This is a genomic window from Serratia sp. 121840015-1 (assembly GCF_053627655.1).
Map to the genome: position 1 here is coordinate 560,594 of NZ_JBSEYF010000001.1, position 56,361 is coordinate 616,954.

The window sequence follows — 56,361 nt, forward strand, 5'->3', positions numbered from 1 at the left end:
TAGGGGCGACAGGCAGACATGAATATCGCTATCGGGCGCCTGTCTGGGCGATAACGATGCTGCATGATATCGGTAGTTAGGGCAGGTTTGGAAAATATATTGCCCATGTTCACTCTCGGTGCGTTGGACGAAATAATTGACGTAAAAAGAACGGCAAGGCCTTTTCGGTCAATATTTTATCAATTTAGCAGCCGGTGGCGAATAATCAAACAGGATTGTAACATTTGCAAACCTATTCTGTTAAGGCTATGTTTCATATTGTGGATGTTATTTTGAGCGCCCAGCAGCGGCGCGGCCTGGCGAGAAATCCAATCATGTGTTGAATCGAACGGCGGACGGGCGCCAACGCGCCTTAAGAGCATAATGGCGGGTGACGTATGCAAACCAATAGCGCAGCAGTTGAACATTTTGCACAGCATCATGAAGAGAGGCGAAGTAGCGCGTTCCAAAATGAGGTTGCTCATTATTTGGAACGCCATCCCGCCACGCAGTATGTCGATATCCTTCTCACCGATCTCAATGGTTCCTTCCGCGGCAAACGCATACCCGTCTCAGGGTTGAAAAAACTGGAAAAAGGCAGCTACTTCCCCGCGTCGGTGTTCGCCATGGACATCCTCGGCAACGTGGTGGAGGAAACCGGTCTTGGGCAGGAGCTTGGCGAACCGGACCGCGTATGCCTGCCGGTGCCCGGCTCGCTGACGCCGTCGGCCGCCGATCCGGAGCATATCGGCCAGGTGCTGCTGACCATGCTGGATGAAGATGGCACTCCCTTTGACGTTGAACCCCGCAATGTGCTGAACCGCGTGTGGCAGGCGCTGCGACAGCGCGGCTTGTTCCCGGTGGCAGCGGTAGAGCTGGAGTTTTATCTCATCGATAGGCTGCGCGACGCGGAGGGCGATCTGCAGCCGCCGTGTGCGCCCGGCACCCAGGAGCGCAACACCCAAAGCCAGGTGTATTCCGTCGATAACCTGAACCATTTCGCCGAGGTGCTGAACGACATCGACGCGCTGGCGAAACTGCAGGGGCTGCCGGCGGACGGCGCGGTGGCGGAGGCGTCGCCGGGGCAGTTCGAGGTCAACCTGCGTCATACCGACGATATCTTGCTGGCCTGCGACCACGCGCTGGCGCTGAAGCGGCTGGTGCGGCTGGTGGCCGAGAACCACGACATGCACGCCACCTTTATGGCCAAACCCTATGAGGATTACGCCGGCAGCGGCATGCACGTGCATGTCAGTATGCAGGACGGGGCGGGCAACAACCTGTTCGCCGACGCCGAAGGCGAGGATTCACCGCTATTGAAACAGGCGCTGGCCGGGATGATCACCCTGATGCCGGCGTCGATGGCGCTGCTGGCGCCGAATGTCAACGCCTACCGGCGCTTCCAGCCGGGGATGTATGTGCCGATCCAGGCCGCCTGGGGCCACAACAACCGCACCGTGGCGCTGCGCATTCCCTGCGGCGAACCGGAGAACCACCGGGTGGAGTACCGCGTGGCCGGTGCCGACGCCAATCCCTATCTGGTGATGGCGGCGATCCTGGCCGGCATGCTGTACGGGCTGGACAACGCGCTGCCGCTGCCAGAGCCGGTGACCGGCAACGGGCTGGAGCAGGAGGGGCTGCCGTTGCCGATCCGCCAGAGCGACGCATTGTACGAGTTTGAACACCAGCACGCGCTGACCCATTATCTGGGCGAGCGTTTTACCCAGGTTTATCACGCCTGCAAGACGGACGAACTGCTGCAGTTTGAACGGCGGGTGACGGAAACCGAGATCGACTGGATGTTGAAAAATGCCTGAATGGGCGTATAAAGTAAGAGGTATGTGCGGGCGACCGGCCTGCCGGTAGCGGATTAATTCGCCTGCCGGGCTGGTTTTCCGTTCGATCGACAAAAAGAATTTGTATTTGAGGGCTTCCGGATCTTGTCATCCGGAGGCATTCTGGTGCAAAATATCTCAAATGCAGATAGCCGACGTTTTGAAAGCGTCGGTTATTTTTTTTGCATTAAGTTTTACCAACGTAGCGTTTCATACACCAAGCGAGGCCGGACACCGATCCGGATAGATAAATAGTTTCGTGCACGATCAAACAAAACTTTATGGTCGTGACTCATGAGGATTAGAAAGATGGGGCAATTTTTCACTTTAGCACCGGTGCCCGCCGGTTTCCGCTGTGGCCGCAGCGACTATGGAGCAGCCGAGGTTTCCTCGACCCGTTATCCAGCTTACAATCCCCTTCTTTTAGAATTAAGTCGCTCGTTGCGAAGTTTCCCCGCAACCTTAAGTCTTGGCGTGTCCGCCATCCGCAAGGCTCAAGGTAAGGGGGGGCTGACCAATGTCCGATAACACCCTCAACGCCGCTCCGGCTCAGCGCACCCAACTGCGCAAAACCCTGACTTTGGTTCCGGTAGTGATGATGGGCCTGGCTTATCTGCAGCCAATGACCATCTTCGATACCTTCGGCATCGTATCCGGCCTGACCGATGGTCACGTCGCGACTGCGTACGCCTTCGCTCTGCTGGCGATCCTGTTTACCGCCCTGAGCTACGGCAAGCTGGTGAAGAAGTTCCCTTCCGCCGGTTCTGCCTACACTTACGCCCAGAAAGCCATCAGCCCGCACGTCGGCTTTATGGTGGGCTGGTCATCGCTGCTGGACTACCTGTTCATGCCGATGATCAACATCTTGCTGGCCAAGATTTACCTGGAAGCGATTTTCCCGGGCGTCCCGTCCTGGATCTTCGTGGCGGTGCTGGTCGGCTTGATGACGATTTTCAACCTGCGCGGCATCAAGCTGGTGGCTAACCTGAACTCCATCATCGTGGTGGTGCAGGTGGCGATCATGATCGTGTTCCTCGGCCTGGTGATCAACGGCATTTACCACGGCGAAGGCGCCGGTACGCTGGTCAGCAGCCGTCCGTTCTGGTCCGATAACGCCCACGTGGTGCCGATGATTACCGGCGCGACCATCCTGTGCTTCTCGTTCCTGGGCTTCGACGGCATCAGCTCGCTGTCTGAAGAGACCAAAGACGCAGAGAAAGTGATCCCGAAAGCCATCTTCCTGACGGCGCTGATCGGCGGCATCATCTTTATCGTGGTGTCTTACTTCGTGCAGCTGTACTTCCCGGACATCTCGCGCTTCAAGGATCCTGACGCGTCGCAGCCTGAAATCATGCTGTACGTGGCGGGCAAGTTCTTCCAGTCGGTGATCCTGGTGTTCTCCTGCGTGACGGTATTGGCGTCTGGCATGGCGGCACATGCGGGCGTTTCGCGTCTGATGTACGTGATGGGCCGCGACGGCGTGTTCCCGACTCGCTTCTTCGGCTATGTGCATCCGAAGTGGCGTACCCCGGCGCTGAACGTGCTGCTGGTGGGCGCCATCGCGCTGTCCGCGGTATCGTTTGACCTGGTGACCGCGACCGCGCTGATCAACTTCGGTGCGCTGGTGGCCTTCACCTTCGTCAACCTGTCGGTGATCTCGCAGTTCTATATCCGCGACAAGATGAACCGCACCGTGAAGGACACGTTCAACTACCTGATCCTGCCGGTGATGGGCGCACTGACCGTCGGCGCGCTGTGGGTCAACCTGGAAGCCAGCTCGATGACGCTGGGTCTGGTCTGGGCGGCTATCGGCCTGATCTACCTGGCCTTCGTCACCCGCAGCTTCCGTTTGCCGGTGCCGCAAGCGAGCGAAGACGCCGCCTAAGCGCGAGCCGTCTCCTCTGCCACCAAAAAGGCCGCATTCGCGGCCTTTTCCTTTTCTGCTTGCAGCGGGTTTTACCCTACCAACTCTTTGCCGTAATCGAACAGCGCTTTCAGCAGGGCGGTTTTCTCTTTGTCGCCTTCGTGCAGGTTATACAGCGATTCGAGCTGCAGCAGGTAACTCTGCACGCGCTCCGCGCTTAACGCTTCCTGGCGGTGCTGCAGCCAGCGGCGCTGCTCGGCATCGTCCAGCGTATTCGGGTAGTTGCGCGCGCGGAAGCGGAACAGCAGCTCTTTCATGCGGCCGTCGCTGAAGGCCAGATCCAACGCCGGCAGGTTTTGCGGCTTGGTCTGCTGAATAATCCTCATTGCCGCCTTGTCGGCGTCGCTGAAGAAACCGTCGTACAACCGGGCGTCGACGTCGTCGGAGCCTTTGAACGGCTCGGCTTCGGCGAACAGCGCCACCACTTTCTCGCGCACTTCCGGGTGCTGTTTCAGCAGCTGCAGGTTCTGCAGGCAGGCCTGGCGATCGATGCCCAGCCGCTCGGCGTTCTCCGGCAGCAGGGTTTTGGCCGGCGCCAGCACCGGGCATTTGTTGATGTGCACCAGCTTGATCGGCACCGGCGCCTGATCCGGCGCCAGGTCGTCGCGGCGGGTATACAGGCGTTCACGCAGCTGCTCGGCGCTCAGCGTCAGCAGCGGCGTCATATCGCCGGCGAGATCGCACATGATCACCGCGTTCTTGTTGTCCGGGTGCCAGGCCAACGGCGACACCCAGCTGGTGTTGCCGCGCGCTGCGCCGAACATACCGGAGACATGCACCAGCGGCGTCATTTCGGCGACGTCGATCAGGGCGTTCAGTTTGTGTTTGTTGCGGTGCTGCAACAGAAAATCGAACAGCCGGGGCTGCGCCTGCTTGACCAGTTTGGCCATGGCGATGGTGGCGTAAACGTCCGACATCGCGTCGTGAGCCTGCGTGTGCTCGACGCCGTTGGCGCGCGTCAGGTGTTCGAGGCGGAAGCTGGGGAAGCCGTCTTCGTTTTCCGGCCAGACGATGCCGTCCGGGCGCAGGGCATAGCAGGCGCGCATCACATCCAGCAGATCCCAGCGCGAGTTGCCGTTTTGCCAGCTGTAGGCATAGGGATCGTAGAAATTGCGATAGAAGATATTGCGGCTCACTTCGTCATCGAAGCGGATGTTGTTGTAACCGAGAATGCAGGTGCCGGCCACGCTGAAGGCCTGATGGATTTGGCGGGTGAACTCGGCCTCGTTAACGCCTTTGGCGCGCGCCACCTGTGGCGTGATGCCGGTGATCATCACCGCCTCGGGTTCCGGCAGGTAGTCGTCGGCCGGGGCGCAGTAGATGACCAGCGGCTCTTCGATAATGTTGAAATCCATATCGGTGCGCACGCCGGCGAACTGCGCCGGGCGATCCAGCGACGGGCTTTTGCCGAAGGTTTCGTAATCGTGAATATAAAATGTGGCCGTTGCCTTGCTGCTCAAAATCGCGTCTCTTCAGTGGCGGATACAAGATGCCCCTATTGTAACGGCGTGGGGAGCGATGCCAAGCGGCGGTTAGCGAAATGCGCGCAATTACGCACGGCGATAATAATCCAGCCGTTGATGAAAGTAGGGGAGCAGGTGGTCGGGGATCTGTTGTTCCGTTTCCGCCTGGGTCGAGGCGATGCCGTAGCGCTCGTTGTAGATCACGCTGATGGCCAGCAAATCGGTTTCTATTTTTTCGCGTTGTGCCTGCGGTAAGCTATCCAGCTTTCGAGCCATCGTTATCTCCCTGTTAACCTTAGGGCATAATAGGATCGTTAGCGGGTCTTGTCCCTACCCATTCCGGGGGGCGGTGGACGCCTGAGCGCCTTGCTGCGAGCAGGGGGCCAGGCTGTGGCGCGCGGCGAACTCGCTCTGCGGCTGGTGTGCATTGAGGCGATCCGCCCGGTTATACAGCGAACAGGCGCCGCCGATGACCGCCACCCAAAACAGGGTGCACAGCAGCAAAACCCCCAACCAGGCTTTTTGGTTATAGGTCATAAGTCCTCCACGGACGAGAAGAGAAATAACATTGACCGTTAAATTAAATCAGGGGCTACATCAATGGTATTTAAACAGTAGGGATTAATCGCAATGCGTGCCCGACTCTTTTGTTACGAAATCCATGATGGATGTTTCAAAAGATTCCTTAAGATAATATTAAGAAAATTGAGTAGGGGCGCCGTAATTCTATTTAATATTTGTTTAATTATCCGCAGATACAATCTTCCACATTCAATGCCAATGTGGGTGACAATTATGAAAACGCTACTGTTGACCGGCGCTACCGGCTTTCTCGGTGGTGCAGTTCTCGAAAAATTATTGATTGAAAATCAGTCTATTAATTATCTTTTACTGGTGCGCGCCGATGATGCGCAGCAAGGGCTGGCCCGTATTCGCGCGAATATGGAAAAGTTTAATATCGATGCGAACCTGCTGTCTAAAATTACGATAGAAAATATATTGTTGGGCGACCTTTCCGAGCCGGCCGACTTTTTAACTGACGCACGTATTAACAATGTCACGCACGTTATTAACTGTGCGGCCGTTGCTTCATTTGGTAATAACCCGCTCATTTGGAAGGTAAACGTAGAAGGCACTCTGGCCTTTGCCGAAAGAATGGCGCAGGTGCCGGGATTAAAACGTTTCCTGCACGTCGGTACCGCCATGTCTTGTTCGCCGGAGCCGGGTTCGCTGGTGGCGGAGAGCGGCGAGTTTGAGGAAGACGCCGAGCACCTGGTGGAATATACGCGTTCCAAATCCACCATCGAACAGCTGATGCGCCAACGCTGCCCGCAAATGCCGCTGACCATCGCTCGTCCGTCGATCGTGGTGGGGCACACCCGCCTGGGCTGCCAGCCTTCCAGCAGCATTTTCTGGGTGTTCGGCATGGCGCTGATGCTGCGCAAATTCATGTGCTCGCTGCAGGACAATATCGACGTGATCCCGGCGGACTACTGTGCGGATGCACTGGTGATGCTGATGAACAGCGAAACGCTGGAGAACGACGTGTATCACATCTCTGCCGGCGTGGAGAGCAGCGTCAGCTTTGCCGAAATCGACAACGCCATGGCGGCCGCGCTGGAAAAAGCGCCGGTGGGCGATGAGTATGCGCAGGTGACGTATGACGCGCTGGTGAAAATGCGCCGCCAGCTGAAAGACATTTTCGGCCCGTGCAACGAGCGGCTGATGCTGAAAGCGATGCGCCTGTACGGATCGTTCGCCATGCTCAACGTGCGCTTCAGCAACGAGAAGATCCTCAAGCTGGGTATGCCGAAGCCGCCGCGCTTCACCGACTACATCGCCGGCTGCGTACAGTCGACCCGCGGGCTGTCTATCCAGCAGCAGATGGTGGTGGACTTCAAATAACCGCCGGGCGCAGCGGGCGCCCGAGGTTGTTCCACTACCAGGACGAAGAGGACCAGAAGACGCGGCCGAGCACTACCAGTTGCTCTTTGCGCTGCTGATAGCTGAGGTGCTCGTCCTGGTACTCTTCCCGGTTGAGGGAGCGGATGATGACGCCGCCGTCCGGCTGCTCGATCAGCACCTTCACCCGCAGCAAATTGCCGTGGCGGATGGCGTAGGTCTTGCCTTCCCGGATGCGCGTGTCGTCGGTGTTGATGCCGACCACGTCGCCGTCCTGCAGGCGCGGCTCCATGCTGGAGCCGGAGATGCGAATGATGCGCGCGGCGTTGACCGCCACCCCCATCTTGTGCAGGTAGTAACGGCGGAAGATCAGCGAAAACTCCTCGCGATCGACGATTTCGTAGCAGCCGTCGCCGGCGGAAAAATCAATATCCAGCAGCGGGATCTCCACAAACTCTTCCTTGTCCTGTTCGGTATCTTCCCATACCACCGGTTTTAAACGGGCGGGCTGGAAGTCCGACTCCGCCGCCACGTTGTCAAACGGGCGCACCAGCTGCTTTTCGTGAAACACGTCGAACCAGCCCTTGGGCAAATTCAGCCTGGCCTCGATCCGCCTGGCCAGATTGTCGCCAAGATTGCGGGAGGATTTTTCCCCGATGATTTGGCTCAGCGTCGGCGCGGAAGACTCAACCAGCGTGGCGAACTCATTCTGGTTGACGCCTTGCCGGGCGTAGCGGGCCATCAATTCGCGCAGATTGTTGCGCCTGATTTCTTTAGTTTCCATTGTTCGATGATCGCACTCTTTAGCAAAAAGGTAAATAACGGTTTTGCTAAAAAACGCTTGCGCATAATTTAGCAATTAGCTAAAACAAAAAGGGTGAGCCAAAGGTTCACCTGTGCGGAGCGGCCTGTCATGATGAGAGGCCGCTCAGTGAAATCAAACGAGAGAGGGACTTTACGATGTACAAGATTGATTACAATAGCTACCGATCGGTCGCCAGCTTCGGCCACCGCGTGCGCTTTCTGGTGCTGCACTACACGGCGCAAAACTTTGCCGACTCGGTGAAGTCGTTGACCGGAAAATCGGTCAGCGCGCACTATCTGGTGCCGGATCCGACCGAGGCCACCTATCAGGTCGCCGGCTTTAGCGGCGTGCGCATTTTCAACCTGGTGGACGAGAACGAGCGCGCCTGGCATGCCGGCACCAGCCAGTGGGGCACCCGCAGCAATATCAACGACACCTCGATCGGCATCGAGATCGTCAACCTGGCGAGCGGCGACGGTGAAAACATCACCTTCCCGCCGTTTAACCCGCAGCAGATCGAGGCGGTCACCCAGCTGGCGCAGAATATCCTGCAGCGTTACCCGGACATCTCGCCGGTGAACGTGGTGGCGCACTCCGACATCGCCCCGGGCCGCAAGAGCGATCCGGGCCCGCAGTTCCCGTGGCAGCAGCTGTATCAGGCCGGCGTTGGCGCCTGGTATGACGAGGCGACCAAGCAGCAGCGCCAGCAGGAATACTGCCGCCAGGGGCTGCCGGCGCAGGCCGAGCTGCTGAAACTGTTCGCCCAATACGGCTATGACACCTCGGCGGCCAATACCGCAGAAGGCTATCGCCAGCTGGTGCGCGCGTTCCAGCTGCACTTCCGCCAGCAGAAGTATGACGGCGTGATGGATGTCGAAACCGCCGCCGTTCTGCGCGCGCTGGTCGACAAGTACGCCGCCTGAGCCTGACCGCGAATGGGGGACGCCTCATTCGCCTTTTCCTTGCCGGGCTTCCTCCGCTAAAATAGCGGCCTGGCTGGTCTTTATCGGAGGCATTGTGCGCCTCGATCGAAAAATCTCTTCCCTTGAATTGCTAACCTACCGCCACTATCGCATTGTCCACGGCGTGCGCATCGGGCTGGCGTTTATCCTGACCTTTCTGCTGATCCGCTTGCTGGCGGTGCCCGAAGGCACCTGGCCGCTGATCACCCTGGTGGTGGTGATGGGGCCGATCTCGTTTTGGGGCAACGTGCTGCAGCGGGCGCTGCAACGCATTGCCGGCACGGTGTTCGGCGCCGCGTCCGGCCTGATCGCCCTGTATTTGGAACTCTATTCGCTGCCGCTGATGCTGGTTTGGTGTGGCGTGGTGATGTTCGTCTGCGGTTACCTGACGCTGGGCAAACGGCCGTATATGGCGCTGCTGGTGGGGATCACGCTGGCGGTGGTGTGCGGCGCGGGCGCCGGCGACATGCATACCGCGCTGTGGCGCAGCGGCGACGTGATCTTCGGCTCGTTGCTGGCGCTGCTGTTCACCAGCATCTACCCACAGCGCGCCTATATTCTGTGGCGCATGCAAATGGCGGATTGCCTGCAAACCGCCGCCCGCCTCTACGGCGCGTATTTTTCGCCGAACGTCATTGAGCGGCCGCGGCTGGAGCCGCAGCTCAAGGACCTGCTGAATCAGGTGGTGAAGCTGCGCAGCCTGATCGTGCCCGCCAGCAAGGAAACCCGCATCCCCAAAGCGGTGTTCGAGGCGGTGCAAACCCTCAGCCGCAATCTGGTGTGCACACTGGAGCTGATGGCCGACGCCTACTGGGCCTCGCGCGAAACGCACTTCATCATGTTGAACGCCCGCACGCTGCGCAGCACCCAGCTGCTGACGCTGAGCTCGCTGGAATCGCTGGCGGTGCTGATGCGTGAAGGGCCCCAGGCGCAGCGGCAGGCGGCGGCGGGGCAGCTGGCGGAGATCGCCGGCGAGCTGAAAACGCTGATGCAAGAGGTCAGCCTCGGGCAGCACGGCGAAGCGCCGATTTACGGCTATGTCTGGCTCAGCATGGAGCTGGCGCAGCAGCTGGAAGAGCTGGGGGATCTGCTCCAGGTCTGCACCGCCGCCGGGCGCGAATAAGGGGTCAGATCATGAAGGCGGCGCTTTGGGTTTTGGCCGCCGGGGCAAAGTGGGTAAGATAAGGCAATCACTGTTGTGCCGGACCGCCACAAACCTGTATCTTGGTGCCATGTGGCCGTAAGCAAATGAATCTGTGTATTACTAAAGCAAGGGTATAAAGATGGATAATGCAAATAAGCCGAGTTTCCAGGACGTGCTGGAGTTTGTGCGTATGTTCCGCCGCAAAAACAAACTGCAACGCGAGATCGTCGACAACGAAAAGAAAATTCGTGATAACCAGAAGCGCGTGCTGCTGCTCGACAACCTGAGTGAGTACATCAAGCCCGGCATGAGCATTGAAGACATTCAGGGCATCATCGCCAACATGCGCAGCGACTACGAAGATCGCGTTGATGACTACATCATCAAAAATGCCGATCTGTCCAAAGAACGCCGCGAGCTGTCCAAAAAGCTGAAAGCGATGGGCGAAGTGAAGTAACCCGCTTTAGCGGGCCGAGCGTCCTGCCTGGCCCGCATCCTTATCCCGCCTGATTTTCCGTTCTTGCCGACACTGCCGTTTCCGTTGGGGCGTTCCCCGGCGGCCGAAGGCGCCTCCCCGTCCTGCAGGATCTGCAGGTGACCGCCGGGGAACGCTTGTTACTGCTCCGCGCCGTACATGTCGAAGTCGAAATACCTGTCGTTGATTTTCTTGTACGTGCCGTTGGCGCGGATCGCCTGCAGCGCGGCGTTGAAGGCGTTCAGCAGCGCGGTATCGTCTTTGCGCACCCCGATGCCGTCGCCGACGCCGAAGTATTTGCTGTCGGTCAGCTCGGCGCCGATAAAGGCGAAATCTTTGCCGCCGGGCGTTTTGAAGAACTCGCTGGCGCTGACGCTGGCCAGCAGCGACGCATCCAGCCGGCCGTTGGCCAAATCTTCGTTCACTTCCTGTTGGCTTTGGTAAGCCACCACGTTAACGCCGGCCGGGCGCCACAGCGCGTTGGCGTAGGCCTCCTGGCTGGAGCCTTGCTGCACGCCGACCGATTTGCCTTTCAGGGAGGCGACGGTAGGCTGCAGGTTGCTGCCCTTATGCGCCACCAGCCGCGCCGGGGCGTTGGAGACCTTGCTGGAGAAGGCGATCTGCTGCCGGCGCTGCGGCGTGATGGTCATCGACGAGGCGATGGCGTCGAACTTCTTCGCCTGCAGGCCGGGGATCATGCCGTCCCAGCTGCTTTCTACCCACACGCATTTGGCCTGCATCTGGTCGCACAGCGCCTGGGCGATATCGACGCCGAAGCCGGTCAGCTTGCCCTGCGGGGTTTTATATTCCAGCGGTGGAAAGGTGGGATCGATGCCCAGCTTGATCACTTTGCCGCTGAATTCACCGCTCAGCGCGGGAAAGCTCGCGGCCAGCGGCAGCAACAACAACAGCCCTTTGATGGTTTTCATGTCATTTCCTCAGCGTTAGCGATGAAACCGCAGGGCGAGCCAAAAAGCGCTCGACCAATTTGACCCAGTAGGTGGCGCCCAGCGACAGACTGTCGTCGTTGAAGTCATAACCGGGGTTGTGCAGAGAATTGCCCGGCGTGGCGGGGCCGTTGCCGATCGAGATGTAGCTGCCCAGGCACTTCTCCAGCATAAAGGCGAAATCTTCGCTGGCGGTGAACGGCCGCAGCGTGGGGATAACCCGGCTCTCTCCGGCCCATTCCAGCGCCACCGCGCGCGCCAGCTCGGTTTCTGCCGGGTGGTTCACCAGCACCGGGTAGCCGTGCTGATAGTCGATCTCCGCGCGGGCGCCGAAGCTGGCGGCCTGCGCCGTGACCAGCTCGGTGATGCGCTGCTCCAGCCGCTCACGCACCGCCGCCGTCAGCGCGCGCACGCTGAGCGTCAGGGTAGCGGTCGCCGGGATCACGTTGGCGGCCTGGCCGGCCTGCATCGCCCCCACGGTGACGATCGCCGTTTCCTGCGGATCGATATTGCGCGCCACGATGGTTTGCAGGCTCATGACGATGGCCGCGCAGGCCACCACCGGATCGACGGTGCTCTGCGGCACCGCGCCGTGGCCGCCGTGGCCGTGCAGGGTAATGTGTACCGTATCGGCCGAGCACATGAAGGGGCCGCTGGCGAAGCCCAGGTGGCCGGTGGGGAAGCCGGGCACGTTGTGCATGGCGAACACCGCGTCGCAGGGGAAGCGCTCAAACAGGCCGTCTTCAATCATCACTTTGGCGCCGCCGCCGCCTTCTTCCGCCGGCTGAAAGATCAGGTGCAGCGTGCCGCTGAAGTTCGGCTGCTGCGCCAGATAGCGCGCCGCCGCCAGCAGCATGGCGGTGTGCCCGTCGTGGCCGCAGGCGTGCATCACCCCGGCATGGGTGCTGGCGTGCGGCAAGCCGGTCGTTTCGGCAATCGGCAGGGCGTCCATGTCGGCGCGGATGCCGAGCGATCTTCCCGGCCCGCGCTGCAGTGTGGCGACAACGCCGGTTTGTCCTACGCCGCGCGTGACGCGGTAACCCCATTCCTCCAACCGCTGCGCCACCAGATCCGACGTCGCGAACTCCTGGAAGCCCAGCTCCGGGTGGGCGTGAATGTGGCGGCGAAGCGCGACCATCTCATCATGAACGGCGGCGATCTCAGGCAGTACGAGTGAAGGGTTCATCACGGTCTCCGGCAAAAGAGTCCCGACCAACGGGCACGGAACGGGGCAGAGGGATAGGCATCGAGACTAGCAAACTCCGTTTTTGCCGGGTAGCCGCCGTTCGGTTATGCTGACAACCAATGATTGTCAGGAGGTGAACATGAAACTGCACCAACTGCAGGCGCTGGTGGCCAGCGCCGACAGCGGCAGCATTCGCGCGGCGGCGCGGCATCTGGGGCTGTCGCAGGCGGCGGTGACACGCGCGCTGCGCGAACTGGAGCAGGAACAGGCGCTGCCGCTGCTGATCCGCACCCCGACCGGGCTGGGCTTTACCCCCTACGGCAAAACCCTGCTGGCGCACGCCCGGCTGGTGTTGAATCAGCTGGAGCAGGCTCAGGGAGAAATGGCGGCGCTGCGCGGGCGGGCGGCGGATCTGGTCAAGGCGGCGATCACCCCCTGGTTGATGCTGACGGTGCTGCCGCCGGCGGTGATGGCGTTTCGCAGCAAGGTGCCGGCGGTGCGGCTGGAACTGTCGGAAAGCCTGATGGCCAACGCCCAGTCGCAGCTGCGCGAGGGCACGATGGACTTTGCCATTACGCCGCTGCCGGCGTCGTCGGCGCCGCAGGAGTTCCACTGCGAGCCGCTGCTGGAGTATGAAACGGCGTACATGGTGCGGCGCGGCCACCCGCTGGCGCACAGTACCTCGCTGCATCAGCTGCTGGAGCAGGATTGGGTGATGAGCTATACCCCGGAAAGTTTCGATGCGCTGCTCGACGAGGTGTTTCACCGCCACGGCGCGCGCCTGCCGCGCCAGCGCATTATCCAGGCGCATTCGTTCGGCATGCTGCAGGCGCTGGTGGAGTCCGCCGAGATGTGCACCTGGTGCCCGCGGCCGATCGTCGCGCTGCCGCAGTTCGCCTCCCGCGTGCAGCCGCTGGCGCTGCGGGAGAGCTGCCAGCCGGCGCAGCTGAATATCGTCACCCGGCGTAACAGCATTCTGAGCGCCGCCGCCCATGCGTTTATCGACACGCTGGTGCGCACCCTGCGCCAGCAGGCGCGATCGTCGCGGCCGGAAGATCGCCAGATCTACGATCGCGTGCGCCTGCTGATTTAGCGGATCCCCCCGGTTCGCCGATCTCGTAAATGGGATCGCGATCCGCATTTGTAGCATTTTTAGCCGCAATGTTAACGATATGTGATTTCGCTCAAATAATTATTTTTGCAGCTTTGGTTATATGTCGCTCTATGTTCACGTTGTCATTTTGAGTTTTCCTGGGTGTTTGATGATTAATTAATTGAAATTTATCACTTTATAACGTTGGTTGTTTTTTGTTGGATAAAAATGACAACGTCAACATTAAGAAAATTCAAGCGTTTAACGAGTGTATTGGAGGAAGAGATGAGCCAGTTGCCGGAAAAAATGCGTGCGGTCGTTTGCCACGGCCCGCAGGACTATCGTTTCGAACAGGTGCCCACGCCGCTGCCGAAGGCGCGCGAGCTGGTGATCAAGGTGGAAGGCTGCGGCATCTGCGCCGGCGACTGCAAGTGCAAGAATGGCGCACAGATGTTTTGGGGGGAGAACCCGTGGGTTAAACCGCCGGTGGTGCCGGGCCACGAGTTCTACGGCCGCATCGCCGCGCTGGGCGAGGGCGCGGAAGGCAAATACCGGCTCGGCGAGCGGGTGATCGCCGAGCAGATCGTGCCGTGCTGGGAGTGTCGCTACTGCAAATCCGGCAGCTACTGGATGTGTGAGACGCATAACATTTACGGCTTTCAAAAAGACGTGGCGGAGGGCGGCATGGCGGAGTACATGCGCTTTTCCGAGAACGCCATCGTGCACAAGATCCCGGAAAGCCTGAGCCATGAAGACGCGGTATTGATTGAACCGATGGCCTGCGCCATCCACACCGTGGCGCGCGGCGACATCCAGCTGGACGACGTGGTGGTGCTGGCCGGCGCCGGGCCGCTCGGGTTGTGCATGGTGCAGGTGGCGCGCCTGAAAACGCCGAAGAAACTGATCGTGATCGACGCCATCGACGAGCGGCTGGCGCTGGCGAAGGAATTTGGCGCCGACGTAGTGATCAACCCGCTGAAGGAAGACGCCGACCAGATCGTCAAATCGCTGACCGGCGGCTACGGCTGCGACGTTTACATCGAGGCCACCGGCGCGCCGATCGGCGTCACCCAGGGGCTGCAGATGATCCGCAAGCTGGGCCGCTTCGTGGAGTTCAGCGTGTTCGGCAAGGAAACCACCGTCGACTGGTCCATCATCGGCGATCGCAAAGAGCTGGACATCCGCGGCGCGCACCTGGCGCCCTACAGCTACGAAATCGCCATCGATCTGTTCGAGCGCGGGCTGGTGACTTCCAATGGCGTGATTACCCACAGCTATTCATTGAACGACTGGGACGAAGCCTTCGCCCTGGCGGACTCGACCGACTCCATCAAGGTGATCCTGGTTCCCTGACCCTCCCGCCGTACCGCTGTTGCAGTCACGACCGCCGGCCCGCTCGCAATGGGGGGCCGGCCGGTCGGCCAAACGTAAAGACATGCTGTTGCTCTGATAACCACAACAAGAAGCTTCCCTACAGGAGAATTGGCTATGTTTTCATTATTCAAAAAGACCCTGCCTTTTATCGTCGCCGGTGGAATGTTGGCGGCCAGCCATGGGGCGCTGGCCAAGCAAATCACTATCGGTATGTCGTTCCAGGAAATGAACAACGACTACTTCGTCACCATGAAGCAGGCGCTGGATCAGGCGGCGGCGGATATCGGCGCCAAGGTGTACGTGGCCGATGCGCGCCATGACGTTGCCAAACAGATCGGCGACGTGGAAGACATGCTGCAGAAGAAGGTGGATATCCTGCTGATCAACCCGACCGATTCGGTGGGGGTGCAGTCGGCGGTGATCTCCGCCCATAAGGCCGGCGCGGTGGTGGTGGCGATCGACGCGCAGGCGGAAGGGCCGCTGGACTCGTTCGTCGGCTCGGAAAACTACGACGCCGGCTTCCAGGCGGGCGAGTACCTGGCGAAAGCGCTGGGTGGCAAAGGCAAGGTGGCGATCCTCGACGGCATCCCGGTGGTGCCGATCCTGGAGCGCGTGCGCGGCTTTGAAGCGGCGATGAAGAAATACCCCGACATCAAGATCGTCACCAAGCAAAACGGCAAGCAGGAACGCGACACCGCGCTGACCGTGACCGAAAACATGCTGCAGTCGGCGCCGGATCTGGCGGGTATCTTCAGCGTCAACGACGTCGGCGCGCTCGGCGCCCTGGCGGCGATCGAAAGCAACGGCGCCAAGGTCAAGCTGGTGAGCGTCGACGGCCAGCCGGAAGCCATCAAAGAGATCCTCAAGCCGAACTCGCCGTTTATCGCTACCTCGGCGCAGTTCCCGCGCGACCAGCTGCGCATCGCGCTCGGCATTGCGCTGGCCCGCTACTGGGGCGCCACGGTGCCGAAAACCGTGCCGGTCAAAGTGAAGCTGATCGACCGCAGCAATGCGGCCGGCTTTAGCTGGTAACAGCGGCCAGGTTCGCCCCGCTGCGGCGGGGCGTTCGGCGCGGAGGGCAATGCGGTGACACCTTTACTGGAACTGAAGCGAATAAAAAAGAGCTTTCCCGGCGTGAAGGCGCTGGACGGCATCGATCTGGCTATTCAACGCGGCGAAGTGCACGCCCTGCTGGGCGAAAACGGCGCCGGCAAATCGACGCTGGTGAAAATCATGTGCGGCATCCATCAGCCGGACGAGGGCGATATTTTTATCGACGGCGAGCAGCGCCGCTTTAACAACTATCGCCAGGCGATCGAGGCCGGGGTCGGCATTATTTTTCAGGAATTCTCGTTGATTCCCTACATGAGCGCCATCGACAACATCTTCCTCAACCGGGAGATCAGGAACCGCTGGGGCCTGCTGGATCGGCGGGCGATGCGGCGCAAGGCCGAGACCATTTTCAAACGGTTGACGGTGGCTATCGATCTCGATTGCCCGGTGGAGCAGTTGAGCGTAGCGCAGCAGCAGTTCGTTGAGATTGCCAAGGCGCTGTCGCTGGAGGCGCGGGTGCTGGTGCTGGATGAGCCGACCGCCACGCTGACGCCGGGCGAGGCCGAGCACCTGTTCAGCGTGATGAACGATCTGCGGCTGCTGGGCGTCGGCATGGTGTTTATCTCGCACCACCTGGACGAGATCTTCACCATCTGCGATCGCATTACCGTGCTGCGCGACGGCACCTACATCGAAACGCTGGCCACCGGCGACACCAACGTGGAAGAGCTGGTGCGGCTGATGGTCGGGCGCAAAATCGAGAACGCCTTCCCGGTGAAACAGCACCCGGTCGATACCGCGACGGTGCTGCTGGAGGCGGAGATCCAGCGCGAGAAGCACGGCGCGACCGACCGCTTCCACCTGCACAAGGGCGAGATCCTCGGCTTCGCCGGGCTGGTGGGCTCCGGGCGCACCGAGACCGTCTCGGCGCTAATCGGCGCCAGCCGCTGCCACCGCAAACGCGTCAGCCTCGGCGGCCAACCGGCGGCGCTGCGCTCCCCGGCGCAGGCGCTGGCGCAGGGTATCGGCCTGCTGCCGGAGAGCCGCAAAACCGAGGGCCTGGTGCTGCCGTTCTCGGTGGCGCAGAACATCACCCTCAACCGGCACCACCGGCGCGGCAAGATCTTCGTCAGCGCCCGTAAGGATCGCGACGTGGTGCAGCGGCTGATCCGCGCCGTGGGCGTGAAAACCCCGGACGCCGAGACCGCCGTCAGCACCCTGAGCGGCGGCAACCAACAGAAGGTGGTGATCGCCCGCTGGCTCAACAACGACTGCAACATCCTGATCTTCGACGAGCCGACGCGCGGCATCGACGTGGGCGCCAAGGCCGAGATCTACCAGCTGATGCAGCAACTGACCCTGCAGGGCATCTCCATCATCATGATTTCCTCCGAACTGCCGGAGATCATCGGCGTGTGCGACCGCGTGCTGGTGTTTCGCGGCGGCCACATCGTCGCCGAGCTGACCGGCGACGACATCGAATCCAACCACATCATGCTTCACGCGACCGGGAGTGCCTTATGATCGGAATTGAACAACCCGCCGTGGCGCGCCGCGCCGCCGGCCCCAGCCTCGGCAAGCGCTGGGAAAAACTGCTGCATCACCCGGCGGTCTTGCCGTTTATCGGCTTCGCTGTCCTGTTCGTATTGATGAGCCTGCTGAACGACAGCTTCCTCAGCGTCAACAACCTGACCAACGTGGCGCGCCAGGTGTCTATCAATGCCATCATCGCGGTGGGCATGACCTGCGCCATCCTGACCGGCGGCATCGATCTCTCGGTGGGGCCGGTGATGGCGCTGGCCGGCTCGGTCGCCGCCGGGCTGATGCTGGCGGCGGTGCCGATCCCGCTGGCGATGGTGGCGGCGCTGGCGGTCGGCGCGCTGTTCGGCCTGGCCAACGGCGCCTGCATCGCCTACCTGCGCATGCCGCCGATCATCGTCACCCTGGCGTCGATGGGCATCGCCCGCGGCCTGGCGCTGCTCTATACCGGCGGCTACCCAATCTCCGGCCTGCCCGACGTCTTCGCGTTCTTTGGCCGCGGCACGGTGCTGGGCATCCAGGTGCCGATCCTGATCATGCTCGGCGTGTACGTGCTGGCCTGGCTGATGCTCAACCAGCTGCCGTTCGGCCGCTACGTCTACGCGATGGGCGGCAACGAAGAGGCGGCGCGCCTGAGCGGCATCCGCGTGCCGCGCTACAAGATGCTGGTGTACGTGATCAGCGGCTTGACCGCCGCGCTGGCCGGGCTGGTGCTGACCTCGCGCCTGATGAGCGGGCAGCCCAACGCCGGCGAAGGCTTCGAGCTGGACGCCATCGCCGCCGTAGTGCTGGGCGGGGCGGCGATCTCCGGCGGGCGCGGCGCCATCATTGGCACGCTGGTGGGGGCGATGATGCTCGGGGTGCTTAACAACGGCCTCAATCTGATGAACGTGTCGCCGTATATCCAGAACGTGGTGAAAGGCGGCATCATCCTGGCCGCCATCTACCTCAGCTCCGTGCGGCGCAAATAGGAGGTGCGATGTCAGTCTTTCTTGGCATAGACGTCGGCGGCACGGTGATCAAGGCCGGGCTGTACCGGGCAAGCGGTGAAGAGCTGGCGATCGCCGAGCGCGACGGCGCGGCGATTGCCGCCCAGCCGGGCTTCAGCGAACGCAATATGGACACGCTGTGGGATGACGTTTGCGCGGCGATCCGCCAGACGCTGCACGCGGCGGGGCTGGAGGCCGGCCAGGTGCGCGGCGTCAGCTTCTCGGCGCACGGCAAAGGGCTGTACGCCATCGATCGCCACGGCAAACCGGTCGGCAACGGCATTCTCTCTTCGGACAACCGCGCGGCGGCCACGGCGGATGAGCTGCGCCGCGCCGGCGTGGACGCGCAGACCTACCCGCGCAGCCTGCAGCCGCTGTGGCCCAGCCACCCGGCGCTGCTGCTGCGCTGGCTGAAGCACCGGCAACCGGCGCAGTACGCCGCCGTCGATCGCATCCTGATGGCGCACGACTACCTGCGCTTTCGCCTCACCGGCGAGGCGGCGGCCGAGGTGACCAACATCTCTGGCAGCAACTTGTTTAACCAGCACAGCGGCGCTTACGATCCGGCGCTGATGGCGGCCTTCGGCATCGAAGAGGCGCAGGAGAAAACCGCGCCGGTGATCGGCTCGGCGCAGCTGGCCGGGCGGGTGACGGCTGCGGCGGCGGCGCAGTGCGGCCTGCGAACGGGCACCGCGGTGTACGGCGGCCTGTTCGACGTGGTGGGCGCGGCGCTCAGCTCCGGCGTGGCCGACGATCGCACGCTCAGCGCGGTGGCGGGCACCTGGTCGATTGCCACCTGCGTGACCGAGCGCATCATTCCCGCCGATTACCCCTACGCCTGGGGGCGCTACTGCATCGACGGCCGCTATTTCGTGCACGAAGGCAGCCCGACCTCGGCCGGCAACCTGGCCTGGTTCCTGCGCCAGTTCTGCGCCGACGACCGGCAGCGCTACGCCCAGTTCAACGCCTGGGTGGCCGAGCGCCGCGAGCAGCCGAGCGGGCTGCTGTTCCTGCCTTATCTGTACGGCTCCAACCTCGGCGGTAACACGCCGGGCGGGCTGATCGGCCTGAGCGCCCACCACGAGATGGCGGACGTGGTGCAGGCGATCTACCAGGGCATCGTGTTCTCGCATCTGATTCACCAGGAGCGCATGGTGCAGCTGAACCCGCGCATCGAGCGGGTGCGCATGACCGGCGGGCCGACGCAGTCCGAGGTGTGGATGCAGATGTACGCCGACGCCGGCAACCTCCCGCTCGAGGTGGTGGAAACGCGCCAAAGCGGCTGCCGCGCCGCCGCCCTGTGCGCCGCCGTCGGCGCCGGGGAGTACGCCGGGTTCGCCGAAGCGATCGCCGCCGCGCCGCCCAAGCTGCGCTGTTATTATCCCGCGACTGCCGCCCACCGGCGCCTGCGCGCCCAGCAGGCGCGCTATCTGGCGGTCGCTCAGGCTTTGAGTGAGGTGACTGATGCAAACGACTAACGCCGCCTGTCTGGGGCTGTATGAAAAGGCGCTGCCCGCCGATCTGAGCTGGCCGCAGCGGCTGGCCACCGCCGCCGAGCTGGGCTTTGAATTTGTGGAGATGTCGATCGACGAGCAGCCGGCGCGCCAGCAGCGGCTGGATTGGGATCGCCGCCAGCGGCTGGCGTTTATCCAGGCGCGGCTCGACAGCGGGGTGACGGTGCCGAGCCTGTGCCTGTCGGCGCACCGGCGCGATCCGTTCGGCAGCCATGACGCCGCCACCCGCGAACGGGCGCGGGTGCTGATGAGCAAGGCGCTGGAACTGGCGACGGATCTCGGCATCCGCAATATCCAGCTGGCGGGCTACGACGTCTATTACGAACCCGCCGATCGCCACAGCCGCGAGCGCTTTATCGAGGGCATGCAGTGGGCGGCGGCGCAGGCCGCCAGGGCGCAGGTGATGCTGTCGGTGGAGGTGATGGACACGCCGTTCATCAACAGCATCAGCAAATGGCGCGACATCGCCCGCCACGTCAACAGCCCGTGGTTCAGGGTGTATCCCGATCTCGGCAACCTCAGCGCCTGGGGCAACGACGTCGCCGCCGAGTTGGCGCTGGGCATCGGCAGCATCACCTCCGTGCACCTCAAAGACACCGTGGCGGTGGGGCCGGGCAGCACCGGGCAGTTCCGCGACGTGCCGTTCGGCGAGGGCTGCGTGGATTTCGCCCACGCCTTTTCCGTGCTCAATGCGCTCGGCTATCGCGGCCCCTACCTGCTGGAGATGTGGGCGCGCGAAGACGGGCAGGATAAGCAACGCATCGCCCAGGCCAAGGCCTGGATCGAACAACAGATGATCGAGGGAGGCATCGCATGCTGAACGAACTCAAGCGGCAGGTGTTGGCCGCCAACCTCAGCCTGCCGGCGTACGGGCTGGTGACCTTTACCTGGGGCAACGTCTCGGCGATCGACCGCCAAAGCGGGCTGGTGGTGATCAAGCCTTCGGGCATCGCCTACGAGGCGATGACGCTGGAGGATTTGGTGGTGGTGGATCTGGAGGGCAAGGTGCGCGAAGGGCACCGCAAGCCCTCGTCCGACACTGCCACCCACCTGGCGCTGTACCGCGCCTTCGCCGATATCGGCGGCGTGGTGCACACCCACAGCCGCAACGCCACCATCTGGGCGCAGGCCGGGCAGCCGATCCCGGCGCTGGGCACCACCCACGCCGACTACTTTTACGGCGACATTCCCTGCACCCGGCCGATGAGCGAGGCGGAGATCGCCGGCGACTACGAGGGGGAAACCGGCAAGGTGATTATCGAAACCTTCAATCAGGCGGGGCGCGATCCGCAGCAGGTGCCGGGAGTGCTGGTCTATTCCCACGGCCCGTTTGCCTGGGGCAAGGATGCGGCGGATGCGGTGCACAACGCGGTGGTGCTGGAGGAGGTGGCGATCATGGCGATGGCGACGCGCCAGCTGGCGCCGGCCATTGCCCCGATGCAGCCGGAGCTGCTGGATAAACATTTCCTGCGCAAGCACGGCAAACACGCCTACTACGGGCAATAGCGCCCGTCAGCGATTCAACAGCGAGCCGGTGAAGAACTCTCTGCGCACCGGCAACTCGCCGCGCGGGCTGTGAATGGCGCTGAACAGCAGCTCCGCGGCGATCTCCCCCAGTTTCTGCGTATCGTGATACACCCCCGGAATGTGCAGGCCGTAAGCGCCGGCGCGCGGCGGCTCGTCTATCGAGAAGAACTTCACCTGCTGATAGAGCCCCATCTCGTGGCAGATGGCGATGGCGCCCAGCGTGATGATGCCGTTCAGGCCGATGATGCAATCCGGGCGGTTCTCCGGCTGCGCCAGATAGGCGCGCACCTCGCTCTCTTGCGAGGTGAAATCGTAGTCGCCGTTGATGATATGAATCTCACGGCCGCTGCCCTGCAGCGCTGCGACGATGCCGGCGGTGCGCGTTAGCGTAATTTCCGAATCCGCCGGGCCGCCGATAATCAGCAGCTTCTGCTCCGGCTGCTCCGCCAGATAGCGCCCGGCCAGCACGCCGATCTCGCGGTTATCGAGGAACACGCCGCTCAGCTGCTGATCGTAGAGATCGCGGTCGATCAGGATCAGCGGCACGCCGTACACCTCGGCCAGCTCGAGATAGGCGGGACGGTAGCGCTTGTCGTCGCGCACCGCCGAGAGCAGGATGCCGCGCGCCTTGTAGCCGAACAGCGCCTGAATGGCGCGCATTTCCGCCTCTTCGCTGCCGTCGGTGTCGAACAGCATGATCTGGTAGCCCTGCTGGCGCGCAATGCGCGACACGGTCTTGATCAGGCCGGAATAGAACGGGTTGTACATGCTGCTGGTGACGATGCCGATAATCTGGCTGCTGCTGCTTTTCAGCCCCTGCGCGAAGGCGTTGGGCACATAGTTCAGCTCTTTGGCGATGGCGTGAATGCGCTCGCGGGTTTCCGGCTTGACCAGCTCGGGCTTATTGAAGGCGCGGGAAACGGTGATATTGGTCACCCTGGCGCGGCGGGCGATATCCACGATAGTGGCATTGGGATTGGCTTTCGACACCGTCTTTCCTTGCGTTATGCCTCAACAGATCCCTTATTGTAGGGAAAGGGCGGGGGCGGTGCTAGGGGGGAGTTAGGGGATGGGCTGGAGTAGGGGAGAGAAAATAAACAAATGAAAGCGAAGTTAATAATTTCATTTATTTATTAGTAGCGAATTAAATCATTTTATGTGGCTATATTTTGTTGGAGGAACCTTTGCTAAAGTGTGTTTTATGTTCGAGGTTTGGTATTAATGACTGCTTTGTGCCAAAAGCGGACGAGCTAACTGAGTTATTGTTCAAAGGCACGGTTCTATCGAAGAATACAGATATGCCGATTCAATATGGGCAGACAACTCTAGCTACAAGAGGTAAGAAAAGTAATGTGGCGACTGCCAAAATCTTAGAATACAATGGATGGATATAAGTAATAGTAGCTCTACCTAGTTTAGGAGAAAAAATTGGAAAATTACGTTGATATTCCTATTCCTTCAGAGAACATTGAAAGTGGATTATTGCCCATCTATAAAGGACAGGTTCTTTTTATTCTTGGGGCCAATGGCGCTGGCAAGTCATCACTAATATATCACGCACTAAGAAATCTAGGAGATAATAATAACATCGTATTGATATCTGCACATAGGCAAATTTGGTTTGATACATCGGTTATTGACATGTCGAACTCGGAGTTCGCTTCTACTTTAGAATATCTTCAAAATAACGTAAGATACTCAAACACTTCTCGCTGGAAAGTCGAGGATGCAAGACAAAGCAAGCTTCCTATTATTAGATTAAAAAAAGCAATTAATAGAAGAAATAGAGATGTTGCTGATAAAGTAGACGCAAGAGATATAGATGGAGCGCTCAAGGTTAGTGTGTCACCTAAAGAAATAATTAATTCAGTTTTAATATCATCAGGAATGCCTATCACAATAGATCACGATGATGAAGATAATATTATAGCAGTCAACTCAAAATATAACCCGCCAGCAATTTATTCTATATCTCAACTATCTGACGGCGAGAAAAATGCTATAACTATATCCGCTGATGTTATATCAGCATTGCCAGGTACTCTTTTTATCATTGATGAGCCTGAAAGGCATTTACATAGGTCTGTTTCATCTCCCTTGCTATCGGAGCTGATAGCAATCAGGCCTGATTGTTTTTTCATTGTATCAACACACGATATAGGTCTTGCTTCAGATATGGATAATTCACAGATCCTTTTGGTGAAATCGTGTAAATATAGATCTGAAATCGCAATCTCGTGGAACACAGAACTCATTAGAGATCCCGGTTCAATTCCTGATCACATAAAAAAAGATATTATCGGTGCAAAAGAGAAAGTTATTTTCATAGAGGGGATAAACTCAAGCCTTGATATAGGACTTTATAAATCAATTTTTCCCAATGTTTCGTTAATCCCGAAGGAAGGCTGTGAAGATGTAGCTATTTCGGTCAGAGGCATTAGAGGTAATGATAAGCTAGGATGGGTTAATGCATTTGGTTTGGTTGACAATGATAATAAGAAAACAGAAGAGATTGATAGCTTAAAAAGTGATTTTATCTTTACTTTAAAATATCACTCTATTGAATCAATATTCTATCATCCTGTAATGATAGAGTTCTTTATAAAAAAGTACGGTAACATTTTTGAAATTGATATTTCGGTTATGAATATTATCAAACAAGATATTCTTGCCGTATTAATTGACTCTTCAAAGAAGAAGGATTTATGTAGCCTTGCTGTTAATAAATCAGTAAGATGGATGTTTAATCAGTTGATGCCAAGTCATAGAGGCGGCTTCGAAAATAAAAGCGTGTCAATCAATGCTGGAGATATTTATAGCAACGAGCTATCGATTTATGAAGATGCTCTTGAACGAAAAGATGTTAATTTCTTGATAGAAAGATATTCAATTAGGCGAACTGGTATGATAGATAAGATAATTCGTAGGCTTAACTGTCCAAACCGTGCATTTTATGAAACTAAAATTATGTCCTTAGTGAGAGATGACCAAGAGGCTAGGAATTTTGTTATAGAATGTTTGGATGGATTACCAGAGTTTGTATATTCTTGAAAAATATTTCACACTGATAAACATCGGGGATAACAGTCCATCTTTCAAATGGGTCTGTTATCTCTATGGTTTTTCTTAATCTGCATTCATGTTAGACAGTGCTCGCTTCTTAGCACTACATATTGTGACCGCCTCTCGCCCGTAGCGGATTTTCAGATCAGGTAACGTGTCCGCTTCGTACCAGAGCTGGCTTTAAACCTCAGTGATTTGATTAGCACAACTCCTGTGATAAACATACAGCTGCAGTATTGCTTTTTAAGGAGCGTAGTACAATAGGACACCCAAAAATGTCAGTCGGCAAAAGCCGACTGAAAAAACGGTGTGGACAAGTAATGTCCATTTAATACCATTTCTCGATCAAAATGTGCTATTTTGAGGGTATTCTTAACCGTGCAAAAATTTTCTGATTTATCATACAAAGAGTCTTATCATGTGAAGCCATTACGTTGTACATCAAAAAATTATTACAAGAGAAATTATGATACCGCCAACAAAAATTGATACTTCAAGTCTACTTACCATACTGGGCGTTATTGCTGCTGTGTGGGCTCTTATTACGCCAAATGCTCGACTACGTTTAAGGTTCTGCCTGGCGTGGTGGGATTGGGCAATTGTTGGGTTTGCATTCTTACTAAGCAATTATTTGGTGCTTGCACCAGCTTTAAAATCACTAGACTTATATTTTAGCTTTGGCTCTTGGAAATGGGGATTCGATAGTTCAAGTGCCGTGTACCTGATATCACTCGTAGTTGCTATTTACATTTTATTTCGCTTAAAAAACCCTAAACTCTCAGTTGGAAGAACAGGAATATTTCTAGAGTTAGTAGAAAACTTGCACCTTACTAAACGATACGATGATCTGGCACAGTTGTTGGCACCTCAACTAGAAAAGTTAATATCAATAATTGATAGGCCGGTGAAGAATCGACTTTGTAATAAGATAGCTAACAATCTCCGCATCTCTAATCGCGAGACAGCTGCCGAATATGCGCATGAGGCATTATTTAATATTGTATCATCACCTGAACTTACCAATCACTTTGCACTTGCGCACCCATCCCTCTGCCTTGAGTTAATCAAGATCGAGCCAATAGTTCGTTCTGATTTTACTTCTAATTTTATCAGTGCATTACTCAATTCACCTAGCAGTCGTCTATATGTTGAGCTTAAAAATAATCTTAACGTTAGTCGAGGACATCGTTTGCTGATTCCAAAAAACAACCGTATATTACATTTTTTCTTTTCTAACGCTAAGTTTTCAGCTGATTTAGCAATATACCGTGACATCGGTGAATATCTATACTGGAGGTTAGATGAAGATGAAAAAATTATTGCTTCACTTAATAAACCTTTAGGTTCCTATTATGATGTTTCGAAGTATAAATGTCCTATTTACTCTGGGGTCACGCTGTTTGAAATCATGATTCATGAAGGGATTCATCAGGGACTTCAGGATCATCTATGGCTGCATTACTATACATATTTTGCAAAGAAAATTATAAAGAGTATGAATAGGCAATCGGATGAATATAGTGGTGAATGGGAAACACCTTTTCACTTCCTTCTCTGTCATTTATTTAGCGTCGCTACAGATTGGGCAGAGCAATGCGAATGGATAGATGAAAAGGAGATCCCTCAAGAAAATAAAGGAACAAATAATTTCGAACTTCATTACATTTCAAAAGAGGCCACAAAATTACTTGGTGCTATGCTGCGCTTGGTTATACCTAATAATAAACTTACTTTGAAATCTAGAAAAGATATTCTTGATATGATTGTGTCTTGTTATATCAGGTTAAAAAAGAATAAAAAATTAAAAGACGTCGCGGACTCATTGTTAATTTTCACAACTAGAGGTGAAGACAATTCGGCATCGACGCATTATCGTAGAGAGCTTCTAAAAATATTCAATGCACTTGATGATCATCGATTAAGAAGTGACGCTCCGGAATTTCGAGCAGCTATAGAGTCAGCCATTCAAGCAAGGCCGAATTAGATAAATCAACCACCTGCATAGCGGGTGGTTTAGACATAGACCTTTAAGTACTCCTGAAAAATAGAGGTGCCTCTAACTGTTGATGTCTAGGTGTTAGTCAGCAGTAATTTGGTAACCTAGTCAAGTTTATAATTTTCTCAACGTAAAAAAGAAGTATTTCTGATATTGAGTTATACTAATTTCACCACTTTTTACAAAATTATGGAAAATTTTTGTATTAGTAATCTCGATAATTAGTGTTGTTCTCATCAGTCGTTATGAAAAATTTTGAACTTCCGCTCCTCGTTCAAAGCAGCCCCTCAAATGCCGCCTATCAAAGCAATAAACCAGCACCAGAAGCGATGAGGCAAAGGTGCTCAAGGGCTCACTGGGCGAAAACAGCGAGCCCCGCTTAAGAAAGTTCGATAAACAACGCAGGTAATGAATCCCACGATCGACTACCGTAACAACACCGCTAATCTAGCAGCGACTTTTCACCCCCAACCTCCCCCACAACCCCGGCAACAACCCCAACGTCTCATCAATCAGCGCCCGCCGGTCATTACCCGGCTTCCAGATGGTCACCATAGTTTGGCTGATCCCCTGGCTGCCCACTTCGGTGCGCAGCGTGTTGACGCTTTTCCACTGTTCGGCATGCATATGCGTCGGCAGGAATCCCCAGCCGCAGCCCTGTTCGAGCAGGGCACGCAGCATCTCCAGTTCGTTGGTAAATATGGTATGCCCGGAAATTTGCAGGCGGCGCGCCACGGGCTCGTCAGAATCCGGGTGCATGATCACCTGCGGCGTGAGCGAAAGTTCCAGCAGCGAGAGCGGCTGTTCCGCGCCGGGGAAAAGCGCTTTTGCGGCGTAAAAGTCCATCTCTATCGCCCCTAAGGCGCGCCACTCCATGGCGTCGCCCACGCTGCGATGGCGCGCCTGGCAGATGCCCAGATCGGCCTGGCCGTTTGCCAGCAGCCTTTCCGCTTCATCGCGCGAGGCGTTAATCAGGCTCAGGCGCGTGTTGCGTTGGGCCATGGCGGCAATCAACGCCTGCAGCAACGCGCGGGGCGTGAAGGGATCGTAAACCAGAGAAATTTCCTGCGCCGCGCTCTTCGGCACGTCTTTGGCAAACGCCTCAAACGCTTTCACCTGGCGCATCAGCAGGTGCGCCTGGCGCTGCAGCTGTTCGCCCTCCGGCGTCAGGTGCAGGCTGCGCCCCTCGCGTAGGAACAGCGCATAGCCCAAGCCATCCTCGAGAAAATCAATCAAATCGCGCAGCGTCGTGCGGTCTTTGCCCAGCTTGAGCGCGGCTTTCGCCAGGCTGCCGTGCTCGGCCACGGCGGTGAAGGCTTCCAGTTGGGCAAAGGAATAAATCAGGCTCTGCACGCGGTTCTCCCGTCGATTTTGCGGGGGATTTTCCCCCATCAGGAGTTTTTTATTATAGGCCGCGTTTTTTTAAGCTGAACGCCTTCCTGAGCTAAGCGAGAAAAAATATGAAAAGCAAAGTGTTTAACCGCAGCCTGCTGGCGGGCGTTGCCATTAGTCTCTGCAGCGGCTTGTTGGCGCCCGCCGCGCTGGCCGCCTGTGCGGGCACCGAACTCAGCGCCTGTCCCGCGCCTTTCGATGCGCAATTGCCGGACACGCATAAGATGCTCACCTGGAGCCAGAGCGACCGGGTGATCGGTTTTCGTAATGACTACCGCAACTATGCCGGGGATGTGTTTCATCACGGCAACGCCACGCCGCTGCTTACTGCCGCTAAGCAGCTAACGAATGCCAGCTATCGGGTGAATGGCAAAACCTACAGCCTGCAGGATTACCTGCAGCGCCAGAACGTCAGCGGCATGCTGGTATTGAAGGACGGCAAAATCGCCTGGAAATATCTGGGACAGGGCAATACCGACGCCACCCTGTGGACGTCGCGCTCGGTGGGCAAATCGGTGGTCGCTACGCTGGTGGGCGTGGCGATTAAACAGGGCAAGATCCGCTCGCTCGACGATCTCATCACGCAATACGAACCCGATCTGAAAGGCACCGCGTGGGACGGCGTGACCCTCAGGCAGCTGATCACTCACACCTCGGGCGTGGCGTGGAATGAGGATTACACCAACCCGAAATCGGACTTCGCGCAGCTGACCGAGTGTGAGGCCAAGCCTGGCACTTACGCCTGCGTGCGCAAGCTGGTGGCCGGTTTGCAGCGTGCGCATCCGGCCGGGCAGAACTGGTCTTACTCCTCCGGCGGTGCGTGGCTGCTGGGCGACGTGCTGGAGCGTGCCACCGGCATGCCGCTGGCGGCCTATCTTGAGCAAAGCATCTGGCAGCCGTACGGCATGGCAAGCGACGGCGTGTGGCATGCCTACGCCAAAGGCCAGCACGACGTGGGTGCGCACGGGTTCAACGCCACGCTGGAAGACTGGGGGCGCTTCGGTGAGTTCATTCTGCATAACGGGAAGCTGCCGAACGGCAAACAGATCTTGCCGGCTGATTGGGTAGCCCAGTCGTCCAACTGGACGCGGGCGGCGGGCTCGGTGTCGGCGGCCCATCCTAACGGCATTTACGGCTACCAGTGGTGGAACAACGAAGTGCCAGTGAATGCGACCAACGTAGAACCCGCTCCGCAGGCCTCCCTGAAACATTCCCTGTGGGCACTGGGGATCTTCGGCCAGATGATTATGGTCAATCAGGCGGAGAATCTGGTGATCGTCCAGTGGTCCACCTGGCCGCAGGCAGAGCCGTCCTTCAGCGCACAACCGCTGGAGGCCTCGCTGATGTTTAGCGCGATAGCGAAGGAAGTGCGTTAACCCTCGGTAGCGAGCAGGGGCGGTTGCCATTTCGCCCCTGTTATAAATGTGCCCGTGCATATAACAGCGCGGAAACGGCGGTCTGGGCTATGCTTTTCACCACATCCATTTTGCGCCGAAACGGGCGTGACAAAAGTGCGATAGGTCAGGCCAGGTTGAAGCTCTTTATCGAACGGCTCTCACAGGAGTGGCTAAATTGAAAATCGATTGGCATAGCGCATTGCTAACACGCGCCACGATCGTGGATAAAAGCTACAAAAATACGCAAAACGTTCGTCGTTTCATGGTTGAGGCGTGCGGAGAGGACTTTCGCTTCGATCGTGAATTCATGGCATGGATACGCAATGACGTGCCAAAGACGTTAGGTGATGTGGTCGATGAGTGGCGGCGCAGGCACTCCCTCAACCCTGGCCGATAGGGTTCAACCTGCGGACGAGTAAATCATCTTCAGCCTTTCCCATCACACCACTGTTCTCACCCCTAACCCCGCCGATCAAACCGATAAACCAGCGCCAACGCCAGCGCCAAAATCAGCAGCGGCGGGGCGAGGGCGGTGAAGGGCGCGTTAAGAGCGAACAGCAATCCCAGGTTGAGGACGATCTGGTAAGCGATATAGGTCAGCAGCCCGACGATCACGCCGAGCGCTAATCGGCTGCCCATGCCGGGGGCGCGCGGGGCGGTAAAGGTAAACGGGATGGCCAATAGAATCATCGCCAGCACCAGCAGGGGCTGGCCGAGTTTTTTCCACAGCGCCAGGCGGTATTCGGTGCTGGGCTGCCCCGAGCCCTGCAGGTAATCGATATAGCGATCCAGCTGTTGCAGCGAGAAGCTGCCGGCCGGCAGGGTCAGCTCTTTCAGGCTCGGTACGGCGAACAGCGAGCGCCACGGCAGGCTGCTTTGCCGCTCAATCGTCTCCTTTCCGCCTTGCCAGCTTTTCTGCATCACGTTATGCAGCAGCCAGCTGCCGTCGGCGGCGGTGCTGGCGCTGTCGGCGTAAAGGTAAGATTCCAGCGTGCGGTTGGCCTGATAACGGAAGATCTCAATGCCGTGGGGCTGGTCGTTCTCATCGACGGTTTTGACCGTCACAAACTCGTTGCCGCGCCGCGCCCACAGTGGGTTAACGGTGACGTCGTTATCGTTAGACTGCGCCAGCGCGTTGTTCTTCATCTGCAGCGCGCGCTGCTGCAGCGGCGAGGCGGCCCATTCATCGAGGGCGCCGAGCGACAGGTTCATCAGCAGCCCGGCGGCGAGCATTACCAGCGCAATGCGGAATATCGACATCCCGGCGGAGCGGATCGCGGTCAGTTCCAGGGTTTTGGACAGCTGCCCCAGCCCGACGATGCCGCCGAGCAGCGCGATAAACGGCCCCAGATCGACCAGGCTGCGCGGCAGGGTCAGCACGGTCACCAGCAGCGCCTGCTGCCAGCGGTAGCCGCCCGGGGTCACGTCCTCCAGCTCGTTGATCAGCGTAAAGGTGGTGAACAGCGGGATGAGCAGCCCGGCCGCGGCGGCGAAGCCGATGAACACGTTGCGGATCAGGTAACGGCTAAAAATAGTCATTGGGAGGGTTTCCGCAGCAGGGATAAGTCGCGCGCCAGCAGCAGGGCGATACCAGCAGCCATGGCTATCGGCACCAGCCAAACGCCGGGGATCGTCGGCAGAGAGCCGTTGGCCACCAGCGTGCGGCAAATGTTGCCGCTATAGAAAATCACGGTAAACAGCACCGTCAGGGGCAGCAGTGCGGCGTAGCGGCCCTGCCGCGGCTTGATGCGGCTAAAGGGGATCGCCAGCAGCACCATCAGCACGGTGGTCAGCCCGCGGCTTTCGCGCCATTGCAGTTCGGCGGCGTCACCCGGATCGGCGGAGCGCGCCAGCTCCGCCGGCGAGGCCGACTTGTGCCGGCTCTCGGCGCTGGGCACGAACGGCTTGAGCGCGATGTCAAAGTTGTCGTAGTTCTGCCCGTTGTCGTCGGTGCCCTGACGATCCAGCACATAGGCGGTGCCGGTTTTCAGCCGCACGGCGGGGCTGGCGGGGGAGGCGTCGAGCACCTCAACCGACTGCGCGCGGTACAGGTTGGTGTGATGGCCGCCGCGCACATAAATCAGGGCGTCCGTTAGGTGGTTGGCCGTTTTGTCGACGTGACTGGCGAGGATCATGCGGCCGTTGCCGCTGACGTTGAATTTGTCGGCCTGCAGGTGGCTCACGTCCAGCACCGACTGCGACTGTTGCTGCAGCTGATAAATATTGGCGTACGCCCAAGGCCTGCCATACAGCGACAGCAGCGTGACCGCGATCGCCAGCGGCACGGCCAGTATCAGCACCGCCTTGTACAGCCGCAGCGGGCTGGCGCCGGCGGCCAGCATGGCGGTGATCTCCGCATCGCTGTACAGCTGGCTCAGCGCCACCGCCACCGAGACATACAGCGCGACGGGCAATATCATCTCCAGCGCGATCAGCGATTTATAGAAAACCACCTCGGCCACTACCCGCAGCGCCAGCGTGCCGTTGGCGGCGTCGGTCAGGTAGCGCTGGGCGGAGTAGCTGGCGAACATGAAGATCAGAAACCCGGCGATCATCATCACCAGGCGGCGGATCTCAACCGTGATGTAGCGTTCAATTAAAGACATGCGTCATCGGCTCCCGGCGGCGTGCGCGTCATGGCGTCTCCCGGTCGATCAGGGCGCGCAGCAGGGCGATCACCTGGTCAACTTCCTGCGGCGTGAGTGCGCCGTCCTTAGCCCACTGCACGCGCCCGGCCTGGTCCAGCACCACGATGGTGGAGCTTTCTTCCGGCAGCCTCCAGGCCATGCGCCCCAGCCCGTCGCTGTCGACGATGAACTGCGCCCAGGGGTAATGCCGCTTGTTTTTCTCTATCTTGCCGCGCACGAAGAAGCCGGAGCCCGGTATCGCGTCGTCGGTGTTGACGATGGTGGTGGGCTGGAAGCGATCGACCGGCAGGTTCGCGTCTTTGACGGCGTTGATCAGCAGCGAGTTCTTCTTTTTGGCGGAGGTGCGCCCGGCGATGTACTGGATCACCCGCACCTTGCCCGCCAGCTTTGCGCTGTTCCACGGCCGGTAGTAGAAATCGCCGTTGCGCAGCAGCAGCTCGCCGCGATCGGTGATGGCGATCGGCGCCACCGGCCGGCCATGCACGAAGTTATGCGCTGACGCCGCCAGCGGCGACAGCAGCAGCGCGAGGGTTAGCAAGCGGCGTAACGTCATCATGGCTCCGCGCAACGCGCTTATCTGCCCGCCGCGATGGCCGGCTGGGAAAACGACAGCGGAAAGCGCGCCAGCAGCAGCTCCAGGCGCTGGCGGATGTCGATATCCAGGATAGCCGGCCGATCATAGATATCGCCGCCGGCCAGCTTGTCCGCCACCATCACGTCATGCCGGTCGCCCATCAGGCCGTTAATCGCCGCCAGGAAGCGCGAGATCTGCCGGGCTTCGCGGTTGTCGGGATCGATCGATCTCAGCGTGTCGTAAAACGACACCTGGCGGCTGACGATTTTGCGCACGTCGTGGAACTGGTGCCCGGTCAGCGCCGGGCTGGCGATCAGCGTCTGCAGCTGGCGCATTTGCTCCTGGCGGTAGGTGACAAAGCCCTGTGCGCTTTCCAGCCGGGTGTGGCGCAGCGCATAGCGCACGTACGACCACACCGGCTTGCTGAGCAGCAGCCGCAGCAGGTTGCCGTACAGCGTCAGGTTCTTCTGGTTGCCGTTGCGAAACGCATCCTGAAAATGGCCGAGCACCACGGTGGTGGTGTGGAACAGGCGGTTGGCGCGGTGGGGCGCGCCGTACAGCTGCTGGGCGAAGCGCAGGTGCTTATAGCGGGCGCGGATATATTTGTAGCGCATGCGGGTAGCCGCCGCCAACTGCGGGTCTTGCAGGAAACCGTTCACCAGTTGCAGCAGCTCGCGGCGGGAAAAGCCGTCTTCCCAAAACTGTAGGCACAGCGCGTAGTTGTCCCGAATGCTCTCGGGGGTACACTGCAAATCAATCTGCTGCGGCAGGCTGATATTTGCCTCAACCAGGTCATCCTCTTCCACCGCGACAAACAGCGCCTGGGTGGTTTCGGCGGAGAACTTCTTCCAATTATCGTTAGCGGTCATTAATTACTCTCTTTGGGCACATTCAGCCCCAACATAAAGCGATTGCGGTAGGCGCCGATCGTCGGTATCAGGGATAACAGAACGTCTAAACATTGCCCCAGTAAATAAGCGAAGGCGGCGCCCTGCACGCCGAAGGCATACGCCATCGACACCAGCAGCGCAATGTAGGCCGCCGAGGCCGTCGCCTGCGCGATCAGGAAAGCGCGCTGCTTGCCTGCCATAAACAGTAAGGATTCCTGCGGGAAGCCCATCATGGAAACGATGATCGCGCCCAGCATGATTTGAATCAGGTCATAGGCTTCCAGGTATTGCTGCCCGAAGACGGCGGAAATGAGCGGCTTGCCCACCAGCAGCATCAACACCGCGACGGCCAGGCCGATGCCGCCGGCCAGCAGAGAGGAGCGCAGGCCCAGCAGCCACGGGGTCTTGGTGCGCGGGTCCAAGCGCATGATCTCGGGATAGAAGCTTTTCTCCAGCAGCTTGGCCGGGGTGCCCGTCGCATCGAAGAAGGTCATGGCGATCTTGAACAGCCCGGCGGCGGCCGGCCCGAGCACCACGCCCACCAGCACGGTGGTGCAGGAGTTGCGTGCGGCCCAGATGGTATGGGCGATGTTGGTGGTCCAGACGAAGTTCCAGGCGCCCTCGATGCGGCGCGCGACGTTGAACAGCCGTGGCCTCAGCGCGCCGTGGATATCGCGGCGGCGCAGCTCGCGCGCGGTGAACCACCAAAACAGCGTGCCGCCGATCAGGTTAGAGGCGTACCAGGTGACGATAAAGCCAGGGAATCCCAGATCGAAATAATAGGAGATGACGCTGCCCACCGCCTGCAGGAAAGGCTTGATGGCCTGCTGGATGGCGATGAGATCGAAGCGGTTGAAGGCGCGCAGCACGCCGGTCGGCGTGGACGAAGTCATCGACGGGATCAGGGTGCAGTACAGCATGGCGAGCCAGAAACTTTCGCTGTCCAGCCCCAGGGCGTGGGACAAGAACGGCAGCATGATCATGCCGCCCAGCACGGCGATGACGCCGCTGGCGATATCCAGCCCGAAGGAGAAGGCGACGACGTCGCGGAAGCGCCCGGTGTTTTGATGCTCCAGCGCCGGGGTACCGAATTGCACCACAAACTGCCAGGTCTGGAATTTGATGAAATCACTGACCGCTTTGGTATAGGCCTGGATCACCACCAGCACGCCGAACATTTCAGGCGACATGCCTTTACCGGCGCAGGAGAGCGCCAGCAGGCCAAGCAGTGCGCTGGCCACGCTGCCGGAGCCTAAGTAGGCGGCATTACGTAAAATGGAGCGAAACGCGCCATCGGAAAACCACCGTTTCATAACCCAAACCAGCCGTTATCGTTGTTTTGCTGCATCTTGTGTTCCGCTGTCATGCGCTTGCCCTGTATGCGTTTAATAAACCTGAGTTTCTTCGCCGGCGTTTTCGCCGGGTTGCCCGATGTCGCTCTGTGGGCGCTTCACGGGGGGCACCACGGCCGAAATGGCGTTGAGCGCGTTGCTCAGCACCTCGTCGTATGGGGCTCTGGCGTCCAGCTCGATGATGCGTGCGCCGTTGTACTGCAGGCGCACCATGGCGGAAATCTTGTCTTTCAGTTCTTCATAGCTGTGATCGGGCTTACGGGAAAACGCCGTATCGACGTCGATATCGAGGCGAATGATCAGCGCCGGCCGATAGACGGCCATGCGTTGATATAAACGGCGTTCGCGCGCCGCCAGGCGGCTCAATAGCCAGCCTTTTGCGCGCTCCACGCCGATACCGGGCCCGTCGTAGTAAAAACCAGAAATTTCCGCCTGCGGGTAGCGATCGCTGATCACCAGCACGCCGCTCTGCGCCAGCCGCCGCACCTTGCGCAGGTTGGAGGCGCGCCACAGCGAAAAGCCGTACATGATCAGCGCCGCCCACAGTGCCGGCGGCCTGTTGCTCATGCGTTGGGTTTTATCGGATTTGGCCGCCAGGCGCCGTTCCAGCCACACGCCGATGAAGGGCAATTTCTTGATTTTGTCGCCGTCTTCGCCGGAGATCAGCCCTAAATAGCGCCGCTGCGTGGGGCGATGCTGCTGCAGGTTTTTCACCAGATCGGCGGTCAGCGTGGACTTGCCGGTGCCGTCGCTGCCCACCACGGCAATCAGCCCGCTAATGCAGGTGGAAGAGGAGTGCTGTTCGGCAGTGAGTTTATTTTTTTTCATCTGTTTCGGTACGAAAAGGTTATTTGTCGGCTAGGCATTGGCGGCCCTCAGCGATATTTTAACGGCGCGCAGAGATTCATCGAAAATATGGCTGGCCGGTTCGCGGCCGTCTAAATCCAGTATGTTAGCGCCGTTAAACGTCAGGTGCGGGATGACGGCGATCTTTTCACGCAACGCCGCCAGCGAGTGATCGGGTTTACGTGAATAGGCCGTTTGTTCGTCAATATCCAGCCGAATTAATAATAGGGGCTGATAAGACGCCATCCATTGGTACAGGTGTTGTTCGCGCTTTCTCAGCCAGCGTACCCAGCGATTGCCGCCGGCGGTTTTTGCCAGCTGCGGGCCATCGAAACGAAACCCTGCCACTTCGGCCTGCGGATAACGATCGGTAATCAGCAATGCGCCGCGGCGACTTTTCTTCAGCATGCGGCGGAATTTATAGACGCGCCAATAGGAAAGTAAAAAAATCACCAGCGCCGTGGCATTATCCGGCGGTGCGGAAGGGCGATCGTGCACGCGCTGCGACTTCTTCAGCAAATAACGCCCGAAGGGCGCGCCAATAATCGGCAGTGAACTGATCCATTCGCCGATACGCCCGGAAGACTGGCCGAGATAAAGCAGTTCGGCAGGTTCTTTTGCCGATAAGGCGTTGACCAGACTGGCGGCCAAGGTGGATTTTCCCGAGCCGTCACAGCCGGTTATCGCTATTACGCGCACGGGCGAGCGATCAGATGAAGGTCTTATCTGCTGACTCACAATAATTGATCCAATGCGAAAAAAACTATTGTATTCCAATACGCCTTGGGTTCAAGATATTTATTGTGCTTTGCTACGATAAAATAATGAGATGGGTATTTTTGTTCGTTATTCGAATTGATATTCATGGCGTTCGTTCTTGTTATTTTGTGCTAATTGTTCGCGCGCAGGTCAGTTTCGCTTTTTATGTTAATTTCCGGAATGGCCCGCAGCGGAAAAAGAGCAGAGGTTTTTAATTTTCGCTTAATCTTTTGTGCTGTTTGGCGCTGCATTGAGGCAATTTATTTTGCGCGGCTGCCGAGCAAGGTTAAGCGTGATTTCGCTGCAAACATGGCACGCCGTTTCTGGTGTATTGAAAGAGAGTCTTATTATGAGTGCAAAATTTCCGCCGTTGATTGCGGTTATTGGCAGCGACGGATCGGGTAAGTCCACCGTTTGTGAACATCTGATCGAATATGTGAAACATTATGGCCCGGCGGTGCAGGTGCATCTGGGCAAACAGGCGGGCAACGTCGGGCGCGCGGCGGCGAAATTGCCGCTGCTCGGGCGCTCGGTGGGCAAGGCTATCGAGAGCAATACCAAAAAAGTCAAAACGAAAAAATCCCGGATTGGCCTGTTGCCGTCGGCGGTGATCATCGCGTTCGTGGGGCGGCGGCTGCTGCGTTTTCGTCGCATGCTGACGTTTCGGCGGCAAGGGTTCATCGTGCTGACCGACCGTTTTCCGCAGGCGCAAATCCCCGGCGCTTACGACGGCACGGTATTTCCCGTCGACGTTGAAGGGAGCCGTTTTGTCCGTTGGCTGGCGGCGCGCGAGCGGGCGGCGTTCCAATGGATGGCGGGGCAAAAACCGGATCTGGTGCTCAAGCTGAATGTCAGTCTGGCGGTGGCCTGCGCGCGCAAACCCGATCACCGCAAAGCGGCGCTGGAGAAGAAGATCGCCGCCACGCCGTTATTGACGTTTGAAGGCGCTGACATCGTGGATCTTGATGCCGATCGGCCGATCGAGGAGGTGCTTTCTGCGGCGGAAAAAGCCATCGCGGAATTTATGGCGGCGCAGGGGTATCGCTATTCGACTGATGGAGTATCAACGGCTGCGCACTGAGGTGCGCAGCGATTCGGCAGGGCGGCGATGCCATTTTCGGCACCGCCGCCGCGGCCGAGAGGAAAAGGCTTTATTTTTTCAGCGCCGCAAAGGCGCGCACGATGGTGTCGATCTCTTCATCGCTGTGCGCGGCATTGACGCTGCAGCGCAGCAGGGTAACGCCCGCCGGCGCGGCCGGTGGCAGCACCAGATTCACATACACGCCGTGGGCGATCAGCTCGCGCCAGAAACGCAGCCCTTCTTCCTTCGAGCCGATCATCACCGGCACCACCGGGCTGATGCGCGGCCCCAGGGTATACCCCAGCTCGGCGAGGCCGTGGTACAGGCGGTGCGCATTGCTCCACAGTTTTTCCCGCAGCTCGGGATGGCGCGCGATTTTTTGCAGCGCCGTGCGCACCGACGCGATGCTGGAGGGCGACGGCGACGCGGTAAAGATATACGGCCGGCTGCTGTAGCGCAGCACGTCCATCCCCTTGCCGCCGACGGCGAAACCGCCGATCGAAGCCAGGCTTTTGCTGAAGGTGCCCAGGATGATATCCACGTCTTGCTCGACGCCCAGCGCTTCGGCCAGACCGCGGCCGTGCTCGCCCATCACGCCGAAGGAGTGCGCTTCGTCGACCAGCAGATAGCCGCCGAGCCGCCGTTTGATGTCGACGATTTCCACCAGCGGGGCCACGTCGCCCAGCATGCTGTAGATGCCTTCCACGATAATGATCGCCTCGCGGGCCCGTTCGCCCAGGCGCAGCATGCGGCGCTCCAGATCGGCGGCGTCGTTGTGGCGGAAGCGAATAATCTCCGCGCCGCCGAGGGCGCAGGCGTCGTAAATGCTCGCGTGGCTGTCCGCGTCGATCAACACCACGGAGCCCGGCCCCGCCAGGGTGCTGATGACGCCCAGGTTGGCGGTATAGCCGGTGGAGAACACGATGGCGCTCGGGCGATCGAAGAATTCCGCCAGCTCCCGTTCCAGCGTCAGGTGCGATCCGTAGCTGCCGTTCGCCATGCGCGAGCCGGTGGTGCCGGTGCCGAGTGCGGCCAGGGCCGATTGGCCGGCGGCGATCGCCTGCGCATCGAACGTCAGGCCGAGATAATTATTGGTGCCGGCGAGGACAATCTTTTGATCGCCGATGCGGCCCTGGGTGGCGGAATACACTTCGTCGATACAGGTGCCGAACGGATTCAGACCGGACGTTTGAAATTGTTCACGGTCATTGGCGAGCCGCGCAAACTTATCATACAGTCCCATGGCTTTTCTCCAGATAAGGGCGCAGCGCGTCAAGCAGTTGCTCAGGCGTTCTGACATCAAGCAATATATTGATAGGAATGGAGATATCTAATTCATCTTCCAGCATCATCAGCAGATCCAGGACTCTGATGGATTCCAGGCCAAGATCATTGACGAGATCGCTATCAGGTTTTATTTCCACTCCGCCTTCGACGATACCTTGCAAACACGTCAGGATATAATCCATTACAGCATCGCGATTTAGCATAAGAACGTTGACACACCTCTATTTGGAATAATTAAAACAGCCCTTCACGCAGCGCGCGCTCCAAACTCACCTGTGGAAACCAATTAATCTGTTGCGACAGCGCGTGATTGCTGGCGGACCAGTCGTGATGGGTTAATTCGCGTATTTTGCTGCGCGTCAGCATCGGTTCCTGTTTGACCAGGCGGTTCCACACCACGCTGATATCCGCCAGGGTTTTCAGCAGCGGCAGCGGAATGCCCACCAGACGCACCGGCCCGTGCCGCACGGCGGCGCCGATGTCCCGCAGGCGCAGCCAGTTATAGCCTTCGGCCACGCCGTCGCACAGCTCGTAAATATTCGGCTGCGCGGGTTCGGCCTGCACCCATTGGCTGACCGCCTTGGCCAAATCGCTCACGTGCAGAAAAGTGAGCCTGGCGTCAGGCGCACCCAGCCGGGGCAGTACGCCGCGCAGCAGGCCGTTGAACAGCGGCTTCAGCTCTTTATCGCCGGGCCCGTAAACCGCCGTCGGGCGGAAAATCCCCAGCGCGATATCGCCCGTGGCGGCGATGAGTTGCTGCTCGGCGGCCTGTTTTGAATGGGCATACCAGGACAGCGCCGGATGGCGGGCCGCCAGCGACGACATGAACAGGAAGCGATGGCAGCGGCCGTTCTGCCTGGCGGCCTGCATCAAATTCAGGCTGCCGGTCACGTTGCAGCGGGTGAACACCGCTTCCGCATGCCCGCGTACCTGGCCCGCACAGTGCACCACGCACTCTGCGCCGCGCACCAGCTCGGTGAGCGAGGGCCGATCTTCCAGCGCGCCGGGGATCCACTGCAGGTTGTCGATGGCGGCTTTTCCGGCTTGCCGCGTCAGGGCGCGCACGCTAAGCCCTTGCGCCAGCAGTTCCTGGACGATGTGCCGGCCGATAAAGCCGGTCGCACCCGTCACCGCCACGGTGCCGCTCATTGCGCGAAACCGGCCAGCTGCGGCATTTGCGGGTAGAGCGAGGCGCTCAGCCAGCGTTTCTTGGCCTCGGCACGGGCGGGTTTGCCCGACGACGTGCGGGGAATGCTGTGCGGCGGCAGCAACTCGATATCCACCGCGATGCCGAACTCGCTTTGAATGCGCGCGCTCAGCGAATGCACGATTTGCTCCCGGCGTTCTTCCGAGCTGACTCGGCACTGGATTTGCAAAATGATCCTGGCCGCCTCGTCGTGTTCTTCGGTCACGAAGGCAATCGCATCGCCGGAACGGATTTCAGGCTCGGATTCCGCGACGTACTCGATATCCTGCGGCCAGATATTGCGGCCGCGAATGATGATCAGGTCCTTCTTGCGGCCGGTGACGTACAGATAACCGTCCAGCAGATAGCCCAGATCGCCGGTGTCCATCCAGCCGGTCACCTGGATCTGCTGTTGGGATTCGTCGTCGCAGAAATAACCGTTCATCAGGCTGGGGCCGGAAATTGTGATATGACCGACCTGGCGTTCCGGCAGCGGCTGCCCGGTTTCGCTGCGGATCTCGATGCGGTGGCCGGGCAACGCTCGGCCGCAGTTGACGAAGGTCGAGACGGCGCGGGTCTTCTTGCCGGGCGCGACCGCCTTACCCTCGTACTCCAAAATATCGCGGTCGACGGCGTTGGTTTGCGGGCCGGAGCAAGGGTCGGAAAAGCTCACCGCCAGAGTGTTCTCGGCCAGGCCGTAGCACGGCATGAAGGCTTTGCTGTCGAAGTTGATGCTGCTGAAGTGTTCGCCGAACTGGCCGAGCAGCTCGGCCGGGATCGGCTCGGCGCCCACGCCCGCGACTCGCCAGCTGGAGAGATCCAGATCGGCCAGCTCTTTGGCGTTGCTGCGGCGCAGGCACAGGTCGTAGCCGAACGGCGGGGCGACGGACACCGTGCCGCGATTCTTGGCGATCAGTTTCAGCCACTGCATCGGGCGCATGGCGAAATCTTGCGTGCGCAGGTAATCGACGGACAGCTGAGTCGCCACCGGGGTCAGCAGAAAACCGACCAGGCCCATATCGTGATAGAAGGGCAGCCAGGAGACGCAGCGGTCGCCCGCGCGCAGCTTGATCCCGTCGCGGCTGATCGCGTTCAGGTTCGCCATGGCCGCCCGCTGGGTAATGATCACGCCGCGCGGAAAGCGGGTGCTGCCCGAGGTGTATTGGAGATAGGCGATGTCGTCGGGCGAAGGTGCGGGCAACGCGATTTCCGGCTCCGGCAAGGCGTTAAAATCCTCGTCGCTGAGGATGTGCAGCGACGGCGCCTTTTCCGTGGCCGAGGCGATCAGCGGCGTCCACTCTTCGCTGCTGATGATTGCCGCGGGGTTACAGCTGGCGATCAGCCCCTTCAGCTTGGCGGTGTAGGAGTCGCGTTGGCCGACGCCCATCGGGATCGCCAGCGGCACCGCCACCAGGCCGGCATATTGGCAGGCGAAAAAGGCTTCGACGAATCCCGCGCTGGTTTCGGCGATCAGCGCCACGCGATCGCCTTTCTTGAGTTTCAGCGACAATAAACGCCGCGCGCCCGAGATCGCTTTTTGCTGCAGCGTGCGGTATTCGAGCACGGTCACGAGTTGATTGCGCCGATCGTAAAAATTCATTCCCGTATTGCCCAGCGCCGCGTAATCCAACGCGTCCACTAAAGTGGGGAAGTCCGCATAGCGCATGGGAAGAGAATGAACGGAACTTGTTTCAGACATAGACAAACTAGCCATAGATTAAAAATCACCAAAAGAGATAAAAGACTCTTGGCGAGGTAATTGATATTTTACTATGAATAGGGTTTGAATAAGTTTGTTATTCAACCATCTTCATTCCGCGAACAGCGTATATTACCGTGCTTGAACGGTACGCCGGTTATTACCCGGGCAGAGTGTGGGTTGCCCGTTTTATCAGCCTTGTACGGCACCCTGGCGATATACAGGGGGCTATTGTAAGCTCCGGGTTTCGCCGTTCTTTAGCCTGAATGTGTCGGGCAGAAAATAACTGTCGACTCATGGGTTATGACCTCGTGCATGGCTATCTTAGAACTTAAACACTTCCTAAACAGTATGCCGCAAGAAATCAAAAAGTGAATGGCTCATTTAAGCTGAATCTTAAAAAGAGCATTAAGTGGTAAAAATGGCGATCCCGCTCCTGATTAAAGTCGGTACACTAAATGCGGCAGATTTCTTTTGCCCATACAGCACGAAATAATAAAAGAGCATCATTAGCGTAGCATGTCAGCGCCGCTTTTTGTTTCCCTTTTTTCGAACAATCACGGAAACCTCAGGGTGAATATCGGGCAATGAGCACGCTGATTCACCGGGGGTAATATTCGGTTTTTCTTATCGTTGAACCGGAGGCAATACACAATCCAATTAAAGAGAACAGCATAAAAAATGCTAAAGGCGTTGTCGCGCGCTTATTTAATTATTTTATTAAAACGTAAGGCTATTTATGATCCGCATTGAGAAAGTTCTGGATAAACGCGAGCTTAAAGAATTTATTGCTTTCCCCTCGTTACTGTTTCGCGATGATCCAAACTGGATTGAGCCGCTGTATTTAGAGCGCGAAGAGCATCTGTCAAAGAAGAATCCCGGCACCGACCATATCGAATGGCAGGCGTGGGTGGCCAAAAAGCAGGGGAAGGTCGTTGGGCGCATCACCGCACAAATTGATTCCCTGCACCGCGAGCTGCATGGCGAGGATACCGGCCACTTCGGCATGATCGACGCCGTTGACGATCCCGCCGTATTCAGCGCGTTGTTCACGGTGGCGGAGGAGTGGTTGAGGTCGAAAGGCGCGCGCAAAATCACCGGGCCGTTCAGCCTCAACATCAATCAGGAAAGCGGCCTGTTGGTCGAGGGGTTCGACACCCCGCCCTCGGCGCTGATGACGCACGCCAAGCCTTATTACGCGCCCCAGATAGCGCAGCAGGGCTATAGCGAAGGGATTGATTTACTTGCCTATTGGATGAAAAGAACCGATCTGCACTTTTCGCCGTCGTTAACCCGGATGATGGACCAGGTGCGCAAAAAGGTGACCGTTCGCCGCCTCAACCGCAAGCGCTTTCGCGAGGAGATGCAGGTGCTGCGCGAGGTGTTCAACTCCGGGTGGCAACATAACTGGGGGTTTGTCCCGTTCACCCAGCACGAGTTCGCCACCATGGGGGATCAGCTGAAGTTCCTGGTGCCCGACGATATGATCCATATCGCCGAGGTGGATGGCGCCCCCTGCGCCTTTATCGTCGGCTTGCCGAATATTAACGAAGCGATTGCCGATCTGCAGGGGCGGTTATTGCCGTTTGGCTGGGCGAAGTTATTGTGGCGGCTGAAGGTCAGCGGCGTGCGCACCGCGCGCGTGCCGTTGATGGGCGTGCGCCAGGAATATCAATTCAGCCGCATCGGGCCGATTATTGCGCTACTGCTGATTGAGGCGCTGCGCGAGCCTTTCGCCAAGCGCAATATCGACGCATTGGAAATGTCGTGGATCCTGGAAACCAATACCGGCATGCGGACGATTTTAGAACGCATCGGCGCGGTTCCCTATAAGCGCTACCGCTTGTATGAGAAAACGCTTTAACCGGCTGATAACGTTTCGTCTTTTAACGTCCTCAGGATAATAAGCCCGCCAGGGCATTTTTCGCGCTGGTCGTTTCACTGTTGTGCGGGCATCGCGTGAGCGAATGAATCCTCTCCTGAGGGCAAACGGTTAAGGTCTTTAATTAATAAACCCGAGATAAATTCACGGCGCGTGATTTATTTGCGGACGTTGTCGTCGTGTTGATGAGAGCAAATGCTATGCCTGGAAATAAGAAAAAGGGAATAAGCCGATTAACCTACAGCATAAGGAATTCCTGGGCCGGGTTTATTGACGCCGTGCTTACCGAAGATGCGTTCCGCCAATTATTGGTTATTAACGCCATTTTACTGGTTGTTACATTTGGTTTAGATATTACAAAAATGGAGCGGCTGTTATTAATCATCTGCAGTTTCCTGCTATTGGTGGTTGAGTTGCTTAATACGGCGATTGAAACCGTGGTCGATCGTATTTCGCTGGAATTACATCCGTTATCCAAACGCGCCAAAGATTTGGGTGGCGCAGCGCAGCTGGTGGCGGTGGTGCTGACTATCGTTGTTTGGGCAACGGTGCTGCTGGGCCGATAGGGGCTTGGGTGGTTCAACCACCAGGCGGTTGCCGTGGCGATATAAGCGGTTATCATCGTTGTTTTGCGTTCAGCAAGGAGAGTAGGCCGCTATGCCCGTGAATTTTGATCTCAACGATCTTTATGCCTTCCGCGCGCTGGTGGAGTACGGCAATTTTCGGCTGGCCGCAGAGTCCATCTGCCTGTCGCAGTCGGCGCTGAGCCGCAGGATTGAGAAGCTGGAAAACGCGCTGGGCAGCAAACTGTTCGATCGCACCACCCGGCGCGTGACTTTGACGCTGTACGGGCAGGCTTTTGCCGAGCGTTCGGATCAGCTGCTGATGAATGTCGAAGCGGTGTTGGCCGATATCGATAAGGTCAGCCAGGAGCGTACCGGGCTGGTCACCGTCGCCACGGTGCCGTCGGCGGCCTACTATTTCATGCCCGACGTGATACGCCGCTTCCGGCTTCGCTATCCGCGCGTGCGCGTTAAGCTGATCGACGGCAGCGCCGGGAATGTCATCGAGGCGGTCACCGGCGGCCAGGCCGATTTCGGCATCTGCTTTGCCGGGCGCCTGCAGCCTAATCTTGAATTTGTGCCGTTGGTGGGGGACGTTTACGTGGCCGCCTGCCGGCGCGACCATCCGCTCGCCGCTAAAAAGAGCCTCACCTGGCGGGAGTTTTATCAGCAGGACTACGTGTCGCTGGATAAAACCTCCGGCAATCGCAATCTGCTCGATCAGCGCCTGGAACACATCGTGCCGGAACGTCCCAGCGTGTGTGAAACTCGCCATGTGACGACCATGCTGGGCATGGTTGAGGCGGGCATCGGCATTGCCGCCGTGCCCGCCATGTCGATGCCCGCTTCAGAGCACTCGGTGTTGACGTCGGTGCCGCTGGTTGATCCGGTAGTGAAACGCACTGTAGGCCTCATCAGACGCGGCGGCCGCATGCAGTCTTTCGTCGCCGCCGAGCTGGAAAAGCTGATTACTGAACAGTATCACTCTGCCTGACCGGCTGCGGCGTCGGCACGGTTCGCATGCCGGTCGCGCGAATGGTCGGCTGCGCCTGAGAGGAGGCGAGGAAGTCCAGCAGCGCTTTGCCTTCGCGGCGGTGTTCCGCCTTGGCGGTTACCGCGCCCGCGAAGCGGGTGATGTACTGCACGTTTTCCGGCAGCTCGCCGATAAAGGTCACGCCCGCCACGGGCAGCAATTCGCTGACCTGCTGGAAGCCCAGCGCGTATTTCCCCTGTGCCACTTCAGAGGCCACCGGAATGCGCTCAACCTTATGCGCTTTCCCTTTCACCTGTTCCTCGATGCCCAGCTTTTTGAACAGTTGGCCGCTGACATAGCGGCCGCTGGCGCTGTCGGAATAGGCGAAAGAGTTCGCCTGCAGCAAGACATTGCGCAGGTCGGCATCCGTTTTTATCACCGGCTTGGACGCGCCCTGTTTGACCACCATGCCGATCGGCGAATCGGCCAGCTCCACGCGCGAACCCGGCTGGGTCCAGCGCTCTTTTTCCAGTTGGGTGAGCGCGTCGCCCACCATGATCAGCACATCGGCTTGCTCTCCGCGCGCCAGCCGCGCGGGGATCGCCTGCGGCGTTTTGCCCATCGAGGGGCCGGACACCAGAATGATTTTGTCGCCGCTTTGGGCTTCATACTCCGGGGCCAGCTTCTCCAGCGCGGCTTTGAAGCCGCCGGAGATCATGACGGTCACGTCTTTGGCCAGCGCCGCTGTACTGCAGGAGGCGCACATGAGCAGGGTGATGATCGAACGAGTGAGTTTGTGCATGGCATCATTCCTTTTGAGATGGCGGCTTAGCGCGCGGTTTGCAGCGGCATGGCGATGCGGCGATACAGATACAGCGTCGCCAGCAAGGCGCACAGCGCGGCGAAGCTCATCCAGTAGCCCGGTGAAGCCTTGTCGCCGGTGTATTCGATCAACGCGGTGGAGACTACCGGCGTAAAGCCGCCGAATACCGCCGTCGCCAGGCTGTAGGCCAGCGAGAACCCGGCCACCCGCACTTCCGTTGGCATGATCTCGGTTAAGGCCGGGATCATCGCGCCGTTGTAGAGGCCATAAATGAAGGACAGCCACAGCAGCACGGCCAGCATCATGCTGAAGCTGGGGGCGGCGGCGAGCAGGCTGAGCGCCGGGTAGGCGGTGGCCAACGTCAGCAGCGCCATGGCGATCAGCACCGGTTTGCGGCCGAAGCGATCCGACAGCGCACCGCCGATGGGCAGCCAGATGAAGTTGGAAATCGCGACCAGTAAAGTGACCAGCAAGCTGTCGGAGGCGCTGAGCAGCAGCACCTTTTTGCCGAAGGTTGGCGCATACACGGTGATCAGGTAAAACGCGGTGGTGGTCATGGCGACCATCAGCATGCCGGCGATCACCACCGGCCAGTTTTTCAGCAGGGTTTTAAACACGTCGCGCATCGCCAGGTGGTGGCGGCGGGCGGTAAATTCCTGCGTTTCTTCCAGCTTGCGGCGCAGGATGAAGATGAAGGGAACGATCAGGCAGCCGAACAGGAAAGGCAGGCGCCATCCCCACTCGCGAATAGCGCTTTCTTCCAGCGCCGCGTTGAGCGCGAAGCCCATTGCCGCCGCCACCATGATCGCCACCTGCTGGCTACCGGACTGCCAGCTGGTGTAGAAGCCCTTACGGCCCGGCGTGGCGATTTCGGCCAGATAGACAGACACGCCGCCCAGCTCCGCGCCCGCCGAGAAGCCTTGCAGCAGGCGCCCGCACAGCACCAGCAGCGGCGCCCAAAGCCCGATGCTCTGGTAAGAGGGGATCAATACGATCAGGAAGGTGCCTGTAGCCATGATCGACAGGGTGACGATCAGCCCTTTGCGGCGGCCGACTTTATCGATGTAGGCGCCCAGCACGATGGCGCCAATGGGGCGCATCAGAAAACCTGCGCCGAATACCGCGAAGGTCATCATCAGCGAGGCAAATTCGCTGCTGGCCGGGAAAAAGGTGTGTGCGATGTAGGTGGCGTAAAAGCCGAACAGAAAGAAGTCGAACTGTTCCAGAAAGTTGCCGGAGGTGACGCGCAGTATCGCGCCGGTTCTGGCCCGGGTGGTCATGGGTGAGGTAGAGGAATGCATCTTTATCTCCAGTTTGTTATTGGCGCTTGACGCCGCGCCTGTTGCTGAAGACTCGCTCAGGAAAATAAAGTAAATAAGCGCAATAAACGCATGGCGCGATGCGTTTGGCGCATCAATCGGCGTTAACAATGTTGCCTAACCCGATGTAACGTGGCGTTAACAAGTTTGTCGCTCATCGCCCGCTGCGCAGAACGCCGAAAACGTTATGCGCTTTTTGTGACAGGGTTCATAAAGGGGTGGCGAAGAAATGCCCCGTGCCTCTGAACGATTGTTCGATACCGCTCGTAAAAAGGTGAATGCCTCGCACTGAGTTTGCAAAATGTGTGGATGTACGTTCAGCCTTGCAGTAACAACGCACGCCTTTGCATGTCATCCCGGCACCTCTCTGCTATAGCTTTACATCTATATAGTTGTTGATCTATATTACAGGGAGGTCCCGTGTGGGAAATTAAAACAACGGATGTGTTTGATGACTGGTTTAGCTCACTCAACGATGCCGATCGGGCCGGCGTGCTTGCCGCATTGATGGTCCTACGGGAAAAGGGGCCCGGGCTGCCCAGACCCTATGCCGATACGGTGAAAGGCTCACGTTACAGCAATATGAAAGAGTTGCGCATTCAGAGCCGTGGCGAACCGTTGCGGGCATTCTTCGCTTTCGATCCGTACCGTATTGGCATTATTCTTTGCGCGGGCAATAAAGCCGGCAATGAAAAACGCTTTTACGATCGAATGCTTCAGATTGCCGATCGGGAATTCACCTGTTGGCTGAACACATTAAACGAGAAGGAGTGACGCGATGGGCAGAACGCTGGAACAGCTTATTGCGGATGAAAAGCCCGAGGTCGTGGCCAACGCGCAGGCGCTGGCGGCGGACATCATGCTGAACATTCACCTTGCCGAGCTGCGCGAAAAAGTACAGAAAACGCAGGTTGAAATGGCGCAGGCGCTGGGGATCCGGCAGCCGACCGTGGCCGTGATGGAAAAACCGGGCCGCGATCTGAAACTGTCTTCGCTAAAACGCTACGTTGAGGCGGCGGGCGGCAAACTGCGGCTGGACATTGAACTGCCGGACGGCTCTCACTACGAAGTGGTGCTGTAGACGCCGTTGCTCGGTTAACGGCAGAAAGCAAAAAGCCCGCTCAGGCTCCCCCAAGCGGGCTTTTCGCAATATGGCGCCTCCGATATCAGGAGACAGCCGTGAAAGCAAAGAGGCTCAAGGTGTTCAGGCTGTATGGTCGCTTCCGTTAGGGCCTGATAACCTTAACAAGCCACCGCCGTACCTTCGCGATAAACCATCCCCTTGCTCAAAGCTGAAACGATACGACTTATGTTGATGAATCGCTCATTTAACGTGCAAAAAATTAATGAATTTCATTAAAATTGCGATGATATTCGTATTTTTATCGCACTATTTAGTGAAATACTCACCCGGTGAAGTTCATCACATTTCTTTAACCTGCTTAACAGTAGATTTTTCTCGTTAATAGAAAATCGATTCAGCTAAAGGGGAAGGGAAATGAAGAAAACGTGGTTTATAGCGATGTTTTCGGCTCTGATTTCAGGGCAGGCTGCGGCGCAGAGTTGGGTGCTGACCAGCGCTGAAGATGGCGTGGAGGAAGGAAACTGGAATATTTCGAGCGAGGCGCTGAAGGTGAAGGATAAAACGTTCAGCATTGAGCAGAAAGTGTTGCACGGCGGCAAGCAAGAAGGCAGCAAAGTCATCATTATCCGCAGCCAGGATGGCCTGACCATCACGCTGAGCCCCACGCGCGGCATGAACCTCCTGCGGGCAGAAGGCTTTGGCGCGAAAATGGGATGGGATTCCCCGGTCAAAGAGGTGGTCAACCCCGCCTTTATCAACCTGGAAAGCCGCAATGGGCTCGGTTGGCTGGAAGGTTTCAATGAGATGATGGTGCGTTGTGGCTATGAGTGGACCGGTCATCCGGTGACCGAAGGAGGGCAAATTTACACGTTGCACGGTAAAGCGGGCAATACGCCGGCCTCGCGGGTTGAGGTTGAGGTAGCGGATACGGCGCCGTATGAAATTCGTATTCGCGGCCTGATCAAAGAGAGCACATTCAAAAAAGCCGATCTGCAAACCCTGACCGAATTGCGCTATGTGCCCGGCAGCAACAGTTTCAGCCTGCATGATGTGTTAACCAACCGGGCGGATTATCCCCATGACTACCAGATTATTTATCACAGCAATTTCGGCGCGCCGATTCTGGAAAATGGCGCCCGCTTCCTGGCGCCGATCGCCAGCATCAGCCCGTTTAACGACTATGCCAAAGCCGGGCTGAAGACCTGGGGAACCTATGCCGGTCCAACCAAAGGGTTCGATGAAATGGTCTTTAACATTAAGCCATTATCGGATCCGAATCATCAAACGCTGGCGGCGCTGGTCAATAACGCGGGCGACAAAGGGGTGGCTATTCAGTTCGATACCCGCCAATTACCCGTCCTGACGCTGTGGAAGAATACCGATACGTTAAAACAGGGGTATGTGACGGGGATTGAGCCGGGCACCAACTATGCCTACCCGGTCACTATTGAGCGCGAACAAAAACGCGTTAAGCAGCTGCAGCCTGGCGCCAGTGCGCAGTTTGATCTGACCTATACCTTGCTGCACAGCAAAGCGCAGGTGGCGGCTCTGGAGAAGAAGATTGCGGATATTCAGGGCAAGGTAAAAATAGATGAGAATGCCGTGCCGATAGCCAAAGAGTAGCGCTGCCTGTCGGCGCATTCAGCGTTAAAGCAAAAAGCCCGCTTAAGTTTCCTTAAGCGGGCTTTTCTAAATATGGCTCCTCTGACTGGACTCGAACCAGTGACATACGGATTAACAGTCCGCCGTTCTACCGACTGAACTACAGAGGAATCGTGTGAACGGGGCGAATAATAGCGGGGCGCCTGGGGTTTGTCAAAGCGCTAAACTGCAAAAAAAGTGCGTTTGCTGAGGGAATGAGCACCTTGCGCTGTTTTTCGGCATCTTTCGCCGGCAGGCGCTGATTTTTCCCGCCTGTCTCGTTGTCACATCGCTTGCACAAGCCCTTGCACGGCGATGGTGCAGGGCCACTCTCCCTCTCATGCCCCCTCTCATGCTAGCCGTACGGCCCTGACACCGTTATCCCCGCCACACGCCGTGCCGCAACTGATATGTAGGATGAATAAGCAAACAATATGTATTCGTCGTCACAATGGCTGGATTTTTGCTTACCCATTTTTGGGGAATGCGACTGCGCTCTCAAGAAAATTATTTTCCCCGTCTACACATAAAGTGACTGATCCGCGCCCCCGGGCGTTTCGCTACAACAGTGCTGAGGAAGATAACAATGTCATCGAAATTGATAAAAAGTCCGCTCGCTGCTTTGCTCATCGGTTGTTTAGGTACGGCGTTTTCCGCGCAGGCCGATATCGTCATCGGCGTCGCCGGGCCGTTCTCCGGGCCGAACGCCACCTATGGCGATCAGTATTGGCGCGGGGCTTCGCAGGCGGCGGCGGACATCAACGCCGCCGGCGGCATCAAAGGGGAAAAAATCAAGCTGGTGCAGGGGGATGACGCCTGCGAACCGAAACAGGCGGTCGCGGTGGCCAACCGGCTGGTGGATCAGGATAAGGTCTCGGCGGTGGTCGGCCACTTCTGCTCCTCTTCCACCATGCCCGCCTCCGAGGTGTATGACGAGGCCGGCATCATCGCCATCACCCCCGGCTCCACCAACCCGCAAATCACCGAGCGCGGCATGAAGACCATGTTCCGCATGTGCGGGCGCGACGATCAGCAGGGCGCGATCGCCACCAACTACATGCTGGATACCCTGAAGGCCAAACGCATCGCGGTGATCCACGATAAAGACACCTACGGCCAGGGGCTGGCGGACGCCGCCAAGGCGGCGATGAACAAGCGCGGAGTCAAAGAAGTGCTGTATGAGGGGCTGTCGCGCGGCGAGAAAGACTTCAACGCGCTGGTGACCAAGATCGCCTCGGTCAAGCCGGACGTGGTCTACTTCGGCGGCTGCCATCCGGAAGCCGGGCCGCTGGTGCGCCAGATGCGCGAGCAGGGCGTGACCGCCAAGTTCTTCTCCGGCGACTGCGTAGTGACCGAAGAGCTGGTGACCGCCGCCGGCGGGCCGCAGTACACCAACGGCGTGCTGATGACCTTCGGCAACGATCCGCGCCTGATCCCGGAAGGCAAGGCAGTGATCGCCAAGTTCCGCGCCAGCGGCTTTGAACCGGAAGGGTACACCCTCTACTCCTACGCCTCGATCCAGGCGATCGCCGCCGCCTTCAACGCCACCGGCGGCAAAGACAGCGCCAAGGCCGCCGAATGGCTGAAGTCGCACGACGTCGATACCGTGATGGGCAAAAAGGCTTGGGACCAGAAGGGCGACCTGAAGGTCTCGGACTACGTGGTCTACCAATGGGATGACAAGGGCAAATATCACCAGCTGTAAACGGCCGAACCTTGAAGTTGTAACCCTATGACCGACGGGCTCGCCGCTCTGGCGAGCCCGTTCCGCGATGACCTTTGGGCCGCGTCGGACTGCGTTGGCGGCCTTACCAGGCGAGACTGCTCATTATGGATGTATTCTTTCTGCAACAGCTGATCAACGGCCTGACCCTTGGCGCAGTGTATGGCCTGATCGCCATCGGCTACACCATGGTTTACGGCATCATCGGCATGATCAACTTCGCCCACGGCGAGGTGTACATGATCTCCGCCTACCTGTGCGCCATCGGCTTGGCGCTGCTGTCGTTCTTCGGGCTGCACTCGTTCCCGCTGCTGATCCTCGGCACGCTGGTGTTCACCATCGTCATCACCGGGGTGTACGGCTGGGTGATCGAGCGCATCGCCTACAAGCCGCTGCGCAACTCCACCCGCCTGGCGCCCTTGATCTCCGCCATCGGCATGTCGTTAATCCTGCAAAACTACGCGCAGATAAGCCAGGGGCCGCGCCAGCAGGGCATCCCGACGCTGCTGAGCGGCGTGTTCCGCCTGGAGTTCGACGGCGGCGTGGTGCAGATCACTTACACCAAGGTGTTTATTCTGGTGGCGTCGCTGCTCGGCATGGCGATCCTCACCTACATCATTCAGCGCACCCGGCTGGGGCGCATCTGCCGCGCCACCCAGCAGGATCGCAAAATGGCTTCGATTCTCGGCATCAATACCGATCGGGTGATCTCGCTGGTGTTCGTGATCGGCGCCGCCATGGCCGGGCTGGCCGGGGTGCTGATCACCATGAACTACGGCACCTTCGATTTTTACGTCGGCTTTATCATCGGCATCAAGGCCTTCACCGCCGCGGTGCTGGGCGGCATCGGCTCGCTGCCGGGGGCCATGCTGGGCGGGCTGCTGCTCGGGGTGGCGGAGGCGCAGTTCGCCGGCATGGTGAACTCGGATTACAAGGACGTGTTCTCCTTCGGGTTGCTGGTGGCGATCCTGATCTTCCGTCCGCAGGGCCTGCTCGGTCGGCCGCTGATCGCCAAGGTTTAAGGAGAATGCCATGTCGCAATCCGTGATCAACGGCGGGCTGGACGTTAAACGCAGCCTGCTGGACGCCGTCTTGGCCGGGCTGATCGCCCTGATCGTGTTCGGGCCGATCGTCGGCATCGTGCTGAACGGCTATAGCTTCAACTTCGAGCCGCACCGGTTGGTGTGGATTATCGTCGCGGTGATGGCCGGGCGGCTGTTGCTGAGCCTGTTCTTGCAAACCGCGCCGGGGCGCAGGGTGCTGGCGCGCTTCGACGGCGGCAACGACGGCGTTTACGTGCGGCCGCTGGGCTATAAATCCAACCTGCGCTGGATCCTGCCGCTGATGGCGGCGATCGCGCTGCTGTTCCCGTTCGTCGCCACCAAATACCTGCTGACGGTGGCGATCCTCGGCCTGATCTACGTGCTGCTCGGCCTGGGGCTGAATATCGTGGTCGGCCTGGCGGGGCTGCTCGATCTGGGGTACGTGGCGTTTTACGCCATCGGCGCCTACGGGCTGGCGCTGGGCTATCAGTACCTCGGGCTGGGATTTTGGGCGATGCTGCCGCTGGGGGCGCTGATGGCGGCGCTGGCCGGCGCGCTGCTGGGCTTTCCGGTGCTGCGCATGCACGGCGACTACCTGGCGATCGTCACGCTGGGGTTTGGGGAGATCATCCGGCTGGTGCTGAACAACTGGATGTCGCTCACCGGCGGGCCGAACGGCGTCTCGGTGCCGGCGCCGACGGTGTTCGGCCTAGAGTTCGGCCGCCGCGCCAAAGACGGCGGGGTGCCGATCCACGAGTTTCTCGGCATCGATTACAATCCCAACCTCAAGTTCATTTTCATCTATGCGGTGCTGTTTTTGGTGGTGCTGCTGGTGCTGTACATCAAGCACCGGCTGACGCGCATGCCGATCGGCCGCGCCTGGGAGGCGCTGCGCGAGGATGAGATCGCCTGCCGCTCTCTCGGGCTCAATCACGTGCTGGTGAAGCTGTCGGCGTTTATGCTGGGCGCCTCCACCGCCGGGCTGGCGGGGGTGTTTTTCGCCACCTATCAGGGCTTCGTCAACCCGACCTCGTTCACCTTCTTCGAGTCGGCGCTGATCCTGGCGATCGTGGTGCTGGGCGGCATGGGCTCCACCCTCGGCGTGGTGCTGGCGGCCTTCGTGCTGACGGTGGCGCCGGAGCTGCTGCGCAGCTTCGCGGAATACCGGGTGCTGCTGTTCGGCGTGCTGATGGTGGCGATGATGATCTGGCGGCCGCGCGGGCTGGTGCGCATCAGCCGCGCCAGCTTCGCCGAACGCAAGGGGGTGGCGCCATGAGCGACGCCATTTTGCGGGTGGAGCACCTGATGATGCGCTTTGGCGGCATCAAGGCGCTGAACGACGTCAATCTGGAGGTGGAGCGCGGCTCCATCACCGCCCTGATTGGCCCCAACGGCGCCGGCAAGACCACGGTGTTCAACTGCCTGACCGGCTTTTACCGCGCCAGCGGCGGCGCGATCCTGCTCAATACCCACAAGCGGCCGACCGACGTGATCCAGGTGCTGGGGCAGAAGTTTCGCGCCGGCGACTGGATACGCCCGAAGCGGCTCGGCTCGCGCCTCTATTACAAGATGTTCGGCGGCACCCACCTGGTCAACCGCGCCGGGCTGGCGCGTACCTTCCAGAATATCCGCCTGTTCCGCGAAATGTCGGTGGTGGAGAACCTGCTGGTGGCGCAGCACATGCAGAGCAACCGCAACCTGATCGCCGGGGTGCTGAATACGCCGGGCTACCGCCGGGCGGAGAGCGCCGCGCTGGATCACGCCTTCTACTGGCTGGAGGTGGTGGATCTGGTGGACTGCGCCAACCGGCTGGCGGGGGAGATGTCCTACGGCCAGCAGCGGCGGCTGGAGATCGCGCGCGCCATGTGCACCGCGCCGGAGATGATCTGCCTCGACGAGCCGGCCGCCGGGCTGAACCCGGTGGAAACGGCCACGCTGAGCCGCATCATCCGTTTTCTGCGCCAGCATCACGGCATCACGGTGCTGCTGATCGAGCATGATATGGGCATGGTGATGGAGATCTCCGATCGGGTGATCGTGCTCGATCACGGCGACGTGATCGCCCGCGGCACGCCGCAGGAGATCCAGCACAACGAGGCGGTGATCGCCGCCTACCTGGGCGCGGACGAAGAGGAGCTGGCGGGATGAGCGAAGCGATGCTGGAATTTCGCGAAGTGGACGTGTTTTACGGGCCGATCCAGGCGCTGCGCCAGGTGTCGCTGCAGGTCAACGCCGGGGAGACGGTGGCGCTGATCGGCGCCAACGGCGCGGGCAAATCCACGCTGTTGATGTCGATCTTCGGCCAGCCGCGCATCGCCGGCGGGCAGATCCTGTTTGACGGCGAGGACATCAGCCGCCGCTCCACGCACTACGTGGCGGCCGGCGGCATCGCGCAGGCGCCGGAGGGGCGGCGCATCTTCCCGGACATGAGCGTGGAGGAGAACCTGCTGATGGGCACCATCACCGTCGGCAACCGCTATCTGGAAGAGGATTTGCCGCGCATGTTCGAGCTGTTTCCGCGCCTCAAGGAGCGGCGCAACCAGCGGGCGATGACCCTGTCCGGCGGTGAGCAGCAGATGCTGGCGATCGCCCGTGCGCTGATGAGCCGGCCGAAGCTGTTGCTGTTGGACGAGCCGAGCCTGGGGCTGGCGCCGATCGTGGTGCGGCAGATCTTCGGCGTGCTGCGCGAGCTGACCCGCAGCGGTATGACGCTGTTTCTGGTGGAGCAGAACGCCAACCACGCGCTGAAGCTGTCCGATCGCGGCTATGTGATGGTCAACGGCCAGATCCGCCTCACCGGCAGCGGGCAGGAGCTGTTGAACGATCCGGAGGTGAGAAAGGCCTATCTGGGCGGCGGCTGAGCGCCGCCCTTTGGGCTGGGAGGCCCGCGTTCATCCCTCGGCGGCGCTTCGTTCTTGATCATCGTAGCGCGAGCGGGCCGCCCTGAAGGCGTCGGCGGAGGCGATAATCCACGACCAGAGCGGCAGCATGTTGAGCAGCATCTCTTTCCCCGCGTCGGTGATGGTGTAAACCACGCGGGGCAGCTTTTCCTGATAATCGCAGCGCGATATCAGCCCGTCCCGTTCGAGATGGCGCAGCGTCCGCGTCAGCATTCTCTGCGTCACGCCCGCTAATTGGCGGCCTATCTCGCCGTGGCGCAGCGGCCCGTGGGTGCCCAGGATATGCAATGCCCCCAGCGACCAACGGTTGCCCGCATGCGCGAGGATCTCACGCTTCAACCCTTCATCGTCGTTGCTCAATTCTTCACAGAACGCCTGCGAAAATTGCAGCAGCACTTCCCGATCGTTCGTCATATTCCTCTCCGGTATCACGCGTGTACCTAATTGAACCCGTTTTTGTCAGCTGTCAGGATGGCGCAGTGTCAAGACAGGAGGCAAGAATGAAATCCACAAATCCATCCATCAATAA

At 58.7% G+C, this 56,361-nt stretch carries 54 protein-coding genes and 1 tRNA gene (1 of these 55 running past the window's edge); 31 read left to right on the forward strand and 24 right to left on the reverse strand.

What is annotated here, in order from left to right; all coding sequences use genetic code 11:
- Positions 1–179: 179 nt before the first annotated feature.
- Positions 180–464 carry a hypothetical protein gene (locus ACUXAC_RS02735; protein ID WP_162215439.1) on the reverse strand — a complete coding sequence of 95 codons (285 nt, stop codon included), beginning with the start codon at positions 462–464 and terminating at the stop codon, positions 180–182.
- Between ACUXAC_RS02735 and ACUXAC_RS02740 the strand changes: the two genes are divergently transcribed.
- Positions 378–1,796, forward strand: coding sequence for a glutamine synthetase family protein (locus tag ACUXAC_RS02740; RefSeq protein ID WP_149571267.1), 1,419 nt, complete (start codon positions 378–380; stop codon positions 1,794–1,796). The genes ACUXAC_RS02735 and ACUXAC_RS02740 overlap by 87 nt on opposite strands.
- A 535-nt stretch (positions 1,797–2,331) precedes the next feature.
- Positions 2,332–3,699: an APC family permease gene (locus ACUXAC_RS02745; protein ID WP_038877871.1), complete on the forward strand. Its 1,368-nt coding sequence runs from the start codon at positions 2,332–2,334 to the stop codon at positions 3,697–3,699.
- A 71-nt stretch (positions 3,700–3,770) separates the two neighbouring features.
- Here ACUXAC_RS02745 and sbcB read toward each other — a convergent pair whose 3' ends face one another.
- From sbcB to ACUXAC_RS02760, 3 genes are all read right to left on the reverse strand, one after another.
- Positions 3,771–5,198 carry an exodeoxyribonuclease I gene (gene sbcB / locus ACUXAC_RS02750; RefSeq protein WP_033635248.1) on the reverse strand — a complete coding sequence of 476 codons (1,428 nt, stop codon included), beginning with the start codon at positions 5,196–5,198 and terminating at the stop codon, positions 3,771–3,773.
- Between the two features lie 90 nt (positions 5,199–5,288).
- Entirely contained in the window at positions 5,289–5,477 is a 189-nt protein-coding gene (locus ACUXAC_RS02755; protein WP_049200522.1) for a DNA polymerase III subunit theta, read from the reverse strand.
- 54 nt (positions 5,478–5,531) lie between these two features.
- Positions 5,532–5,738 (reverse strand): hypothetical protein, encoded by a 207-nt coding sequence (locus ACUXAC_RS02760; RefSeq protein ID WP_038877873.1) that lies wholly within the window; start codon positions 5,736–5,738, stop codon positions 5,532–5,534.
- Positions 5,739–5,996: 258 nt separating this feature from the next.
- On the opposite strand from ACUXAC_RS02760, the gene ACUXAC_RS02765 reads away from it, so the two are divergent.
- Entirely contained in the window at positions 5,997–7,106 is a 1,110-nt protein-coding gene (locus ACUXAC_RS02765) for an SDR family oxidoreductase (RefSeq protein ID WP_049200545.1), read from the forward strand.
- A gap of 34 nt (positions 7,107–7,140) precedes the next feature.
- Here the strand turns inward: ACUXAC_RS02765 and ACUXAC_RS02770 are convergent, their stop codons facing one another.
- Entirely contained in the window at positions 7,141–7,887 is a 747-nt protein-coding gene (locus tag ACUXAC_RS02770) for a S24 family peptidase (RefSeq protein WP_019453597.1), read from the reverse strand.
- Between the two features lie 176 nt (positions 7,888–8,063).
- Between ACUXAC_RS02770 and ACUXAC_RS02775 the strand changes: the two genes are divergently transcribed.
- The 3 genes from ACUXAC_RS02775 (at position 8,064) to tmaR (ending at position 10,471) form a co-directional block, all read left to right on the forward strand.
- On the forward strand, positions 8,064–8,831 hold the full coding sequence (locus ACUXAC_RS02775; RefSeq protein WP_439069207.1) for an N-acetylmuramoyl-L-alanine amidase: 768 nt from the start codon (positions 8,064–8,066) through the stop codon (positions 8,829–8,831).
- 94 nt (positions 8,832–8,925) lie between these two features.
- Complete coding sequence (locus ACUXAC_RS02780; protein WP_070914537.1) at positions 8,926–9,993, forward strand: FUSC family protein; 1,068 nt, start codon at positions 8,926–8,928, stop codon at positions 9,991–9,993.
- 160 nt (positions 9,994–10,153) lie between these two features.
- A complete protein-coding gene (gene tmaR / locus ACUXAC_RS02785; RefSeq protein ID WP_004935612.1) occupies positions 10,154–10,471 on the forward strand; it encodes a PTS system regulator TmaR in 318 nt (105 codons plus the stop codon).
- 158 nt (positions 10,472–10,629) lie between these two features.
- On the opposite strand, the gene ACUXAC_RS02790 is transcribed toward tmaR, so the two are convergent.
- Both ACUXAC_RS02790 and ACUXAC_RS02795 read right to left on the reverse strand, forming a co-directional pair.
- Positions 10,630–11,418 (reverse strand): ABC transporter substrate-binding protein, encoded by a 789-nt coding sequence (locus tag ACUXAC_RS02790; RefSeq protein ID WP_038877877.1) that lies wholly within the window; start codon positions 11,416–11,418, stop codon positions 10,630–10,632.
- Position 11,419: 1 nt separating this feature from the next.
- Positions 11,420–12,622, reverse strand: a complete 1,203-nt coding sequence (locus ACUXAC_RS02795) for a M20 aminoacylase family protein (RefSeq protein WP_454266463.1) — start codon at positions 12,620–12,622, stop codon at positions 11,420–11,422.
- Positions 12,623–12,761: 139 nt separating this feature from the next.
- On the opposite strand from ACUXAC_RS02795, the gene ACUXAC_RS02800 reads away from it, so the two are divergent.
- The 8 genes from ACUXAC_RS02800 to araD all read left to right on the forward strand — a co-directional run bounded on the left by ACUXAC_RS02800 (position 12,762) and on the right by araD (position 21,690).
- On the forward strand, positions 12,762–13,715 hold the full coding sequence (locus tag ACUXAC_RS02800) for a LysR family transcriptional regulator (protein WP_060420262.1): 954 nt from the start codon (positions 12,762–12,764) through the stop codon (positions 13,713–13,715).
- Between the two features lie 285 nt (positions 13,716–14,000).
- Positions 14,001–15,068, forward strand: coding sequence for a zinc-binding dehydrogenase (locus tag ACUXAC_RS02805; RefSeq protein WP_060420265.1), 1,068 nt, complete (start codon positions 14,001–14,003; stop codon positions 15,066–15,068).
- A gap of 135 nt (positions 15,069–15,203) precedes the next feature.
- Entirely contained in the window at positions 15,204–16,121 is a 918-nt protein-coding gene (locus tag ACUXAC_RS02810; RefSeq protein WP_015378502.1) for an ABC transporter substrate-binding protein, read from the forward strand.
- Between the two features lie 54 nt (positions 16,122–16,175).
- Entirely contained in the window at positions 16,176–17,666 is a 1,491-nt protein-coding gene (locus ACUXAC_RS02815) for an ATP-binding cassette domain-containing protein (RefSeq protein WP_439069206.1), read from the forward strand.
- A complete protein-coding gene (locus ACUXAC_RS02820) occupies positions 17,663–18,652 on the forward strand; it encodes an ABC transporter permease (RefSeq protein WP_043136365.1) in 990 nt (329 codons plus the stop codon). The genes ACUXAC_RS02815 and ACUXAC_RS02820 overlap by 4 nt, the downstream gene beginning before the upstream one ends.
- A gap of 8 nt (positions 18,653–18,660) precedes the next feature.
- Complete coding sequence (locus ACUXAC_RS02825) at positions 18,661–20,148, forward strand: FGGY-family carbohydrate kinase (protein ID WP_454266464.1); 1,488 nt, start codon at positions 18,661–18,663, stop codon at positions 20,146–20,148.
- On the forward strand, positions 20,135–21,004 hold the full coding sequence (locus tag ACUXAC_RS02830; RefSeq protein ID WP_437221859.1) for an L-ribulose-5-phosphate 3-epimerase: 870 nt from the start codon (positions 20,135–20,137) through the stop codon (positions 21,002–21,004). Before ACUXAC_RS02825 ends, ACUXAC_RS02830 begins: the two co-directional genes overlap by 14 nt.
- On the forward strand, positions 20,998–21,690 hold the full coding sequence (gene araD, locus ACUXAC_RS02835) for an L-ribulose-5-phosphate 4-epimerase (RefSeq protein ID WP_033632583.1): 693 nt from the start codon (positions 20,998–21,000) through the stop codon (positions 21,688–21,690). Before ACUXAC_RS02830 ends, araD begins: the two co-directional genes overlap by 7 nt.
- Positions 21,691–21,696: 6 nt before the next feature.
- Here araD and ACUXAC_RS02840 read toward each other — a convergent pair whose 3' ends face one another.
- Complete coding sequence (locus tag ACUXAC_RS02840; RefSeq protein WP_130018581.1) at positions 21,697–22,701, reverse strand: LacI family DNA-binding transcriptional regulator; 1,005 nt, start codon at positions 22,699–22,701, stop codon at positions 21,697–21,699.
- A gap of 438 nt (positions 22,702–23,139) precedes the next feature.
- Here ACUXAC_RS02840 and ACUXAC_RS02845 point away from each other — a divergent pair, with 438 nt between their 5' ends.
- Positions 23,140–24,762, forward strand: a complete 1,623-nt coding sequence (locus tag ACUXAC_RS02845; RefSeq protein ID WP_421115061.1) for an AAA family ATPase — start codon at positions 23,140–23,142, stop codon at positions 24,760–24,762.
- A gap of 478 nt (positions 24,763–25,240) precedes the next feature.
- The gene (locus tag ACUXAC_RS02850; RefSeq protein ID WP_421115062.1) at positions 25,241–26,758 is read left to right on the forward strand and encodes a hypothetical protein; all 1,518 of its coding nucleotides are present in this window, start codon (positions 25,241–25,243) and stop codon (positions 26,756–26,758) included.
- Between the two features lie 459 nt (positions 26,759–27,217).
- On the opposite strand, the gene ACUXAC_RS02855 is transcribed toward ACUXAC_RS02850, so the two are convergent.
- Positions 27,218–28,123 (reverse strand): LysR family transcriptional regulator, encoded by a 906-nt coding sequence (locus ACUXAC_RS02855; protein WP_421115063.1) that lies wholly within the window; start codon positions 28,121–28,123, stop codon positions 27,218–27,220.
- A gap of 107 nt (positions 28,124–28,230) precedes the next feature.
- Here ACUXAC_RS02855 and ACUXAC_RS02860 point away from each other — a divergent pair, with 107 nt between their 5' ends.
- Positions 28,231–29,538: a serine hydrolase domain-containing protein gene (locus ACUXAC_RS02860; protein WP_421115064.1), complete on the forward strand. Its 1,308-nt coding sequence runs from the start codon at positions 28,231–28,233 to the stop codon at positions 29,536–29,538.
- A 196-nt stretch (positions 29,539–29,734) separates the two neighbouring features.
- Positions 29,735–29,956, forward strand: a complete 222-nt coding sequence (locus ACUXAC_RS02865) for a DUF6434 domain-containing protein (RefSeq protein ID WP_421115065.1) — start codon at positions 29,735–29,737, stop codon at positions 29,954–29,956.
- Positions 29,957–30,018: 62 nt separating this feature from the next.
- Here the strand turns inward: ACUXAC_RS02865 and lptG are convergent, their stop codons facing one another.
- From lptG to ACUXAC_RS02900, 7 genes are all read right to left on the reverse strand, one after another.
- Positions 30,019–31,098 carry an LPS export ABC transporter permease LptG gene (gene lptG, locus ACUXAC_RS02870; RefSeq protein WP_421115066.1) on the reverse strand — a complete coding sequence of 360 codons (1,080 nt, stop codon included), beginning with the start codon at positions 31,096–31,098 and terminating at the stop codon, positions 30,019–30,021.
- Positions 31,095–32,165 carry an LPS export ABC transporter permease LptF gene (lptF, locus tag ACUXAC_RS02875; protein ID WP_421115067.1) on the reverse strand — a complete coding sequence of 357 codons (1,071 nt, stop codon included), beginning with the start codon at positions 32,163–32,165 and terminating at the stop codon, positions 31,095–31,097. Before lptF ends, lptG begins: the two co-directional genes overlap by 4 nt.
- A gap of 28 nt (positions 32,166–32,193) precedes the next feature.
- The gene (locus ACUXAC_RS02880) at positions 32,194–32,760 is read right to left on the reverse strand and encodes a YtfJ family protein (RefSeq protein ID WP_225528590.1); all 567 of its coding nucleotides are present in this window, start codon (positions 32,758–32,760) and stop codon (positions 32,194–32,196) included.
- A gap of 20 nt (positions 32,761–32,780) precedes the next feature.
- Positions 32,781–33,650, reverse strand: a complete 870-nt coding sequence (locus tag ACUXAC_RS02885) for a hypothetical protein (RefSeq protein ID WP_225528591.1) — start codon at positions 33,648–33,650, stop codon at positions 32,781–32,783.
- Positions 33,650–34,984 (reverse strand): lipopolysaccharide biosynthesis protein, encoded by a 1,335-nt coding sequence (locus ACUXAC_RS02890; RefSeq protein WP_049200021.1) that lies wholly within the window; start codon positions 34,982–34,984, stop codon positions 33,650–33,652. Before ACUXAC_RS02890 ends, ACUXAC_RS02885 begins: the two co-directional genes overlap by 1 nt.
- 72 nt (positions 34,985–35,056) lie before the next feature.
- A complete protein-coding gene (locus tag ACUXAC_RS02895) occupies positions 35,057–35,851 on the reverse strand; it encodes a nucleoside/nucleotide kinase family protein (protein WP_060420296.1) in 795 nt (264 codons plus the stop codon).
- A 30-nt stretch (positions 35,852–35,881) separates the two neighbouring features.
- On the reverse strand, positions 35,882–36,607 hold the full coding sequence (locus tag ACUXAC_RS02900; RefSeq protein WP_060420298.1) for a nucleoside/nucleotide kinase family protein: 726 nt from the start codon (positions 36,605–36,607) through the stop codon (positions 35,882–35,884).
- Between the two features lie 370 nt (positions 36,608–36,977).
- Here ACUXAC_RS02900 and ACUXAC_RS02905 point away from each other — a divergent pair, with 370 nt between their 5' ends.
- A complete protein-coding gene (locus tag ACUXAC_RS02905) occupies positions 36,978–37,709 on the forward strand; it encodes a thymidylate kinase (protein WP_454266468.1) in 732 nt (243 codons plus the stop codon).
- Positions 37,710–37,779: 70 nt separating this feature from the next.
- On the opposite strand, the gene spt is transcribed toward ACUXAC_RS02905, so the two are convergent.
- Genes spt through ACUXAC_RS02925 form a run of 4 tightly spaced genes read right to left on the reverse strand, consistent with a single transcriptional unit; the run spans position 37,780 to position 41,881 of the window.
- Positions 37,780–38,952, reverse strand: a complete 1,173-nt coding sequence (gene spt, locus ACUXAC_RS02910; RefSeq protein ID WP_141959732.1) for a serine palmitoyltransferase — start codon at positions 38,950–38,952, stop codon at positions 37,780–37,782.
- Positions 38,939–39,199 (reverse strand): acyl carrier protein, encoded by a 261-nt coding sequence (locus ACUXAC_RS02915; protein WP_019453571.1) that lies wholly within the window; start codon positions 39,197–39,199, stop codon positions 38,939–38,941. The genes spt and ACUXAC_RS02915 overlap by 14 nt, the downstream gene beginning before the upstream one ends.
- A 31-nt stretch (positions 39,200–39,230) precedes the next feature.
- Positions 39,231–40,145 (reverse strand): NAD-dependent epimerase/dehydratase family protein, encoded by a 915-nt coding sequence (locus ACUXAC_RS02920; protein ID WP_387441691.1) that lies wholly within the window; start codon positions 40,143–40,145, stop codon positions 39,231–39,233.
- Entirely contained in the window at positions 40,142–41,881 is a 1,740-nt protein-coding gene (locus tag ACUXAC_RS02925) for a fatty acyl-AMP ligase (protein ID WP_172906261.1), read from the reverse strand. The genes ACUXAC_RS02920 and ACUXAC_RS02925 overlap by 4 nt, the downstream gene beginning before the upstream one ends.
- A gap of 739 nt (positions 41,882–42,620) precedes the next feature.
- Between ACUXAC_RS02925 and ACUXAC_RS02930 the strand changes: the two genes are divergently transcribed.
- The 3 genes from ACUXAC_RS02930 (at position 42,621) to ACUXAC_RS02940 (ending at position 45,320) form a co-directional block, all read left to right on the forward strand.
- A complete protein-coding gene (locus tag ACUXAC_RS02930) occupies positions 42,621–43,745 on the forward strand; it encodes an N-acetyltransferase (RefSeq protein ID WP_089186190.1) in 1,125 nt (374 codons plus the stop codon).
- Between the two features lie 218 nt (positions 43,746–43,963).
- Positions 43,964–44,329 carry a diacylglycerol kinase gene (locus ACUXAC_RS02935; RefSeq protein WP_197848029.1) on the forward strand — a complete coding sequence of 122 codons (366 nt, stop codon included), beginning with the start codon at positions 43,964–43,966 and terminating at the stop codon, positions 44,327–44,329.
- A 91-nt stretch (positions 44,330–44,420) separates the two neighbouring features.
- On the forward strand, positions 44,421–45,320 hold the full coding sequence (locus ACUXAC_RS02940; RefSeq protein WP_387441688.1) for a LysR family transcriptional regulator: 900 nt from the start codon (positions 44,421–44,423) through the stop codon (positions 45,318–45,320).
- Here ACUXAC_RS02940 and ACUXAC_RS02945 read toward each other — a convergent pair.
- Both ACUXAC_RS02945 and tcuC read right to left on the reverse strand, forming a co-directional pair.
- The gene (locus ACUXAC_RS02945) at positions 45,295–46,101 is read right to left on the reverse strand and encodes a substrate-binding domain-containing protein (protein WP_387441686.1); all 807 of its coding nucleotides are present in this window, start codon (positions 46,099–46,101) and stop codon (positions 45,295–45,297) included. The genes ACUXAC_RS02940 and ACUXAC_RS02945 overlap by 26 nt on opposite strands.
- A gap of 26 nt (positions 46,102–46,127) precedes the next feature.
- The gene (tcuC, locus tag ACUXAC_RS02950) at positions 46,128–47,423 is read right to left on the reverse strand and encodes an MFS transporter (RefSeq protein ID WP_387441684.1); all 1,296 of its coding nucleotides are present in this window, start codon (positions 47,421–47,423) and stop codon (positions 46,128–46,130) included.
- A 438-nt stretch (positions 47,424–47,861) separates the two neighbouring features.
- Here tcuC and ACUXAC_RS02955 point away from each other — a divergent pair, with 438 nt between their 5' ends.
- The 3 genes from ACUXAC_RS02955 to ACUXAC_RS02965 all read left to right on the forward strand — a co-directional run bounded on the left by ACUXAC_RS02955 (position 47,862) and on the right by ACUXAC_RS02965 (position 50,148).
- On the forward strand, positions 47,862–48,215 hold the full coding sequence (locus ACUXAC_RS02955) for a type II toxin-antitoxin system RelE/ParE family toxin (RefSeq protein ID WP_336842705.1): 354 nt from the start codon (positions 47,862–47,864) through the stop codon (positions 48,213–48,215).
- A gap of 4 nt (positions 48,216–48,219) precedes the next feature.
- Entirely contained in the window at positions 48,220–48,522 is a 303-nt protein-coding gene (locus ACUXAC_RS02960; protein WP_149571247.1) for a helix-turn-helix domain-containing protein, read from the forward strand.
- A 417-nt stretch (positions 48,523–48,939) separates the two neighbouring features.
- Complete coding sequence (locus ACUXAC_RS02965) at positions 48,940–50,148, forward strand: aldose 1-epimerase family protein (RefSeq protein ID WP_387441682.1); 1,209 nt, start codon at positions 48,940–48,942, stop codon at positions 50,146–50,148.
- A gap of 73 nt (positions 50,149–50,221) precedes the next feature.
- On the opposite strand, the gene ACUXAC_RS02970 is transcribed toward ACUXAC_RS02965, so the two are convergent.
- Positions 50,222–50,297 (reverse strand) — tRNA-Asn (locus tag ACUXAC_RS02970).
- Between the two features lie 455 nt (positions 50,298–50,752).
- On the opposite strand from ACUXAC_RS02970, the gene ACUXAC_RS02975 reads away from it, so the two are divergent.
- The 5 genes from ACUXAC_RS02975 (at position 50,753) to ACUXAC_RS02995 (ending at position 55,793) form a co-directional block, all read left to right on the forward strand.
- Positions 50,753–51,871: a branched-chain amino acid ABC transporter substrate-binding protein gene (locus tag ACUXAC_RS02975; RefSeq protein WP_048234441.1), complete on the forward strand. Its 1,119-nt coding sequence runs from the start codon at positions 50,753–50,755 to the stop codon at positions 51,869–51,871.
- Between the two features lie 125 nt (positions 51,872–51,996).
- Positions 51,997–52,911: an ABC transporter permease subunit gene (locus tag ACUXAC_RS02980; RefSeq protein WP_004928592.1), complete on the forward strand. Its 915-nt coding sequence runs from the start codon at positions 51,997–51,999 to the stop codon at positions 52,909–52,911.
- A 10-nt stretch (positions 52,912–52,921) separates the two neighbouring features.
- The gene (gene livM, locus ACUXAC_RS02985; protein ID WP_048234440.1) at positions 52,922–54,208 is read left to right on the forward strand and encodes a high-affinity branched-chain amino acid ABC transporter permease LivM; all 1,287 of its coding nucleotides are present in this window, start codon (positions 52,922–52,924) and stop codon (positions 54,206–54,208) included.
- Complete coding sequence (locus tag ACUXAC_RS02990) at positions 54,205–55,080, forward strand: ABC transporter ATP-binding protein (protein ID WP_033635209.1); 876 nt, start codon at positions 54,205–54,207, stop codon at positions 55,078–55,080. The genes livM and ACUXAC_RS02990 overlap by 4 nt, the downstream gene beginning before the upstream one ends.
- Complete coding sequence (locus ACUXAC_RS02995) at positions 55,077–55,793, forward strand: ABC transporter ATP-binding protein (protein WP_387441677.1); 717 nt, start codon at positions 55,077–55,079, stop codon at positions 55,791–55,793. The genes ACUXAC_RS02990 and ACUXAC_RS02995 overlap by 4 nt, the downstream gene beginning before the upstream one ends.
- Positions 55,794–55,823: 30 nt before the next feature.
- On the opposite strand, the gene ACUXAC_RS03000 is transcribed toward ACUXAC_RS02995, so the two are convergent.
- The gene (locus ACUXAC_RS03000; protein ID WP_387441675.1) at positions 55,824–56,246 is read right to left on the reverse strand and encodes a winged helix-turn-helix transcriptional regulator; all 423 of its coding nucleotides are present in this window, start codon (positions 56,244–56,246) and stop codon (positions 55,824–55,826) included.
- An 86-nt stretch (positions 56,247–56,332) separates the two neighbouring features.
- Between ACUXAC_RS03000 and ACUXAC_RS03005 the strand changes: the two genes are divergently transcribed.
- Positions 56,333–56,361: the 5' portion of an aromatic alcohol reductase gene (locus ACUXAC_RS03005; RefSeq protein WP_387441673.1), read on the forward strand. Its footprint extends 910 nt past the window's final position; 29 of the gene's 939 nt are visible here — the first part of the coding sequence; its start codon is at positions 56,333–56,335; its stop codon lies beyond the right edge, outside the window.

Excerpts from the sequence above, each read along its gene's own strand:
- ACUXAC_RS02740 (WP_149571267.1), top strand. The coding sequence starts at position 378 with ATGCAAACCAATAGCGCAGCAGTTGAACATTTTGCACAGCATCATGAA.
- ACUXAC_RS02735 (WP_162215439.1), bottom strand. The coding sequence starts at position 464 with ATGAGCAACCTCATTTTGGAACGCGCTACTTCGCCTCTCTTCATGATG.
- ACUXAC_RS02745 (WP_038877871.1), top strand. The coding sequence starts at position 2,332 with ATGTCCGATAACACCCTCAACGCCGCTCCGGCTCAGCGCACCCAACTG.
- ACUXAC_RS02755 (WP_049200522.1), bottom strand. The coding sequence starts at position 5,477 with ATGGCTCGAAAGCTGGATAGCTTACCGCAGGCACAACGCGAAAAAATA.
- ACUXAC_RS02760 (WP_038877873.1), bottom strand. The coding sequence starts at position 5,738 with ATGACCTATAACCAAAAAGCCTGGTTGGGGGTTTTGCTGCTGTGCACC.
- ACUXAC_RS02765 (WP_049200545.1), top strand. The coding sequence starts at position 5,997 with ATGAAAACGCTACTGTTGACCGGCGCTACCGGCTTTCTCGGTGGTGCA.
- ACUXAC_RS02770 (WP_019453597.1), bottom strand. The coding sequence starts at position 7,887 with ATGGAAACTAAAGAAATCAGGCGCAACAATCTGCGCGAATTGATGGCC.
- ACUXAC_RS02775 (WP_439069207.1), top strand. The coding sequence starts at position 8,064 with ATGTACAAGATTGATTACAATAGCTACCGATCGGTCGCCAGCTTCGGC.
- tmaR (WP_004935612.1), top strand. The coding sequence starts at position 10,154 with ATGGATAATGCAAATAAGCCGAGTTTCCAGGACGTGCTGGAGTTTGTG.
- ACUXAC_RS02790 (WP_038877877.1), bottom strand. The coding sequence starts at position 11,418 with ATGAAAACCATCAAAGGGCTGTTGTTGTTGCTGCCGCTGGCCGCGAGC.
- ACUXAC_RS02795 (WP_454266463.1), bottom strand. The coding sequence starts at position 12,622 with ATGAACCCTTCACTCGTACTGCCTGAGATCGCCGCCGTTCATGATGAG.
- ACUXAC_RS02800 (WP_060420262.1), top strand. The coding sequence starts at position 12,762 with ATGAAACTGCACCAACTGCAGGCGCTGGTGGCCAGCGCCGACAGCGGC.
- ACUXAC_RS02805 (WP_060420265.1), top strand. The coding sequence starts at position 14,001 with ATGAGCCAGTTGCCGGAAAAAATGCGTGCGGTCGTTTGCCACGGCCCG.
- ACUXAC_RS02810 (WP_015378502.1), top strand. The coding sequence starts at position 15,204 with ATGTTTTCATTATTCAAAAAGACCCTGCCTTTTATCGTCGCCGGTGGA.
- ACUXAC_RS02820 (WP_043136365.1), top strand. The coding sequence starts at position 17,663 with ATGATCGGAATTGAACAACCCGCCGTGGCGCGCCGCGCCGCCGGCCCC.
- ACUXAC_RS02825 (WP_454266464.1), top strand. The coding sequence starts at position 18,661 with ATGTCAGTCTTTCTTGGCATAGACGTCGGCGGCACGGTGATCAAGGCC.
- ACUXAC_RS02830 (WP_437221859.1), top strand. The coding sequence starts at position 20,135 with ATGCAAACGACTAACGCCGCCTGTCTGGGGCTGTATGAAAAGGCGCTG.
- araD (WP_033632583.1), top strand. The coding sequence starts at position 20,998 with ATGCTGAACGAACTCAAGCGGCAGGTGTTGGCCGCCAACCTCAGCCTG.
- ACUXAC_RS02850 (WP_421115062.1), top strand. The coding sequence starts at position 25,241 with ATGATACCGCCAACAAAAATTGATACTTCAAGTCTACTTACCATACTG.
- ACUXAC_RS02860 (WP_421115064.1), top strand. The coding sequence starts at position 28,231 with ATGAAAAGCAAAGTGTTTAACCGCAGCCTGCTGGCGGGCGTTGCCATT.
- lptG (WP_421115066.1), bottom strand. The coding sequence starts at position 31,098 with ATGACTATTTTTAGCCGTTACCTGATCCGCAACGTGTTCATCGGCTTC.
- lptF (WP_421115067.1), bottom strand. The coding sequence starts at position 32,165 with ATGTCTTTAATTGAACGCTACATCACGGTTGAGATCCGCCGCCTGGTG.
- ACUXAC_RS02880 (WP_225528590.1), bottom strand. The coding sequence starts at position 32,760 with ATGACGTTACGCCGCTTGCTAACCCTCGCGCTGCTGCTGTCGCCGCTG.
- ACUXAC_RS02885 (WP_225528591.1), bottom strand. The coding sequence starts at position 33,650 with ATGACCGCTAACGATAATTGGAAGAAGTTCTCCGCCGAAACCACCCAG.
- ACUXAC_RS02890 (WP_049200021.1), bottom strand. The coding sequence starts at position 34,984 with ATGAAACGGTGGTTTTCCGATGGCGCGTTTCGCTCCATTTTACGTAAT.
- ACUXAC_RS02895 (WP_060420296.1), bottom strand. The coding sequence starts at position 35,851 with ATGAAAAAAAATAAACTCACTGCCGAACAGCACTCCTCTTCCACCTGC.
- ACUXAC_RS02905 (WP_454266468.1), top strand. The coding sequence starts at position 36,978 with ATGAGTGCAAAATTTCCGCCGTTGATTGCGGTTATTGGCAGCGACGGA.
- spt (WP_141959732.1), bottom strand. The coding sequence starts at position 38,952 with ATGGGACTGTATGATAAGTTTGCGCGGCTCGCCAATGACCGTGAACAA.
- ACUXAC_RS02915 (WP_019453571.1), bottom strand. The coding sequence starts at position 39,199 with ATGCTAAATCGCGATGCTGTAATGGATTATATCCTGACGTGTTTGCAA.
- ACUXAC_RS02920 (WP_387441691.1), bottom strand. The coding sequence starts at position 40,145 with ATGAGCGGCACCGTGGCGGTGACGGGTGCGACCGGCTTTATCGGCCGG.
- ACUXAC_RS02925 (WP_172906261.1), bottom strand. The coding sequence starts at position 41,881 with ATGTCTGAAACAAGTTCCGTTCATTCTCTTCCCATGCGCTATGCGGAC.
- ACUXAC_RS02930 (WP_089186190.1), top strand. The coding sequence starts at position 42,621 with ATGATCCGCATTGAGAAAGTTCTGGATAAACGCGAGCTTAAAGAATTT.
- ACUXAC_RS02935 (WP_197848029.1), top strand. The coding sequence starts at position 43,964 with ATGCCTGGAAATAAGAAAAAGGGAATAAGCCGATTAACCTACAGCATA.
- ACUXAC_RS02940 (WP_387441688.1), top strand. The coding sequence starts at position 44,421 with ATGCCCGTGAATTTTGATCTCAACGATCTTTATGCCTTCCGCGCGCTG.
- ACUXAC_RS02945 (WP_387441686.1), bottom strand. The coding sequence starts at position 46,101 with ATGCACAAACTCACTCGTTCGATCATCACCCTGCTCATGTGCGCCTCC.
- tcuC (WP_387441684.1), bottom strand. The coding sequence starts at position 47,423 with ATGCATTCCTCTACCTCACCCATGACCACCCGGGCCAGAACCGGCGCG.
- ACUXAC_RS02960 (WP_149571247.1), top strand. The coding sequence starts at position 48,220 with ATGGGCAGAACGCTGGAACAGCTTATTGCGGATGAAAAGCCCGAGGTC.
- ACUXAC_RS02965 (WP_387441682.1), top strand. The coding sequence starts at position 48,940 with ATGAAGAAAACGTGGTTTATAGCGATGTTTTCGGCTCTGATTTCAGGG.
- ACUXAC_RS02975 (WP_048234441.1), top strand. The coding sequence starts at position 50,753 with ATGTCATCGAAATTGATAAAAAGTCCGCTCGCTGCTTTGCTCATCGGT.
- ACUXAC_RS02980 (WP_004928592.1), top strand. The coding sequence starts at position 51,997 with ATGGATGTATTCTTTCTGCAACAGCTGATCAACGGCCTGACCCTTGGC.
- livM (WP_048234440.1), top strand. The coding sequence starts at position 52,922 with ATGTCGCAATCCGTGATCAACGGCGGGCTGGACGTTAAACGCAGCCTG.
- ACUXAC_RS02990 (WP_033635209.1), top strand. The coding sequence starts at position 54,205 with ATGAGCGACGCCATTTTGCGGGTGGAGCACCTGATGATGCGCTTTGGC.
- ACUXAC_RS02995 (WP_387441677.1), top strand. The coding sequence starts at position 55,077 with ATGAGCGAAGCGATGCTGGAATTTCGCGAAGTGGACGTGTTTTACGGG.
- ACUXAC_RS03000 (WP_387441675.1), bottom strand. The coding sequence starts at position 56,246 with ATGACGAACGATCGGGAAGTGCTGCTGCAATTTTCGCAGGCGTTCTGT.